Here is a 44,752-nt window from a genome sequence, read left to right on the forward strand (position 1 = left end):
ATTTTAATCTTTTTAATTCCATATTCCTGATTATATCTCTTTTTGGCAAAATTTCAAATGCTGTTGCCCTGGCCTGTTTCAAAGTAGAGAAAACGGATGACTAACAAACAATCAGCAGCTATAAAGAAAAAATGCAGAAATATACAAGTTCTGTTTTGATGAAGTGTTTAAAAAGCTGGCCAGCAGGCGACTTCAGATCGAAAGGGGCAGTCCCCATCTGGCTCCCTTGATGCAGGCAGGCACCCGTGTTATAATTGGACTGCTTTCCCAAGTGCAAAATTTCGGTTTTTCGGAGGTCTCTATGTGTAAGGTAATCCTGTATATTGCAATGAGTCTGGATGGTTATATCGCAGATCGGGACGGCGGTGTTGCCTGGCTCGCTGGTGATGGCAGTGACTGCGGGCATCCGGGAAGTTATCCGGATTTCATCCAGACCGTTGATACCGTCGTCCTTGGGTACAGAACTTATCATCAGATTATTTCCGAACTCTCTCCAGAAAACTGGGTTTACCGCGGGCTGAAGAGCTATGTCTTTACCCATCGGAAGCTGCTTTCTACGGAAGAGATTCTGTTTACCGGCCGATCCCCCGCGGATCTGGTTGCCGAACTGAAAAACAGCAGTAGTGGAATCTGGGTCTGCGGAGGTTCAGACATCGCCAACCAGCTTCTGGAGGCTGGGTTGATTGACGAACTTTTTATCTCAGTGATCCCTACCATTCTGGGAGGTGGCATTCGGCTGTTTACCGCCGAGCGCTCTATGGGCTTGATGCTCCTGTCTGTCCTGCATTATAACGGGATTGTAGAGATGAGGTACCTGTTAAAGGAGACACCAGATACTGTATGATTTTCAAGTAGCAGGCAACAAATCAGCTGTTTTTGTAAAATTAGGCCGATTTGTTCATAATTACGCCCTTGAAAAATCTAGAAATCCATGTATCATATTCACATAAGGATCACACAAGCAAAGTTTTGAATGGTTCAGGAGTTGATTTTTTGGCACACTATACAGGTGTACATTGTCCGGTATGCGATAAAAAATTTACGGATGAGGATGATATTGTTGTATGCCCGGTATGCGGGACACCACATCACCGCGCCTGCTACCAACAGGAGGGCCGGTGCGCATTCGAAGAACAACATATCAAGGGGCATACCTGGGAGCCATCCGGGCGGGATACCTATACGGGACAAGAACGGACCGATCATGCGTCCAGCACAGCCTGTCCCTCCTGCGGTGCGAACAATCCGCCAAGCGGACTATTTTGCCAGATCTGCGGGACTCCGCTCCGGAAAACATCCGATCCGGCAGGTCAATGGCAGTGGCAGCAGCCTTCCCAACAGTCAGGGCCAAATCCTTATGCCAGCTCTAATGCCTATAATGCCTCTTTTGGAGGCCTGTCTCCGGACGACCAGATCAACGGCATTTCGGTGCGGGATCTTGCGCTCTATATCGGGCCGAACTCCCACTATTTCCTGCCTCGGTTCAAGCAGATGTCCGAACACACCGGAATATCATTTAACTTTTCGGCATTCCTGTTCCATTTTGTCTATTTCTTTTACCGCAAAATGTATCTGGCTGGGACGCTCCTGCTTCTGCTTGCGGCAATGACCTTTGTTCCTGCACTGTTTATTGCGCGGGAATACACGATATTTGTGCTGGAAAACTTCTCAGATATCTCTGTTGGGATCATGCCGGTGTTCGAGCCGGTCAACCACCTCTGGGCCTATCGCCTACTTCCTTACACCCGAATGGTTATGCTCGGGATCATGTTCCTGCTCGCGCTTTTCGCCAATCAACTCTATATGCAGCATGTGTTCCATAAGGTCGCTAAAATCCGCGAACATTTGGGCAGCACGGCGAACGATCAAATCTATACCGATTCCCTTGTCCGCTGCGGACGGACCAGCCGTGTTGCAGTCGTTCTCTGCCTCGTTGGCGCAGCCGCAGCCTATTTTGGATCATGTCTGCTGATCGCTCTTACTGTCATCGCAGGGGCTTAGTGGATAGACGGAAGCTTTCTGCCAAAGACACCAAATAGCTTTTTTAGACAACGATTTGTGTTATGGAGGGTTCTCTATGAAAGTACGTAAAGCAGTCATCCCGGCAGCCGGTTTGGGCACACGGGTGCTTCCCGCTTCCAAGGCTGTCCCGAAAGAGATGTTACCCATCGTAGATAAACCGGCGATCCAGTATATCGTGGAAGAAGCGGTCGCCAGCGGGATCGAGGATATTCTAATCATCACCAACCGTGGGAAATCCCTGATTGAGGATCATTTCGACCATGCCCCTGAGCTGGAGGACAAGCTCCGTTCGTCCGGCAAACAGGATTTGTTCGATCAGGTGGTTTCGCTGGCGCATCTGTGCAATATCCAGTATGTGCGCCAGAAGGAAACGCGGGGACTCGGCCATGCAGTTGGATGTGCAAAATCATTTGTCGGCAACGAGCCGTTTGCGGTGCTTTATGGGGATGATGTCGTCATCTCCCCGCCCGGAAAACCCGCAATCGGCGAACTGATCGCAGTCCATGAAACCTATGGAAAGAGTGTGGTCGGTATCAAAGAGGTGCCCGATGATCTGCTGCGCAGCTACTGCACGCTTGGAGTTAAGCCGGTTCAAAATGCGGTCTATGAAGTGTTCGACATGATCGAGAAGCCGCTCCCCGAAGAAGTGATTTCGAATTTCGCGATTCTGGGGCGGTGCGTTCTGACTCCGGACATCTTCGAGCTGATCGAGAATACCCCGCCCTCCCGAAACAACGAAGTCCAGCTGACCGACGCGATGCGCACCCTCGCCAAACGGGGAGATATGATGGGGATTGCCTACACAGGGAAACGTTACGATATGGGAAACAAGCTCGGGATTTTGCAGGCGACCATTGAGGTAGGACTTACCCATCCTGAAATCGGAACCGGCCTGCGGGCCTATCTGAAGGAAATCGCCTCCACCCTTTAACAAAGGCAGGCGATCAAAAAAAGCCCCTTGCAAATTTGTTCAGGATATGCTATGATACCTCACAGTAACAACGCTGAGATCGGGAAAGTAGCCTGTCCCCCGCTGATTCAGAGAGGTTTGTCACCGGCTGAAAGCAAACTGCAGTGGAAACAGGTGAAGTTCGCCCGTGAGCGGCTCCGCTGAACCGGAAGAAGTAGGCGGCAGACGGTTTGCCCCGTTACCGGCAGCAGGAGTGCCCGGCCTTGGCTGGGAATATGGGTGGTACCACGGACGCTTTTCAGCGGTTCGTCCCTTTTCGGAGGGACGGACTGTTTTTTATTTGGAGCGGGACGATATTTCCCGGAAATCCTGCACCGCAGTTTTCAAAGGAATCATTAGGAGGAGAATCACCATGCTAAACGCACTGCAAACGATCAAGGAGCAGGCGGCACAGGCGCTGGCGCAGACCGGCGACCCCAAACTGCTCGATGAGCTTCGCGTCAAATACCTCGGAAAAAAGGGTGAACTGACTGCCATCCTCAAGCAGATGGGCAAGCTCTCGGCCGAAGAGCGGCCGAAAGTGGGTGCCTTCGCAAACGAGGTGCGCGCCTCTATCGAAGCGCTGATCGACGAAAAAGCCGCTTCGATCAAAGCTGAGATGCAGTCCAAAAAGCTGGAGGCTGAAAAACTCGACGTCACAATGCCCGGAAAAGCCGCCCCGATCGGCAAACCGCACCCGCTCACCAAGGTATTGGATGAAGTCAAGGAAATTTTCCTTGGGATGGGTTTTTCGATCGCGGAAGGCCCGGAGGTAGAACTGGATTACTACAACTTTGAGGCTCTGAATATTCCGAAAGACCACCCTGCCCGAGATACACAGGACACCTTCTATATCTCGGACAACGTGCTTCTGCGGACACAGACTTCCCCTGTCCAGATCCGCACAATGGAAAACCAGAAACCGCCGATCCACATCATTGCTCCTGGAAGGGTCTACCGTTCGGATGCAGTCGACGCTACCCATTCCCCTCTCTTCCACCAGATCGAAGGGCTGGTAGTCGATAAAGGGGTCACCATGGCGGATCTGAAAGGTACGCTAGAACTGTTTGTCAAACGGCTGTATGGTGAAGAATCGGTGGTCCGGTTCCGTCCGCACCACTTCCCGTTCACCGAGCCGTCCGCTGAGCTGGATGTCCAGTGCTTCGCCTGCAAGGGTGAGGGATGCCGTCTCTGCAAGGGCGAAGGCTGGATCGAAATTCTCGGCTGTGGTATGGTGCATCCCAAGGTGCTTTCGATCTGCGGAATCGACCCCGAGGAGTACAGCGGATTTGCGTTTGGGATGGGGCTTGAGCGCATCGTCATGCGCCGCTACAACATCAGCGACATGCGCCTGTTCTTCGAGAACGACGTACGGTTCCTCAACCAGTTCTAAGGGGGTAAACGATCATGAATTTGTCGATCAGATGGCTACAGGATTATGTGGATATTGGACATGTCTCCCCCCGCGCATTCGCGGAGAAGATGACCATGTCCGGTTCCAAAGTGGAAGGTTACGAGATCGAAGGCAGCGAGATCCGCAACGTGGTTGTTGGCAAGCTGCTTTCGGTAGACCCGCATCCGAATGCGGAAAAACTGGTAATCTGCAAGGTGGATGTCGGCTCGGGGGAGCCGATCCAGATCTGTACCGGCGCACACAATGTCAAGGCCGGCGATATTGTACCGGTTGCGCTGGATGACAGCGACCTGCCGGGCGGCAAGCACATTCGAAAGGGCAAGCTGCGCGGCGAGGAAAGCAACGGGATGCTCTGTTCGCTCGGCGAACTCGGACTGACGCAGCACGATTTTCCCTATGCTGACGAGGATGGTATCTTCCTGCTGGAAGAACCGGACGTCCAGCTCGGACAGGACATCCAGAGTGCACTCGGCTTAAATGATACCTGTGTTGAATTTGAGATCACATCCAACCGTCCCGACTGCCTGTCTGTGACCGGGCTTGCGCGGGAGGCGGCGCTCACCTTCGATGTTCCGCTGAACCTGCCCAAACCGGCTGTCAAAAATACAGTGGATGACATCCACAACTATCTCTCGGTAGAGGTCACCGCACCCGATCTCTGCCCGCGCTACGTCGCGCGGATGGTCAAAAATATCAAAATTGAGCCTTCCCCGCGGTGGATGCGCGAGCGCCTGCGTGCTTCCGGTGTCCGCCCGATCAATAACATTGTTGACATCACCAACTATGTCATGCTGGAGTACGGCCAGCCGATGCACGCATTTGACCATAAATTTGTTGAGGGCGGGAAGATTGTCGTCCGCCGCGCAACCGAGGGAGAAACGATTGTGACACTCGACGGAGTGGAGCGCACACTTACTCCAGATATGCTCACGATTGCCGATGCAAAAAAACCGTCCGCGGTTGCGGGCGTGATGGGCGGCGAGTATAGCGGCATCGTTGACGATACCAATATGATCGTCTTTGAGTCCGCCTGCTTCAACGGGCCGTCGGTCCGCACCACTGCCAAAAAGCTCGGGATGCGCACCGAAGCTTCCGGACGGTTTGAAAAGCAGCTTGATCCCGCAACCTGCATCCCTGCGGTTGAGCGGGCCTGCGAGCTGGTAGAGCTGCTCGGCGCAGGAGAGGTGGTCGGCGGTACGATCGACGTGGACAATGCGGACCGGACAGAACGCCGCATTCCATTCGATCCGGCATGGATCAACCGGTTCATCGGCATCGACGTGCCAGTCGAGAAGATGAAGGAAATTCTGACCCGCCTCGAATGCCGGATTGACGGCGGCGACGTGATCCCGCCCTCCTTCCGCCTCGATCTGGAGCATAAAGCAGATATCTCCGAAGAGATTGCCCGGTTCTATGGCTACGACAAAATCCCTTCGACTGCAATCCGCGGGGTTGCAAACGGCAGCTATACCGACAAGCAGAAGTTTGACCGCAGCATCCACTCGATCCTGCGGGCGCAGGGATTGTCCGAAATTTCGACCTATTCGTTCATCAGCCCAAAATATTACGATAAGATCGGCCTGCCTGCGGACAGCAGCTACCGCAACTGCGTGGTCATCAGCAATCCGCTCGGTGAAGATACCAGCGTCATGCGCACCACGACGGTCCCCTCAATGCTCGAGGTGCTCTCCCGCAACTACAACAACCGGAACAAGTCCGCTTCCCTCTATGAAATCGGTACTGTCTATCTGCCTCGAGAGGGACGGGAACTGCCGGAGGAAACTCCATTCATCACCTTGGGTGCATACGGGAGCGAACAGGATTTCTTCTCGCTGAAGGGGACTGTTGAAACCCTGCTCAACGGGCTGGGGATCGAAGGATATGAGTTTACCGCCTGTTCCACCCACCCCACCTACCATCCGGGACGCTGTGCAGTGATATCGATCGGTGATGCAACCCTTGGCATGATTGGTGAAGTGCATCCTTCTGTCTCCGAAAACTACGAGATTGGTACGCGGGTCTACCTTGCTTCACTCAGCGAGGCCGTGATGTTTGCGCATGTTGCTCCAGAAAAGGGTTACACTCCCCTGCCTAGGTTCCCGGCTTCCACCCGCGATCTTGCACTAATCTGCGAGGATGCCCTGCCGGTCGCCGAATTGGAAAAGGCAATCCGTGGTGCAGTCGGCAACATTCTGGAACATGTCTCTCTGTTCGACATCTACCGAGGCTCACAGGTTGCGGAAGGCAAAAAGAGCGTCGCATACAGCCTGACCCTGCGTGCAGATAACCGCACCCTTACCGATGAAGAGGCTGACGCGGCGGTAAAACGGGTTTTGAAGGCGCTCAAAACAATCGGTGTCGAAATCCGCAGCTGAAATCCGGTATAATCCAAACCGTTGTTGCATAAAATAAACCATATAAAACTTTGCATCCCCTTGCTATTCCTCGAACTTTGTAGTAAAATAAACTTGTCATCAATCAGCGCAGCGGTTTCCGGCAGGCTGATTGCATCGAGCGACGTACTGTCAAAAAAGAGGTGATGTAATGCACGAGCCAACAATTTCGTTTTCAATCCATGAGGATAAGGAGCAGCAGTTAAAGGAGATTCTAACCGCCGTTTATGATGCTCTGCGTCAAAAGGGCTATAACCCCATCAATCAGATCGTGGGTTACATCCTGTCGGAAGATCCGACCTATATCACGACTCACAACAACGCACGCGCGCTGATCCGCAAGATCGACCGCGACGAGCTGCTCCAGCTTTTGGTTAAAAGCTACCTTAACGATTAGAAACAGCGGATTCAGACGCCCCCGCCGTAAAGACGGGGGCGTCTGTTTCACCCCTGGCAGATTTTTTCGCGAATGGTTCGATCACAAGATATGGAGGAATCCGGATGTCTAAAACGGTACTGATTACTGGCGGCTCCCGCGGGATTGGGGCTGCGGCTGCGATGCTTTTTGCGCAGGAGGGATACCAAGTGGCGGTCAATTACTGCACAAACCGACTCCGGGCGGTCGAGGTCGCTACTCGTATCCGATCGCTTGGTCAGGATGCGGAGGTCTTTTGCGCAGATGTCTCTGACCGTATCCAAGTGGGGGCTATGGTGAATGCTGTTGAACAGCGGTTCGGCAGCATTGATGTGTTGGTCAATAACGCTGGAATCGCTCAACAGAAGCTGTTCAACGATATTTCCCCTGCCGAATGGGAAAGGATGCTCGCGGTCAATCTGACTGGGATGTTCCATACCTGCCAGTGTGTCCTGCCGCAAATGATCCGCCGCCACAGCGGAAAAATTATCAATATTTCCTCTGTCTGGGGGATCACCGGAGCTTCGTGCGAAGTCCACTATTCCGCATCAAAAGCCGCGGTAATCGGCCTAACCAAGGCGCTTGCCAAAGAGGTCGGGCTGTCGCACATCACGGTAAACTGTGTTGCGCCCGGAGTGATCTCCACCGAGATGAACGCCGCGCTCGATCAGGAGACGCTCTCCGCCCTTCAGGAGGAAACCCCGCTCGAGCGGATCGGCTCGCCGGAGGACGCTGCCCACGCGATCGTCTTTCTTGCATCCGAAAAGGCAGATTTTATCACCGGACAGGTCATCAGCCCTAACGGCGGGTTCGTAATCTGAAAAACCATCCCCACATCCAGAACACCGGATGTGGGGATGGTTTCATCTGCTGCACAAATCATCAGGACTTACTGCTCAGCTGACGTTCCAGCCAGATCGAGGCGATATTCAGCGCATCGTACAGGTTGTTCTTCTCTGTCTTTTTGATGATCCGATCCCGCGGCCGCAGTTCATCATCGGTCGACCAGATCTGAACCGAAACTTTATTCGGAAGCATGGTGTCTTTAAAAGGAGATTCCCCAAGAATTTGCAGCATCGCCACATATTTGTCCCCCATGTCTCCGTAATAAATGGTCTTATCGCACCGAACCAAAGGACGCCCTTTGAAGGTCAGTGCGCCGGGTTGGGTAATCTTTTTTTCCATAAAATCCCTCGCAATCTATCTTCATTGATTTGTTTAACAAAAAACTCGTTTGAAACGAAAGCCCAAGCGCAATTTGCCCTTTCACATCATAATCCTGTCAATGGGATACAAACACATTGTTCTTATGATAGCACATTTTCGCGTTTCTGTAAAGCTATTTCAGCTCTGCAACTGTAACCCCTGATTCCCCTTCCCCGTAAGCTCCCAGGCGGAAGGTCTTTATATTCTTATGGCTCTTGAGCCGCTGCTGGACCGCGGCACGCAGCACCCCTGTGCCTTTTCCGTGGATAATGGTGATCGACGGCACATTCGAAAGGACACAGCTGTCGATAAACCGGTCAAGCTCGACCAATGCTTCATCGGCGGTCATGCCGCGCAGATCTAGCTCCGTTTTTGCGCTGCGGACCGATTTGGAGGAAACGCCGCGGGTTGAGATGCCTGCATTATTGAAAGTTGTGCGTTTCTTGCCCATATCGACCAGCCTTACCTCCGACTGATGCACCTTTGTCTTGAGGATGCCCGCCTGTACAGTGACGTATCCCTGGCCATCCGGGGCGGACAGCAGGGTTCCTTCCCTGTTCATCGAAAGCAATCGCACTGTATCCCCCCGTTTCAATGGGCGGGAAGGCGTATAGTTCTCCGGATTTTTGCGGGTCACAGGGTCCGCAAGGTCCTGTAATTTTCGCATATCAGCGCGGAACGAAACCTTAGCCTGTGCCAGCCGCTCCTCAAATGCAGCGGCATCCTTCGCCTTTTTCAGCTCGTCTAGTTCGTCAAGCATCGCCTGTGCCTGGGCATGAACCTGTTCTACAATCCCTCGCGCCTGCTGCCGCGCCCTTTCAAGTTCCCGCTCCCGCTCGGCCTGCATCGTCCGGCGCAGCTCATCGGCTTCCTGACTCGTCCGCTGCGCCTCGATCCGATTGGTTTGTGCCAGTTCCCGCTCATGTTCCAGTTCCTGGCGGGTCGCTTCAAGCTGGGAAACCACATCCTCGAACTGTGTATTCTCTTTTGAAATATGCGCCCTTGCGCTCTCGATGATCTCGACCGGCAAACCCAGCCGTTCACTGATTGCAAAGGCATTGGAGCGCCCAGGCACTCCGGTCAACAGACGGTAGGTCGGCCTCAGAGTAGCCACATCAAACTCGCAGCTCGCATTTTCGACGCCTTCTGTATTAAGTGCAAACATCTTGATCTCTGCGTAATGGGTGGTAGCAACTACCCGGGACCGCTGCGCTCGAAGCTGTTCAATTACCGCGACCGCCAGTGCCGCGCCTTCAACTGGATCGGTCCCCGCGCCCAGCTCATCCAGCAGGACCAGAGACTTTTCGTTTGCCTCCTGCAAAATCCGGATGATATTGGTCATATGCGCCGAGAAGGTCGAGAGGCTCTGTTCAATGCTCTGCTCGTCACCGATGTCGACTAGTACATTTTCAAAAACCGGGATCGAGCTTCCATCTGCCACTGGCAACATCAGGCCGCACTGCGCCATCAGCACCAGAAGTCCCAATGTCTTGATCGCTACAGTCTTTCCCCCTGTGTTGGGTCCAGTGACTACCAGCGTGTCAAACCCGTCGCCAAGGCGCAGTTCAATCGGCACCACCTTCTCTTTCTCAATCAGAGGGTGCCGCGCTTTTTTCAGGAAAACCACCCCATTTTCATTGAGGTTTGGAATGGTTGCGTGCATCTCGTCAGCGAGCCTGCTCTTTGCAAAATAAAGGTCAAGTTCAACGATTGCCTCATAGCTGCCCTTAATGCTCTCGGCACATCCGCCGACCTGCGCAGACAGTTCCTGCAAAATACGCCGGATCTCCGCCTGCTCTCTGCTTTGGAGAAGACGGATTTCATTGTTCGCCTCAACCACTCCCATCGGCTCGATGAAAACGGTAGAGCCGGATGCCGAAGTGTCATGGACCAGACCTTTGATCTCGTTTCGATATTCGATTTTGACCGGCACAACGAACCGCCCATCACGCTGGGTAATGATGTTTTCCTGCAAAAATTTCTGATAGGTAGCAGAGCGCACCATTCGATCCAGCACTTCTCGGGCCCTTGCCCCCGATTGACGGATCTTGCGCCGAATTTCTGACAGCTCCGGACTTGCATTGTCGGCGATCTCGTCCTCTGAGAGGATCGTCGCCGAAATATTCCGCTGCAAAGTAGGGAGCGCGACCACCGACCCGAGTAAAATGTCGAGACTGGTAGGATCTCCCTCAAGCTGATGTCCCCAACGCTCGATCGTCTCAATCGCACGAAGCACGCGTGCCACATCCAGAAGTTCTCTCGGGGAAAGCTGCGCGCCGATCGAGGCACGCTTGAGTGCACCCGAACAGTTTTCGATCGAACCGATTGATGGGGTCGAGTACCGGTTGGTCAGCGCATTTGCATCTGATGTGAACCGCATTAATGCACGTACATCCCGCAGATTATCTGCAGGTTCGACCGCAAGCGCCATTGCCCGGCTGTCCGCACAGCAGCAGTGCTTCGAAAGACGCAAAAGCACCTTGTCAAGTTCTAATGCTTTACAATATTTATTCATAAACTCCTCCCCTGCTCATGCAGGCCATCTCAACGCCTTATGTATCCATGTGTTGTTTAAATCTGCATAGAAAGATAAAAATCCAGCGTTTCAAGGCGTTTTTCAATCTGTGTCATGACATAATGTTGGGTGATCTCGTTCAGATCCATAAGCTGCTCTTTCGGAGCTGTAAAGGAAAATAACTTTTCAGACTCCGCGTAAAGAATATGCCGCATTGCAGCGAGTACCGTCCTCGAAAGGGGAACCCGAATCTGGTTTTCAGGGTAATTCTGGATACACGCCCCACAAGCGATCGACGCACTTTGCGGGAGGAAATAAACCACATCCGACTCGAAGCATCCACAGCCTGTGCAGGCAACCAGATTCGGCATATAGCCTGCCATCGTCATCAGACGCAGCTCGTAGACTGCCTTAACGAACCCGCAGCTCCTCTTCCCCCGGTCGAGCAGATAGAGTGAGTTGAGCAGCAGCCGCAGATAATCGAGAGCTGGCTCCTCATGGGGTGCCAGCTCTGCAGTGAGCTGGCAGAAATAAGAGGCCAGAGAAAGCTTCTCCACATCCCCACGCACCCCCATAAACAGGCTGTTTAAATCCGCTTTATCAACGCTGTACTTTCCCTTGTTCTCAAACAGCACAAAACACGAGTAGCTTAACAGCTCACCTGGGACTCGCAGAACCCCACGCGGCTTTTTCGCCCCTCGTGCATAGGCCGTAATGACGCCGCGCTCCTTGGTTAAGAGCGTCAGCACACTGTCATATTCTTCAACCGCCCGCTCCCGCAGTACGATCCCATCGGTCGTGATATGCACTGTTCTCACCTGTTGCCGTCCGAACATCGCCCAGCACCGGTCTCCCCTGCCCCTGCTGCTTGATATCCAGATAGTTCAAATAATCGGCTACCCTGCCGGTATGCAAAAAGGCATCGTATGCCTGCTGCTCATTTGGCTGCACCACAACCACCTCCATCAGACTCTACGGAAGTAGTGTTCGCTGTTTTTCTTCAGTTATCAGAGGGAATCGTTCTCACAATTTCCATCAATTTTTAGGTTGACAAACTCAGTTGAATCCGAATGAGCGGATCACATTTTCCCGGTTGCGCCAGTCCTCCCGGACCTTGACCCAACATTTCAGATTCACCTTGCAGCGGAGGAAATGCTCGATGTCCTCCCGAGCCTGACTCGCTACCCGCTTCAGCATTCCGCCGCCTTTGCCGATAATCATCCCCTTGTGACTTTCCTTCTCACAATAAATCTGTACTTCAATATCAATGAGCTGTTGTTCCTCACGCTCGTGCATCCGCTCAACAGTCACTGCCACACCATGGGGAATCTCGTCATACATGTTTTTAAGCAGCTTTTCCCGTACAATCTCGGCAACGATCACCCGCTCGGGCTGATCGGTCAGGGTATCCTCATCAAAAAAGAACGGGGACGGTGCTGCGAATTTTTCCAGCTCGTCCAGAACCGCGTCCACCCCATCCCCTTTCAGCGCGGAGATCGGAACCACAGCCTCAAATGGATGTGCCTGGGAAAAGGCCAAAATCCGAGGCATCAGTTTTTCACGCAGGTCAAGTGTGTCGATCTTGTTGATCGCAAGAATAGCCGGAATCCGCTGCGCCTGAAAGGACGCTATCAGTTCCTGTTCGGCTTTCTGAATCTCGCCGGCCGGCTCAACCACCAGAACCGCGACATCCACATCTGCCACGCTTTCATTCACCTGTTTAACCATATATTCCGACAGCTTGGTGCGCGGCTTGTGCAGCCCAGGCGTATCAATAAACACAAATTGGGTATTTTCCCGGGTCAGCACACCAGTGATCCGTGTACGGGTTGTCTGCGGCTTATTCGAAACGATTGCTACCTTTTCACCAATCAGGGCGTTGAGCAGGCTCGATTTTCCAACATTCGGCCTGCCCACAATGGCAACAAACGCTGTTTTTGTCTCTTGCATGAAGTCACTCCTTCAAATGGGTAAAGGTTTATTTTTCGGGGGTGCTAAAGATAAACCAACCGGACAGCAGCAGAGCGGCTACTGTCAGGACAAAATAGAGCGGGCTGGTCAATACCCGCAACCCAAGCGCAGCCAGCCTGTCCGGAATCCAGAAAAGCGAGATTCCCACCAGAACCGCTGCAAAAGCAGATACTGCGACCGCCCCAGCTGCCATATCCTTTGCAGCTTTGGCGAGCGGATGAGGGTTTGGAGAAGCCAAATCAACCAGCGACTCGATCGCCGAATTAACCAGTTCGAGCGAGATGACAGCACCCACAGTCAGGAACAAAAGCGCAAACCGCATCCGGTCCAGTTTGAGCGCCCAACCAAGCCAAAACGCATATCCCGCTGCTGTCAGGTGAATTCGAAGGTTGCGCTCTCTTCCGACACAGGCACGAATTCCCTCCGCTGCATAGCCGAAGCTGCGGAGGAGACGAGCGCATTTACCGCCTGTCCGATACGACATAACTGGTATCCCGCTCCAATCCAAGGCTCGTCAGAATGCTTTCTTCCTTTTCCCGCATCCGCACCTGCTCCAGCCCTCCGGATTCGTGATCGTATCCAAGCAGGTGAAGTATCGAATGGACGGTCAGAAACCCGATTTCGCGCTGGAGGGTATGCCCATAGAGCCTGGCCTGTTCGACTGCCTTTTCCACTGAAATCACCACATCTCCCAGCTGAAGCGCGCCGGTTTCAAAATTGCGGTCGTAATTTCCGTTTTCCCCCAGCGGAAACGAAAGCACATCGGTTGGCATATCCTTGCCGCGGAACTCGGCATTGAGCTGCCGGATCTGCTCGTTAGTCACAAAGCTCACGCTGACCTCCGCATCGTCTGAGAATTTTTCAGCCAGCAGAACAGCATGGCAGCATCGGCGGATCAGCAGCCGTATACCGCTCGGAATTTTGACCAACTTCTGCCGGTTGGAGATCATTACCTTCACACTTCCCGTCATCTGCTTCTGCCCTCCTGATGATTGCTGTTGTAATACCTTTCGTATGCTTTGATGATCGCCTGCACCAACCGATGGCGCACCACGTCCTTCTCATTGAACTGGGTAATCCCGATATCCTCCACATTTTTCAGCACCTTCACCGCCTCGACAAGTCCCGATCGGCGGGCGTCAGGCAGGTCGATCTGGGTCACATCTCCGGTGATAATTGCTTTCGAGTTGAAGCCCAACCGGGTCAGGAACATCTTCATCTGCTCTGGCGTGGTGTTCTGTGCTTCGTCCAAAATGATAAAACTGTCGTCCAGAGTGCGCCCACGCATATAGGCAAGCGGCGCCACCTCGATGTTCTGCCGCTCGACATATTTCGCAAAATTCTCGCTGCCCAGCATGTCGAACAGTGCATCATAAAGTGGACGCAGATAAGGGTCCACCTTATTCTGGAGGTCACCAGGGAGAAAGCCAAGTTTCTCCCCAGCCTCGACCGCCGGACGAGTCAGAATAATCCGGTTGACCTCATGTGCGCGGAATGCCCGCACCGCCATTGCAACCGCGAGATATGTTTTTCCAGTACCTGCCGGACCCACCCCGATGCTGATCGTGTTGTCCCGGATCGAATGGATATATTTTTTCTGTCCGAGCGTCTTTGCCTTGACCGGTTTGCCGGAAGCAGTGATGCAGATCACATCGTCCGACAGGGTTGATACCTGATCTTCGGTGCCCTCGCTGACCATCGCCATGACATAACGGACATTCTGTTCGGTGATCGCTTCCCCCTTGTTGATCAGGGAGAGCAACCCCATAATCGTTCGTACCGCGAGGGATACCCCCTCCTCATCCCCGAATACCTTGATTTCAGAGCCTCGGCAGGTAACGGTTACCTTATATTCCTGTTCGATCAGACGCACATTTTCATCAAAACTCCCAAATAGTGCAAGAGCATGTTCCATCCGGTCGATATTTACCAGTTGTTCGATCATAACTGAACATCCGTCCTTTTTCTTTCAGCGTCTTCTTTAGTATAGCAAAACCCATCTCGTTTAACAAGCATTTTTCACATATTTTTGTGAATATTTTGTGAAATTCTTCCACTATACACAGGAATTCTACAAAATTTCTGCATAACCCATCAAAAAATTCTGTTTTAATAACCGCCCTCTCGCTTGTGAGATGTCTTTTTCTGTTCTTGTTTGTCAAAAACAGGTATTTCTACCTGACGCGCAATATCCTGTTCGATCAGGTATCTGCCGGTCAGGCAGAGCACGCCGTCCACCACTTCGGCGGACCGGTCTGCCGAAAGGATTGTATCCCCCCAGTTTTCTGTTTCCTGTCTGCGCAGCGCTCGTTCCGCGATCCGTAGGGCAGATTCCGGAGAGATCTCCTCCAACCGTGTTTCATAGAACAGATAGTTCTCCCGCGTGATGAGAAATGGCAGTTCCAGCCCAAACAGCTTGGGAGAACGGGTGATGCGTTCGAGCTTATAGTCCCCCTCCAGACCGCGATAAAGGAAGAGTGGGAGCCGAACACCGAACAGTTCGAGATATCGCCGCTTTTTGATCTCGCCGGTCAGGACATATTCCTCCTGCACCAGCGGCACTTCGATCTTCAGCGATTCCGGGATATGCGCGATCACGCGGGCGTTTGCCCGCACCAGATGGGTCATTCCCCAGCGGTCCTCGTTCACCCCGCTGACGATGATCTCCCCTTCGCGCACTGTATCGCCTACCCGCAAAAGGGAGCGTCCATCGGTGACCTCCAACCGTTTGATCTGTCCATCCCGCGCTGCGACCACATTTGCCGGAACGTCGGTGTCGATCTTTTCGGGAGGGCGCACCCGCTCCCGCACCAGCAGAGTCGCTGTCGTACCGCGGATATTGAGCGCTGCCCATGCAAGCCCATCCACCCGGATTACCAGTTCCTCCCGCAGAACCCCGGCGTCGATCCTGCCCTTGAACGACCCTCTGTGTACGCCAAGATCGGCGAGCGCGTTGGTGAGGATCCGGGAATCAATCTGCTCGTTTCCCTCAATCCGGATTACCCAAATAAACTGCTGCATGACCGTCAGGAAGAGTGCGAAGAACAGCACACCGATCAGGATACCCAGCCGTTTCCGGTAGCGATGGATCAAAAATGGAAGTCCATACCGCTCAGTAACTCGGGTGACTACCCCTGCCTTCCGAGCAAGACGATGCATTCTCCGGTAGCCGCTTACCGTCGTGCAGCCGGAGAACGCCCCATCCGACCGTCTGCATTCCCACGAGGGAATATGGTGGTAAGCACACAGATTGATAAACCGTTCGATCGAGCCGGACCGGGCGGAGAATCGGATGTGTCCGCGCAGCCAGCGCAGAAAAAAGATGATAAACAAACTCTTACACCCCTTTGGCGGCGCGCCGCCCTCATTACAAAAATGCGATTGAGGTAAAATACCCCTCTACCATCACGCCGTCGCCGGTCATATATTTGAGCATCAGATTCCTGCCGGTGATCCGTACCACCAGTTTCCCTGCATTGATCCGCACTACTTTGTCGTCATACTCAAGCACTCCCTGACAGTGCTCGATCACTGCTTCCCGGTTTCCAAGCAATTCGATCTCCGGAAGCCCTTCCAGTACATTGAAAGGCAGTTCAAACGTCCGAGAGAGCCGTTCCCGGATCGAACATTTTTCCTCCTGCCTGCGTCTTTTTTTCCACATGGGAAAAGCCTCCTTCCGCATTTTCAGTTTGCTCCCTAGCATAGGTATGAAAAGGCAATTCGATTTATGAAAAAGAGGGATTCTATGAAACAGATTCGATGGTTCTGGGCACCGCTCGCTGTGATGACGGCGGTCGGGCTGCTTTGGAAAACGCAGGAGGTTTCCGACGGTGTGCGGGAGGGGCTGGCCCGCTGTGCCGCTGTGGTGATCCCCTCGCTCTTCCCTTTCATGATCCTTGCGGGATTGATTTCCGCCAGCCGTGTGGGTACCGTTTTAAGCCGGTGGATCGCCCGCCCCGCCGGATGGCTGATCGGGCTTCCCGACTCGCTCGGGGCGGTCTTTCTCATGAGCTTTGTCGGGGGATATCCGGTCGGTGCGCGGATGCTCGCGTCCATGCTTGAACGCCGGGAGATCGACCGCGATACCGCAGCAGCTGCACTCTGCTTGTGCGTTAACGCCGGTCCCTCCTTTTTAATCTCGGCAGTCGGTGCAGGAATGTTCGGCAGCCGAAGAGCAGGAGCCTTTCTGCTGATTGCGCAGGTCTGTTCTGCACTGGTGGTAGGCCGGTTTGTCTGTTGCACACTTCGACGCACCCACCCGATGACATTAACAGCAGATCGCTCAAACTCCAATGGGTTTGTCCATGCGGTGCAGGGGGCAAGCGCAGGCATTCTCGGTATCTGTGCGTTTGTGGTGGCGTTCTCCGCGATCATCGCCCTGTTAAACGCGCTTGGCACCCTGCAAGCAGCCGCCCGGATGCTGGGGGCATTCTTCCCCTCCCTCGGTGCATCGTTCTTTTCCGCATGGATCACAGGACTGCTCGAAGTAACAAGCGGTTGCACGCTCGCCGCCTCCCTGCATACCCGCGCCGGATTTGCGCTCTGCGGATTTCTGGTCTCATTCTCCTCTCTCAGCATCCTGCTCCAGGTAAAGGCCTGCTTTCCCGATCTGCCTCGGTTCTGTCTGCGGCCGTTCTATCTTTCCCGGCTGGTACACGGAAGCCTGACAGCTCTCTTGTCTTGGCTGTTCTGGGGCCTGCTCCCTCCCGAGGAACTTGCCGCCGCAATTATGCAGGGAACCCCGATCCCACACGCTGCGCCCAATATGTTCATTTCCTCCGCCTGCCTGATCGCGATGTGCTCTATTCTGCTGCTTCCAAATCGAAAAAACACTGGAAATGTTAATAATTACGCATAGAAATTTTTTGTCGATTCCTGTATACTGAAACAGTATGGAGGTGCGACATGTTTAAATCCAAACTCTTTTCCGATCAAATTCCCCCTTCCTGTGCCTACTGTAAATTCGGGTTTGTCTCCCAGAATGGCCGGTCGGTTCTCTGTGAAAAAAAAGGGGTGACTGAACCGCATGATTCCTGTAAAAGATATTTATACGCACCGCTCAAACGGGTTCCGAAACGCCCCCGCGCACTGCCGCAGTTTGACCACTCGGACTTTGAGCTTTGAATCGGGGCTGTCCGGAAAGCAGAATATTCAGTAAACCTTATCCTATCTGACAAGGGAGTTCTTCTGCCATGAAATACTATTCCAACCAACGGGGTACGGTAATCCGCACCCTGCTGGCTTCGCTTGCGATTCTCGCGGTGACTTTTACCGTACTCTCCGCATCCGACCTGTTCCACGGCGAAATTATAAAGCGGGAATTCCCGGAGGGAATCCCCGCTACCCCGGAAACCCTGCGCGCCATGACTGTCCGGACGCAAGGCAACGCCGATTTTCCCAGTGCACCCGGGCTCCCTGCCAAAGAGATGCAGGCGGAACTGGACGAAATCGCCGCATTTGCCAATACTTACGGCTATAATGCGATCTTTTTTGAAGCGGTCCCCGAATGTGACGCATTTTATCAGTCGGAAATCCTGCCTTCGAGTTCCTTCTGGACCGGCAAACAGGGCGGATTTACCTTTTTTGATCCTTTGCGCTATCTGACCAACATCTCAAAAACATACAACATACAGGTTTATGCGGTGGTAGATGCGTTTGGGGTTGCCGCTGAAGGCCGGGCGTCAGCGAGTCCGGTCGACAGTGATCTGATTGCCAACGGCCTGCTCGATCCGGACGCACAAAAGGTGCAGTCTCTGCTTCCGGCAGTTGTCAAAGAGCTGACCGGACGTTACGATGTGGCCGGCGTTGTCTTCGCAGGAGTGGATTCCAAGGCGCTCGACTCCCCCTCCTATGCGGAAAGCCTGTCAAAAATCCTGTCCGATTCCCATGACAGCATCCGACAGAAGGGGGCACAGCGGCTGGGCATTGTGGTAAACAGCAACCTGCTTTCGAATGAGCGTGACTTTGTGTCCGCACCGGTGCAGGCGGGGGATCTCGATTTTGTGGTGACCTCGATGGTCAGCGATGCGGATACTGCCGATGGCGTCAAACTGCTGCAAACCGAGCTTTCCGGCTGGGAGCAGCTCTGCGAAAATGCTTCGATCCCCTATTATCCGCTTCATATCGCCTCGGATGAGACCATCTTCACCCACTCGATCGACAACAGCTTCTACTTTGAGCGGCAGTTTGGCGCAGGCGGGTCGGTCATCAGCAACTATGGTTCGCTCCATACCGAACGAAGGATGGCAGCTTACTCGCTTGCCTCATCGTTCCGGCAGCAGCCATCCGAATCTATGCCAGACCTCTCCTACAGTCGGACGTTCCAAGTCACCCGGCCGGCAGAATCCATCACTCTGTCGGATACCGCATATACTACATGGAAAAATTACTTTATCACTGGCACTTCGAACCCTGATCTCCCTGTCCTCTACAACGGTAAGGAGGTCGACCGTCCCAACGAAAATGGGCTTTGGGGTGTTCTGGTAGATGTGGAAGTTGGTACAAATAACTATACGTTCAGCCAGAATGGTACCGAGCGTACGGTGCAGATCATCCGCAAGGAGCCTGCGCAGGCTCCGGATACCATCAGCACGATTACAAAAAGCTCTGTCTATCCCGCGAATCCGGAAGCGGTACTTGCGGGCAGAGGGCTGAAGCTCTCCTGCACTGCGCCTGCGGGCGGGAAGGTGACCGCCCGTGTCGGTGGCCTGACAGCCGAACTGGAACCAGTCTCCTCCGCTGAGGATGGGGTGGCGGTCACCTACCAGCAGACCCTTGATCTCTCTTCGCTCGCCGTTGCCGGACAGGTCAAACGGATTGGGCCTGTCACCTATTCCCTCAGCTATAATGGGATGAACAGTTCCCAGCAGAGCGCGGGGGAGGTCTATGTGGCAGGAGCGGGTGCCGAACCGGTCGCGCGGATCAACAGCTCGTTTGTGCCCATCAGCAGCAACGGGAAGGACGACGGGGAGTATACCACTGTACTGAAAGGGGGCTGTGTGGACACAATCGTTGAGAACAACGGCGGCGGCTATTACCGCCTTTCCTCGGGCGGATATGCGCTCAAATCCACCGTAGAAATTCTGGAAGGTAAAGAAACGGCGGTCAGCGAGGTTTCTTCGATCCTGTTGCGGCAGGTCGAAAAGGGCGAACAGCTCGTGATTACCGGCACCAAACGCCCGGCTTTCACCGGTGAAATGGAGGATGGAATCGTCCGTGTTACCCTTTACAACCTTTCCGGTTTCGAACAGATGGACACTTCGGTGCTCAACAGTACCCTTTGTTCCTCCATCAAATCCTCCATTGCGGAGGACGGCAGTACAGTAACCCTGACCTTCCAGCTAAATCCCGGCTGCGAACTGACCGGTTGGAATGTACAGTTTGACGGTGAAAATACAGTAATTTACCTCAAGCAGAAGCCCCGCCTCCAGCGCAATACCGGCACACCGCTTGCAGGCGTCACCATCCTGCTTGATCCCGGACACGGCGGAACCGATCCTGGCGCTGCTTCGGTTCCCTATAACGCGGGCCCGTGGGAAAACATCCTGAATTATGCGGACTCCTGTGCCCTGCAAAGCCGTCTGGAAGCACTGGGGGCAACTGTCCATCTGACCCAGCGCAACGAGACCATGACACTGAACGAGCGGATGGCAATGGCTGAACAGGTAGATGCAGATATGTTCATCTCCAGCCACCACAACTCCCTCTCAGAACAGGTGGATTCCAATAAAGTGGAAGGGATTGAGGTCTACTACTACAACGGCCAGTCGCAAGTGTTCGCTGAAAACATCGGTGCAAACCTCGCCTCGGTCACTGGGCGCAAGCTCCGGTTTGTCAACTGGTCATGGTACCGGGTCACCATGCTGACCTCCTGCCCCGCAGTTCTGGTCGAATCCGGGTACATTTGCAGCCCTGCTGAATTTGACCGGATTGCAAGTGATTTCGGAATGTTCCAGTATGCGAATGGCGTTGCCGATGCGGTGCTGCAATATTTCCAATAACGGATAAAAACAGCCGTCCACAGAAGTTCTGTGGACGGCTGTTTGCGTTTCCTGCCTTATTCTGCCCAGTCTTTGCAGACATCTACCCATCGGGTCGCTTTCGCATAGGAAAAAAGCTCTTCACAGGTCAGCTCGATTGCCGAATTGCTGCTCCCACAGGCAGGATAGACCGACTCAAACCGTTTGAGCGAGCAGTCGAGCACCGTCTCTACCTGCGGGTTTTCGACCGCGAACGGACACACTCCGCCGACCGCGTGCCCGGTCATTTCGAGCACCTCCTCTGGAGTCAGCATTTTTGCCTTCATCCCGAAGGCATCCTTAAACTTACGGTTGTCGATCCGCGCATCCCCTGCTGCGACAATCAGCACACAGCCCTCTCCCTGTTTAAACGACAGGGTCTTTGCAATCCGCGCTGGGATCACGCCAACCGCCTGCGCCGCAAGCTCGACCGTCGCACTTGAAGTTTCAAACTCCAGCACATCCTGTCCGCGCCCGAGCGCTTCGAAATATGCCTTCACCTTTTCAATCGCCATTTTTCTGTTCCTTTCGCAAAAAGCGAGCGGCGGAATCTCCGCCGCCCACCGTTTTTTATCTGTATGTTATCGTAATTGTCATTGTCCCTTTGACATCCGTCAGTTCGATATCCATAGCGCCGACATATACATAGCATAGTTATATCAGCTGAACCGGCGTAGATTCATCTGAAACTGTCTTTTCTGCCCCATCGCCGTTCAGTAGATTTCCTCTCCGCTGAGAATCGGCACTCCATGTTCACAAAGCACTTTTTCTGCGACTGCGTTGTCCTCAACCCGCAGAACAACATACGCGGTTTTTTCCGCCTTACTGACAAACGCATACATATATTCCACTGTAATCTTGGCATCAGCAAGCGCTTTCAGGGCAGTCACAAGCCCGCCCGGCTCATCGGTGACGCCGACAGCGATCACATCGGTCTGTGAGACGGTGAAACCCTGTTCCCGGAGCGCAGATTCAGCGCGTGCGGGATGGTTGACAATCATGCGCAGGATCCCGAAATTGGTGGTATCGGCGATCGAAAGCGCCCGGATATTGATTTCCTTCTGGCGGAGCACCTCGCTGATCTCCGCCAAACGGCCCGGCTGGTTTTCTACAAAAACGGACAGCTGTTTGATAACCATTCGTAACACCCATTCTGCCATATGGCTTTTATTTCCCTGTCTATGGACAGGGAGCTACAGCTCCATCCGGGCTGTAGCGTTCCTTCCGGCAGTGTACTGCAAAACTGCACAGCCCTGCTCAACGGCAGGCACAAACCGGAAAAACGATTTTGCCTCTGCAACTATGATACCACTAAATCTTGCGTTTGTCGATAACGCGGACCGCTTTTCCTTCGCTGCGCGCGATCGTCTTTGGAGAAACCAGATGGACCTTTGCAGAAAGGCCGAGCATCGCTTTCAGACCTTCGACCAGCTCCTTCTCTCGTGCGGAAATGCCCTTCACCGTATCGTCGAACATCTCCTGTGTCATCTCGACCTGCACATCAAGGGTATCGGTATTCTTCACCCGGTCGACAATGATCTGGTAGTTTGCCGGATACCCGTGATTGAGCAGTACCGTTTCGATCTGGGACGGGAACACATTAACCCCGCGAATAATCATCATGTCGTCACTGCGTCCCATCGGCTTGCTCATCTTGACATGGGTGCGGCCACAGGGGCAAGGCTCGCGGTTCAGCACGCAAATGTCGCGGGTGCGGTACCGCAGCAGCGGGAATGCCTTTTTGGTGATGCTGGTGAACACCAGCTCGCCTTTCTCCCCCTCCGGCAGGACTTCTCCAGTCTCTGGGTTGATGATCTCCGCAATGAAATGATCCTCATTGACATGCATACCGGTCTGCGCTTCACACTCGAACGAAACACCCGGCCCGGAAATCTCGGTCAGGCCATAGATATCATACGCCCGTATCCCCAGCTTTTTCTCAATGTCCCGGCGCATCTCCTCGCTCCATGCCTCCGCGCCGAAAATGCCTGCTTTCAGGCTGATCTCATCTGGACGAATCCCCATTTCTGCAAACGACTCACCGATAAACGCGGCATAGGAAGGCGTACAGCAGAGGATGGTCGCCTGAAGATCCTGGATAAACTGGATCTGACGCTGGGTGTTGCCGGAGGACATCGGCAGGGTCAGGCAGCCGACTTTATGCGATCCACCATTCAGCCCGGGGCCTCCGGTAAACAGCCCGTAACCATACGCAACCTGCACGACATCTTTTTTACTCCCGCCTGCCGCCACAATCGCCCTGGCACAGCAGTCCTCCCAGAGGTCGATGTCCGCCTGGGTATAGAACGCGACCACCCGTTTTCCGGTGGTACCGCTGGTCGACTGGATGCGCACCGCGTCCTCAAGCGGAACCGCCAAAAGGCCATATGGGTAAGCGTCCCGCAGGTCGCCCTTGGTCAGGAACGGCAGCTTATAAAGGTCATCCGTGGATTTGATGTCGGCGGGGGTCAGCTTTTTTTCCTCCATCTTCTGACGATAGTATGGAACATTCTTGTAAACATGGTTGACCGTCTCTACCAGCCGCTCATCCTGCCACGCTTTGATCTGTTCGCGGGATGCGCGTTCGATCTCCGGCTGATAATAGTTTGACAATAGAACCAGTCCTTTCCTGTACGCCCGTTCTCTGTCCGGGCGGTTTCTGAAAGCCTGTATTCCCCATCGCCGATCCGCTCTGCAAAACAGAAAAAACGCAGACAGCCCTTTAAACGGCATGTCCAAACAGCGTCAATCGGTTGTGAATACGGCTTTTTCCTTAAAATAGGTCAATGACCGCGCCCAAGCGCGAACGCCCGGCGGTTCAGTTCGAGGAACTTTGCCGGGACAGTCTTTTCGATCGTCTCCTGCCAGACCTCGTCCGGGAATTCCAGCATCGAGGAAAGCACCCCGATCAGCACAACATTGACCGCCTTGGCGCTGCCCGCCTGATGCGCAAGTGAAAGCGCGTCGAGCGCTGTCACATCGACCTGTTTTTCCCGGAGCTTCTCAAGAATCTCCTCCGGATACGCCATCGCGCCTGTAATGACCGGCATCGGAGAAATCTGCTGGTCGTTGACGATCAGCTTCCCGCCCTGCTTGAGGTAGGGCAGCCAGCGCGCCGCCTCGAGTTTCTCAAACGCGACGATCACATCCGCTTCCCCCATCTCGATCACTGGGGAGTAGACCTTCTCACCGTACTTCACATAGGTAACAACCGAACCGCCCCGCTGTGCCATCCCATGCACTTCCGAAACTTTAACGTCGAATCCCTGCGCCATCAGCACATTGCCCATCAGCTTGGAGGCCAGAAGCGAACCCTGTCCGCCGACCCCAACGATCATAATGCTCTTTACCTGTCCCATCAGCCCTGCACCTCCTCGGAAGTTTTGATCGCGCCAAAGCTGCACATCCTCTGGCAAAGGTCGCAGCCGACACAGAGGGTATCGTCGATCACTGCTTTTCCATCCGCCATATGGATGGCCGGACAGCCGATCTTCATACACATTTTGCAGGATTTGCAGCGCTCCGGATCGACTCGAAGCGGTGGATTGTGTTTGACCTGTTTGAGCAGGGCACACGGACGCCGGGTAATAATGACCGACGGTTCCTCCGCTGTCAGTTCTTCTTTCAGTATCGCTTCCAACGCAGCCAGCTCGTTCGGGTCGACTACCCGTACCCGTTTCACGCCTGCCGCCTCGCAGATTTTTTCGATGCTCACCTGCGGGGCCGGCTGGTTTTTCAGGGTCAGGCCAGTGGTCGGGTTCTGCTGATGGCCGGTCATGCCGGTGATCGAATTGTCAAGCACCAGAACGGTCGAATGGCCGCGGTTGTAGGTAATGTCAATCAACCCAGTGATCCCCGAATGGATAAATGTGCTGTCACCGATTACCGCCACCGATTTCTGCGCGGAATCCCCACCCCGCGCCTGGTTGAATCCGTGTAGGCCCGAAATCGAAGCGCCCATGCAGATGGTAGTATCAAGCGCACCGAGCGGCGGCAGGGCGCCGAGCGTATAGCAGCCAATGTCGCCGCTGACCATAACCTTGAGCTTGCTTAGAACATAAAAGAGGCCGCGGTGCGGGCATCCAGGGCAGAGCACCGGCGGACGCACCGGTACCTGCTCTCCAAACAAAACCGGCTCCGGGCATTCCTTCCCGAGTGCCTGCGCAACCTTGCGCTGGGAAAGTTCCCCTAGCAGGCCGAACAGGTTTTTCCCGCCATCCACACGGATGCCGTTGACCCTGCAATGGGTCTCGATAACCGGGTCAAGCTCCTCGACCACATAGAGCATTTCAACCTGCTTGGCAAACTCCTGGATCATCCTGACCGGCATCGGATGGACCATCCCGAGCTTGAGGACACTCGCCTGCGGGAACGCCTCTTTGACATACTGATAACAGATGCCGGCAGTCACAATGCCGATCTTTGGGTCTCCCATCTCGACCCGGTTCAGCCCGCTTGTCTCGGCAAATTCAGCGAGCTTCTGCATCCGTTCCTCGACAAATACATGCCGTCCGACCGCATTGGCCGGCATCATTACATATTTTTCAGGGTCCTTTGTGTACAGCCGGAGCGGCAGTTCGGTGCGTTCCCCTGTCTCGACAATGCTCTGCGAGTGCGCCACACGGGTACAGGTACGCAGAATGACTGGGGTGTCGAACTGCTCGGAAATCTCATAAGCTGCCTTTACAAAGTCGATGCACTCCTGTGAGTCGGCAGGCTCCACCATTGGTACCTTGGCGGAAACCGCATAATGACGGGAGTCCTGTTCATTCTGGGAGGAATGCATCCCCTGATCGTCGGCTACACAGATCACCATGCCCGCATTGACGCCGGTATAAGCTGCCGTAAACAGCGGGTCCGCCGCCACGTTCAGCCCGACATGCTTCATCGCGCAGAACGAGCGTGCACCGCCGATCGACGCACCAAGCGCAACCTCCATCGCAACCTTCTCATTCGGCGCCCACTCGGCGTAAACCTCCTCATAAAGGCTGACCTGCTCGGTGATCTCGGTCGAAGGGGTTCCCGGATAGCTTGAAGCTACCCGGCATCCTGCTTCATAAAGCCCTCTGGCAACCGCCTGATTGCCCAACATCAACTGTTTCACTCGATCTCTCCTCATTCCTAAACATTGTAATCAAAATACGAAAAAGAATATTCCGATTCGTTTCCAGCCCGCGGCGAGACTATATAATCGTCATGCATGAAAAACATGCCTGCGGATTTTGCCCGCCGCTTAAAAACAAGTCCTGATTTTTAAGCATTCTGACTATGTCTCAGGTCCACCACACGTTTGGCCTTGCCCGCAAACCGCTCGATGCTCTTGGGTTCGACCAGCGAAACCTTCGCGTCGATCCCCAATACGGTGCGCAGTCTGTGACGGATCGCCGCGGTCAGGTTTTCCAGGTCCCGATAGCTGGCCAGCAGGCTCGCATCAACCAGCTCGACCTTTACCTCAAGGGTATCTGTATACCCCTCGTGCCGGACGTACAACATATAATGCGGGCTGATCTGTTCAACCGGCATGAGCACACTCTCGATCTGAGATGGGAACACATTGACCCCCTTGATTTTGAGCATATCGTCGCTTCGGCCCATCACCTTGTCCATCCGCGCCATCGTACGCCCGCAGGCACACGGTTCTTTGTTCATCCGGGTCAGATCGCGGGTGCGGTACCGCAGCAGCGGCATTGCCTCTTTGGTCAGGGTGGTGACGATCAGCTCACCGGACTCCCCTTCCGCTTTTGCTTCAAGGGTATCCGGGTCAACGATTTCGGCAAGGAAATGATCCTCCGCGATATGCAGGCCGCATCGCAGCTCGCATTCCCCCGAGACACCCGGCCCAATCAGCTCAGACATCCCGTAGTTGTCGGTTGCAAACAGACCCAGCCGGTCCTCGATCTTGGCGCGCATTTCGGTCGTACAGCCCTCCGAGCCGAACAGCCCAATCCGCAGTTTCAGGTCCTCCCGCCTGTATCCCAGCTCATGCGCCAGTTCCCCTAGATAAAGTGCATAGGTGGGAGTGGCAATCAGAGTGGTGGTGCCAAAATCCTTCATCAGCATAATCTGCTTTTCGCTGTTGCCCGATGAGGAGGGAACCACAGCCGCCCCGACCCGTTCCAGCCCGTAGTGCAGGCCAAGCGCACCGGTAAAAAGCCCGTACCCGAAGCAGATCTGCGCCATGTCCTCCTCGGTCACCCCTGCTGCCGAGATGATACGTGCCATGATCTCCGACCACATATTGAGATCGTTGCGGGTATAGCCAACGACAGTCGGCTTTCCGGTCGTACCGGAGGATGCGTGGATGCGCACCACCTTGCTTCGTGGGACGGCAAACAGCCCGAACGGGTAGTTGTCCCGCAGGTCGTCCTTGGTCGTGGGGGGTATGTATTGGATATCGGACAGGGTTTTGATTTTATCCGGGTCCAGCCCGATCGAATCGAACCGGTCGTGGTAAAGCTTTACGTTGTCATAGCAGTATCGCACAATCCGTTTCAGCCGCTCGAGCTGGACAGCTTCGATCTCTTTGCGTGACATCGTTTCCGCTTCCCTGTTGAAAATCATTGTCGCTTCACTCCATTTCCTGCCGGACTTTTTCAAAAGCACTCTGCCAATTCCGCTTTAGCGCGTTTATCTATTAAACCCAGCCAATCTATCATACCGCAAACAGGGGCCAAAATCAACCCTTTGCCGGTCGAATTTTGCATAAATATCCACTGTCCCCAAATTGGTTCTATTTCGGTTTTATAGTTAGAAAGCTTTCTCCACAAAGAAAAAATCTGGAATCCTGTGCAGTCATTTCCCGGATTAGCGGCACTAAATGACCAAAGGATCATTTACCACCTGATTCGAAGGAGGCGTAACAAATGAAAAAACTAATTTCCCTGTTTTTGGCAATTTCCTGTATCCTCACCCTGCAGGTTTCTGCCTTTGCAGCCAAAAACATCGTCGGACAGATTGTAGATGCAGATGGCAACCTTGCCGCCGACCGGTATGACACCATCCGGCCAGGAAGCGACTATTACTATATCATCGGAAAATCGGATGACGGATACAACATCCTCACCAAAAAGAACACCGTCCGGTTCCGGCTGAAAAAGAAGACCAACGGAAAATACGTCAGCGACGCGGACCTGATTGAAAAGGTGTTTAACGGCGCGCGGTACACCTGTATCAAGTTCTCGATCAAGGATAACTTCACCGCAGACGAATATAAAATAGAGATGGAAGCCCAGTTCCGCGCCATGCAGGACCTTGTGGTCGTCAACTATGAGGAAGCACTGGCAGGCCGGGAATTCCCGCTGCTCCAGGTCGAGACCAGCCGTCTCTCAACCAGTTCTCTGCAAAACGCAAAAGCCGCCTATGAAAAAGCGGTCGAAGCCGAAAAAAAAGCGCGTGAAACCTACAATGCCAAAAAATCTGCCTACGATGCCACTTCTGAAACGGTCAAACAGGCGCAGGCCAAGTATGACGAAGCTGTGAAGAAAGAAGCGGAAGCCAAAAAAGCTTATGATGCTGCAAAAGCTGCCCATGAAAACAGCCAGCGCGGCCGCGGGTCATTGGCAGATGCAGAAGCCGCATATCAGCAGGCAGTCAAAGAGCAGGCTGCTGCCCAAGCCGCCTACAATCAGGCTGTCGCAAACTATAATCAAAAAGCAGAACAGGTCAAAACGCTGAAATCCGCTTATGATGCCGCAAAAGCTGCGTACGACAAACAGTATGCCGACTATCTGAAAGCCGCCTCCAGTGAGGATGCGATCCAGAACGCCAAGGATGAACTGGTAGCCGCGCAGAATGCCCTGTCCACCGCGCAGAGCGAGCTGACAAATGCCCAAAACAAACTGAATGCCGCAAACACTGCGCTCAAGATCGGAACCAGCTTTGATGCGGTGTTTGTCGCAGCAAATGGGGTCCAGGCCGCTGCACAGGCTGTCACAAATTCGATAGCTCCAACTGCTGTTACCGCTTCCCTGCTGCGGATGAACGATGAACCTTTTGATGATGCACCGCTCGAGACTGACCTGGACAATGCACTTGATGAGGAGAAACAGGAACCGTCCGATGAGCCGCAAGAACCGTCCGATGAGCTGCAAGAACCAGAAGAGCAGGACGATCCAGAGCCGCCAGAGGAAACCGAACCGCCGAAACAGCAGGAGCCAACCCCAGAACCTCCAAAGAATACCGCTCCTACTACCCCCGCTATCCCAACTCCCGACCCCGCAAAGGTGCAGGCTCTGAAGGATGCAATTGCGCTGGCAAACACTGCAATTCAGGCGTATAACACCCTGATCGACCCCAACAATGCAAATCCCAACTCCCATATTCCACTCTGTGTCACCAATGCAGATAATACCAATAACTGGAATTCTGTATACACCACGATTACCACACTCAAGGCCACCACTTATGCAGCCAATATCGCAGATCTGCAAGCGAATGTGACCGCCGCACAGGCAAACGTAAACACCATACAGACAGATGTCACAACCAAACAGGAGATCGTGAACCAGAAACAAACAGTGTTGAATCAGGTGCAGGCCAACCAGACACGTATCTCCCCGCCGAGCGACGAACCGATGAAAGCTGCACTGGCGAGTTATAACGCGGCCAACGCCGAGCTCCCCGCACTGGAAACCGCGAAGAACAATGCCCAGACCGCTTTAAATGCCGCAAACCAGAATGTCGCGGACAAAAAACAGGCCCGGGATCAGGCGCAGGCCGATGATCTGGAAAAACAGATGAAACAGGCAGAGCAAACCTGGAATAACGCAAAGGCAACCACTGCGCAGCTGCTGAAAGCGCTGAATGATGCGAAATCCAAACAGGATGCTGCAAAAAAAGAGCTGGATAATGCGGAAAAAGCATTGAATGCTGCGGTGAAAGACACTGAAGAAAAGCTGGAATTCTACAATGCCAACCAGAAGGCTGAAACCGATGTGAAGCCCAACTTCAAGAGCGGCGAAACGATGACCACCTATTTCACCTTCTGGATTCAGAATGAGAACATCGACGATGATGACGATGCAACTTTCAATGCCGGAGATAAGGGGATCGTGATAAAGCCGGTCAAGAACGCATGGAACACTGTCACTTGGGAGAACAACGACGGCGCAATCGCGCGTGTCAAGTTCCTGGCGGACAGCGATTCGGATTTCTACTGCCCCGCCCTCTCGACCCGTTGGAACCGCAGTTATGACAAATACTTCGGCAGCGTTGACCTTGATGCATTCATGTTTGACTTTGTCGGAAACCCCAAGCTGCCCGCAACCTCCCGCGCTACCCTTGAGATCTATAACCCATTTGTGGATGAGGATGGCAGACTGACCGTCCCACTTACCGACCTTTATGTCTACGAACTTGTTGACGGGGAGCTGGTCGACCGGTCAAGCACCTTCACCGCCGGAAAAAATGAAGACGGCGATCAGGTAATCAGCCTGCGCACCCGCTCACTCGGCACCTATATCATCTCGGAAGGCCGCGCAAATCTCCCGAAAGAAGACCCGGTAAAACCATCCAAACCCAGCAAACCCGGGAATACAGATAAACCGACCACCCCTCCGAACTTCATCAAGGTCAATCCCAGCACCGGTGCCTGGTAATCTACAGATTTAAAATGGTTGGACGTTTCCCCCGTCTGTTTTTTCACAGACGGGGGTTCCCTTTTGTCTGGATTCCTGTTATAATCGAAATGCTTCAGAAGAATATTTTGGAGTCCGCAGCCTTTTGGCCGCAGGAAGCCGCCAGAAGCAGTGCTATATGGCTGCATATCTATGCATTTTTATACCAGAATGCAGATGACATCAGTGAATTTTGACGCCAATTTCGGAGCAATGTAACAAAAGGATACTGTTGAAAGGATGATGTAACATGAAAAAAATACTCCTGGTTCTGCTGTCTGCAGCGCTTCTTTGCGGCGCCCTTCCTGGCTGTTCGGGTGGGAAGGCCGCCCCCTCTTCTTCTGCGCCATCCGAGTCTGCACCCGCGTCAAGTGAGCCTGCCGCGAGCGAGAACGCGCCGGCGGCTTCTTCTGAACCGCCCGTCTCCCCTGCGGAAAAAACATCCATCCGAATCGGTGCGCTCAAAGGCCCGACCGCAATGGGCATGGTTAAGCTGATGGAGGATGCCGAAGCAGGTGATACCGCGAACGAATACAGCTTTACGATCTCGGCTGCGATTGATGAGGTCACCCCAAAAATCGTGCAGGGTGCATACGACATCGCTGCTGTCCCCGCCAACCTTGCGTCTGTGCTTTATAATAGTACAGATGGCGCAGTACAGGTGCTGGCAGTCAACACGCTCGGCGTACTCTATATCGTTGAAACGGGGGATTCGGTGCAGTCGGTCGCTGACCTGAAAGGGAAAACCATCTACGCAAGCGGCAAAGGCGCAACCCCGGAATACGCGCTCGACTATCTCCTTTCCGCAAATGGCATTGACCCTGAAAAGGATGTGACGATTGAGTATAAATCAGAGCACTCCGAATGTGTTGCCGCGATCGCCCAGACCGAAAATGGAATCGCCCTGCTGCCCCAGCCATTTGCTACCACCGCACAGGCCAAAAATGAGAATATCCGCATCGCGCTCGACCTGACTGAAGAATGGGAAAAAGTGCAGGAGGATGCAGAGGAAAAAAGCGCGCTGATTACCGGCGTGGTTGTCATCCGCAAGGAGTTCGCCGACCAGAACCCGGAGGCGGTTGCTGCATTCCTTGACGAGTATAAATCCTCAACCGATTATGTCAATGCAAATGTTGAAGAAGCCGCTGCGCTGATTGAAAAACAGGACATCGTGCCTGCCGCGGTCGCAAAAAAAGCCCTGCCTTACTGCAACATCACCTGCATCGAGGGGGCTGAGATGCAGTCGATGCTTGGCGGTTATCTCGGTGTGTTGATGGAACAGAACCCCAAAGCGGTGGGAGGCGCCCTCCCGGATGATGCGTTCTACTACAGCCGGTAAACGCCCGATCCGCCTTTGGGCGGTGGCTCTCTGGCTGATGGTCTGGCAGGCCGCAAGCTGGGCTGTGGGGCAGGAAATCCTGCTCGCCTCCCCTCTTGCGGTTTTGATCCGGCTGGGAGAACTCATGCAGGAAGCGTCGTTCTGGCGTGCGATCCTGTTCTCCTTCGTCCGGATTGTCTCCGGGTTCCTGCTTGCGCTGTCAGCCGGCTGTCTGCTCGCCGCTGCCGCCTCCTTCTGCGGCCCGATACGTGACCTGCTCGAACCGCTCCTGCTGACGGTTAAGTCGGTGCCAGTCGCCTCGTTTGTCATCCTCTGCCTAATCTGGATCCCTTCCCGCAACCTGTCGGTCTTTATCTCATTTCTGATGGTACTGCCGATCGTCTATACCAACCTGCTCGAGGGAATCAGAAGTACCGATCCACAGTTGCTCGAGATGGCAGAACTGTTCGGCGTGCCGCCACTGCGCCGTGTACGGTACATCTATCTTTCTCAGGTACTTCCCTATCTGCGTTCTGCTGTTACCGTTTCGCTGGGGCTTTGCTGGAAAGCGGGCGCTGCTGCCGAGGTGATCGGGATTCCCAAAGGCTCGATCGGTGAACACCTCTATCAGGCCAAAATCTACCTTGATACCCCCGACCTGTTCGCATGGACGGTTGTAATCCTTCTGGTAAGCCTCCTGTTCGAGCGATTGTTCCTGTTCGGGCTTCACCTCCTTCTCCAGACCATCGAAAGGATGTGACCTGATGATAGAGATTAACCAGCTTTCCAAAACATATGGGGAAAAACAGGTGCTTTGCCGGTTCTCCGCTTCCTTTCCGGAGGGAGAAACCATCTGCATCATGGGCAAGTCCGGATGTGGGAAAACCACCCTTCTCCGCCTGATGATGGGTCTGGAGCCTCCTGACAACGGTTCTATTTGCGGCGTTCAGGGAAAACGGATCAGCGCAGTATTTCAGGAAGACCGTCTCTGCGAAAACCTCAGCGCAGTGTCTAACATCCGCCTGGTCTGTGCCAACCGGTTCTCCCGCCCCCAAATCGAACAGTCTTTTGCGGAAGTGGGGCTAGAAGGGTGTCTGGAGCAGCCTGTCAGGGAATTGAGCGGTGGGATGAAGCGCCGGGTTGCAATCGTACGCGCGCTGCTCGCAGACTTTGATCTGCTCTTTCTCGACGAACCATTCAAAGGTCTGGACCCGGAAACCGAACGGCTCACCGCCGCGTACCTGCTGCGGAAAACCGCTGGCAAGACGGTTTTTCTGGTCAGCCACAACCCCAGAGGGACCGAACGGATGCAGGGGCATCTCTTCCGGATGCCGGACCCACCTATCCTATCTGAAAAATAAGGAGAGAAAATCTATGCGTTATACTGGCCGTGTTTTTCGCCCTCCCAGTGAAGCCTATAGCCTGATCGTACAGGCAACCATCGGATGCTCTCACAATAAGTGTGCGTTCTGCAACATGTATAAGGAAAAGCAGTTCCGCGTCCGTCCCCTTGAGGAGGTGCTTGAGGATTTCGATATCGCGCGGGCATCCTATCCCCAGATCGGGCGTGTCTTTCTCGCGGACGGTGATGCGCTGATCCTGCCACAGGAACATCTGCTGAAAATCCTCAAAAAAATCCGTGAGGAGATCCCGGAGTGCGAGCGGGTCGGCATCTACAGTTCTCCCCGGAGCATCAAGAGCAAGACTCCGGAACAGCTCGCTGAACTGCATCAGGCCGGGCTTGGGATCGCCTATCTGGGGCTGGAATCAGGCAATGAGGAAATTTTAGCCCTGATGAACAAGGGAGAAACCGCTGCCGAGATTGTAGAAGCAGGCCGCAAGATAAAAGATGCCGGTCTCGCCCTCTCGGTGACAGTCATCAATGGCCTGGGGGGCGCGGAGCGCTGGGAACAGCATGCAGTCGATACCGCGCATGCACTCTCGGCGATGAAACCAGATTATATCGGTCTGCTGACTCTGCGGGTCTATTCGGGCACCCCGCTTCAGGAATGGGTGCAAAACGGCGAGCTGACCCTGATGGACCCACCCGCCCTTGCGCGTGAAACCCGTCTGCTGCTCGAGCATATCGACAGCGAGGGCAGCGTGTTCCGCTCCAATCATGCATCCAACTATCTTCCGCTGGCAGGGACGCTGAATGCTGACCGCGTTTCGATGATTGCCCAGCTCGACAAGGCGCTCGCCGGAAAACGCCGGTTCCGTTCGGCGGTCGAGCTTGGATTCTGAGCGTTTTCTTCCCATATAGAGCAGCCGGAACCATTTTATGGTTCCGGCTGACTTTCTTTAAAAAGTTTTCTGCATCCATCTGTTCAGTGCTTGCAGCTGTTCTGGGGTATGGAAATAGTGTTCGGCCTCCGGCACTGTCTCTAACTGGCAGGAAAACTGCCTGACAAACTTGGAGATGGTATCCGCTTCGCACAGCTCATCCCGACTGCCATACAAAATATGGGTGGGTATCCCCCATTCACAGACCGGGTGTGTCTGCACATAAACATAGTAATCCCAATATAGAGTCTGCCCGATCGGTGTAGGAACTGTCTGCTGTTCCTGGAGCTGTTGTTCGGTTACGTGGAACCACCCCATCATATTTTGGATGATCCGCTGCATATCCACAACCGGCGAGAGAAACCATGCCCCATCCAGAGCCGCCCCGGCGTATGCCAGAAGGCTGAAATACGCCCCCATACTGTTGGCAAATAGGCGGATCTGCTTCCAATTTTTCTCTGCATACTGCAGAATTTCCCTCAATTCTTCCACGCAGTTCTGTACCTTGCAGAGGGTGGATTCCTGCTTACGGTCCCCATGTTCGGGTAGGTCGAAGCTCACAACCTGATACCCACGTGCACAGGCGTTTTCTGCCAGCAGTTCGATCGGCCGGTCCATCTTATGGGATTGATTTCCATGCACTGCAATAAATCCTTTTTCCGACGGGTTCCCCCATAAAACAGACGGAATCCCATTGATCTGTAACGCTTTCTTTTCCATAAAATCATTCCTCCATTTGAAAACATACAGGAAACAGCCGCAACAGGTATCCTCTGCTGCGGCTGTAAATTTTTACTTGAGCTGTCCTTTCAGGAAGTTCATATAGTTGATAAAATGTGCAAATACGATTCCCGGCTCTTGGAGATCAGGGTTCCAACGTTTCACCCACTCAAGCGAGATAAACCCTGTGTAACCGTTGTCGTCGAGCAGTTTGAGCGCATCAAACACCGGTACATCCCCGTATCCCATCATCCGGTAAACAATCTTCTTGTCCTGGACCACCGAGTCTTTGACATGCATATACTTCACCCACGGGCCGATCAGCGCATAGGTTTCTGCCGGGGCCTCATGGAAATAGCGGTAGGGATGGTGCAGGTCCCAGAGAACCCCGCCCGATTCGGGGTCTACCCCGCGCATAAACGATTTCATCGCCCGGCTATCCGCCAGCATTCCCGCTGTTTCGATCAAAACGCAGACATTCTTCCCCTTCGCATAATTGCAAAGCTGGTCATAGAGCGCTTTGGCCTGGAGTAAATCCTCTTCATCGGTAGGGGCGGGGTTGGTGGTCACCACCACACGCACAAACGGCGTGCCGATCCGGGAGGCGCAGTCAATATAGGCTTTTGCCTCCTCCAGATAGCTGTCAACCTCCCCAATCAGCCCGAGACACGCCCCGGAAGTCAGCATCGGAATGGTCATCCCTGCTTTCTCCAGACGTTCTCTGGTGCGTCCGATATGCGCTTCATCCAGTGCTTTGATCTTCGGTGCGAACATCTCGTTGCCCACACCGCGGATTTCGATTCCATCCAGCCCCATATCCTTGGCTGTCGCAAAAATTTCATCCCACGACCATCCGGGGCATCCCAGTGTTGAAAATGCAATTTTCATCGAATTCCACCTCTTCTGCCGGCAATCCGGCGGTTTCCATTTTGGTTTTTCTGCTCTGCTTCGGTTCAGTCCACCCGGTCGACAATCTTGATGCCGCCCTTTCCGCGGGAAACTGTCCCTTTGCTGCTTGAAGAACTGCGGTCGTCCTCTTCCCGGTCATCCTCGTCATCGTCATCATCGTTCTTATCCGATGATTCCCTGATATAAAGCATCACAGTATCCCGGTTCTTGTCCAACATGGTCCCAGGCTCCCGGTCGGCGCGGACAATCACATCCGGCTCATAAGTACTGTTCTGTACCGGGATCAGATTGTATTTGATTCCCAGCCCATCCAGAAGTCCGGTCGCTTCCTCGATCTCCTTGCCCACAACTTCCGGCATCTCAATCCGCTCCGCTCCCTGGGAAACAAACAAAGTCAGCTTTCCGCCTTCCTCCAGCTCTGTTCCTTCCAGCGGCTGCTGGTCAAAGATCACGCCTTCCTCATACTTATCATTGTATTTTTCTACATAATCAATCTCATACCGGCGGCTCAGTTCCTTGTTGTTCTTCACCGAGCTGGCGACCTTGCCCACCAGCGGGGGAACCTTGCCTTCCTCCAGCAGGTCGTCATCTGAGAAGCTCTCTCCTGACGAGACTTCGGAACTGCTTGACTGCTTCGGCCGAGAGGACGGGTTGAGCAGGTCGTTCAGGTAATTGCTCGCAATCCAATAGAATCCTCCTGCGAGTGCACCGGTCGCGAGCAGCAGGGTCAAAAACCACGAAAGGAACGGATGGGACCGTTTCTGCTTACGCTTGCGGCGTTTTCCCATATTTTGTGCAGGGCGCTGCTGCCGGCGCGGTTCCAGCTCCTGTCTGGCATGGGGCATCGACTGCAAAACCGAAGCGGCAGGGTCCGGACGCGGCGCCTCCCGGACTGCCATCAGGTCGATGCCCTCTTCGTAGTCCAGTTCCTGCGCCGGTGAAAGGCGCTCTTCCCGGCGGCGGTTGGCCGCCGCCTGTAAAATCTCAGCGCGGTGGCGTTCCTCCTCAACCCGCTGTGCGTCAGGTGCTGAACGCTTGGAGGGGGCGGTATAGACAGCGGTGTTGGATCCCTCGTTTGCAAGAAGGTCAGCGATAAATGCTTCCGCTGTCTGGGTACGGTCCTCCAGCTCAACCGCCAGCGCTCGATTGATCGCCCGTACAGCGCTCTCGGGCATATCCGGGCACTGCCCCTCCTCGAGCAGGTCGTCCCCATAGACACGATCCTGCGCAGAAGGCGGGTTCTGCCCAGTGACTGCCCAGTATGCCAAGGCACCGAGCGCATAAACATCGGTCCATGTCCCCTGCCAGCTGTTCAGCGAGTACTGCTCCGGCGCAGCATAACCGGTGAACAGCTGCGCGGAAATCTCACTTTTATTGGTGCGGGCGGCGGCAATCGAAAAGCAGCTCAACCAAAGTGCCCCCGACTGGTCAAGGTGGATGGTGCGCGGGGACAGACCGCGATGGATCAATCCCGCCCGATGCGCACTGGTAACCGTGTGGAACAAAGGCATCAGCAGCTTTTTGGTGTGGCGCCAGCTCAAATGCCCGCCACTGCGCTGCAAAAACGATTCGAGCGAGATGGTTTTGATATAACGGTAAACCGCATAAACGGTATTGTTGGCAGGGACAACCCCGGTAACCGGAAGGATCTTCTCGGTTGGAGGAAGCGCGGCAATCGCGCGGCAGAGATCCTCAAAATCTGCCATCAACGCTTTGTACTGCGCCTCCGAACTCGGAAGCGGCTGTACCTCGCCGTCAGTCTGACGCCGGGTGATGTTCGAGGGGACATACTCCCGGATCCAAACCCGAAGTTCCTCGTCACAATCGTATCCAACATACCAAGCGCCCTCCGGGTCGCTGGCGACCAGCCTGCCTACCACATAACGTCCTGCAAGGGTGGTACAGGGCTGCAAGTACCGCGGGTCTCCCGGCGTATTCTGATCGTATCCACAGACGCTGCAAACGCCGCCGTCAAAGTTCGGAGACATACAGCCCATACATAGCCTATACTCATTGGCTGCCATCTATGTAAAACACTCCTAATTCAAAGGTTTATGCGGTCTCAATCGCCGCATCGCTCTCCAGGTGGAGCTTTTCAACCGCCATCTCCCGCAGCTTATACTTTTGAATCTTGCCGCTGGCGGTCATCGGGAAACTCTCCATGAAGAGCACATATTTCGGCACCTTATGCCGCGCCATATTTTCACGCACTGCGTCCTGAATATCCTTGCCGGTCAGCCCATCCTCCCATGCACGCGGGATAACACAGGCACAGACCTCTTCCCCATACTGCTGGCTTGGGACGCCGATCACCTGCACATCACGCACAAACGGATGGGTATACAGGAATTCCTCGATCTCCTTCGGGTAGATGTTTTCTCCGCCACGGATAATCATATCCTTAATCCGGCCGGTAATCTTGTAATAACCGTTTTCATCAACCATCGCGAGATCACCGCTGTGCAGCCAGCCATCCTCATCGATCGCCTGGCGGGTAGCCTCTTCCATCTTGTAATAGCCCTTCATGATATTGTAACCACGCGCACAGAATTCGCCCGGTGTATTGGGCGGGAGGGTTTCGCCCGTTTCAGGATCGACGATCTTGGTTTCGACAAACGGCATCGCCTTGCCCACCGTCGTGACCCGCAGTTCCAGACTGTCGTCCGTGGTAGTCATCGTGGTTGCAGGGGATGCCTCGGTCTGTCCATAGGTGATCGTGATTTCCTTCATCCCCATCTTGTCAACCACCAGCTGCATCACCTTGATCGGGCAGGGGGAACCCGCCATGATCCCGGTACGCAGGCGCGGGAATTTGTAATCATGGAAGGTCGGGTGTTCCAGCATCGCGATAAACATGGTGGGGACCCCATGTACAGCGGTACAGTTCTCATTTTGGATCGCCTTCATCACCTCGGTGGGGCGGTAGGTCTCAACCGGCACCATTGCAGTTGCATGGGTCAGGCTCGCCATAACCGCCAGCACCAACCCAAAGCAGTGAAAAAACGGCACACAGATACAGAGCTTATCCTCGTGGGTGAACTTCATGCAGTCCCCGATGCACTTCCCGTTGTTCACGATGTTGTAATGGGTCAGCATGACCCCCTTCGGGAAGCCGGTGGTTCCCGAGGTATACTGCATATTGGTCACATCATGGGGGTCCACCTGGCTGAACACCTCACGGAACTGTTCCTCCGAAACCGATTTTCCCTGCTCCGCAATGGTATTCCAGCCAACCATGCCGGCAGGCGTTTCCTCCTTGCCTGCATAGATCACATATTTCAGAAACGGCAGCATCGGATTGCTGCACTCCCCCGGTCTGGTGTCCCGGAGCTTCGGGCAGAGTTCATTGATGATTTCAACATAATTGGCATCCTTCAGCCCATCAATCAGTACCAGCGCTTTGGAGTCGGACTGCCGCAGCAGATATTCCAGCTCGAACACCTTATAGTTGGTGTTTACCGTCACCAGTACTGCCCCGATCTTTGCCGAAGCAAACAGAGCCAGCAGCCATTCGGGCACATTCGTCGCCCAAATTGCGATATGATCTCCATGTCCAAGCCCCATCGCAAGGAATCCCTTAGCGATCCGGTTGACCTCATCATCAAACTCTTTCCATGTCATATCGAACGGGCGGTCAATATATTTAATCGCCTGATCGTCCGGATACTGGCGGGCTACCTGTTCCAGCAGCCCGCCAACCGTGATAGATACTAATTCACTCACCGTATTTTCCTCCCTATCGTCATCGGGATTTCGGCCTCCCCAGCCTGCTCGCCGCAAAACGTCCGCATGGTGCGGAAGCACTCTGCCAAGCATTCATAATCATTACGGGCCATAAAAGCCCGCAGATATGACCAAAACACTTAAGAACAGGCATTGTCTGCCTTTAAGCGGCCGGAAATCCCACAAGCACGCTTTGCATGCTCGATATGACTACGTAAACTGAAGCACAAGGCTGCTTTACGGCAGTTCCCTGCAGCGATACCGCCACAGGCTTAAAAAGAATCGGCAGGACTCTTTTCAAGTGCTTCGATTATAAACCGCAAAGCGGTTTGTTCGTTAGACCTTATTATAGACGCTGACAGCTCGTTTGTAAAGAAATTTGTCGGATTTTTATAAGCGAAGTATTGGGAAAGCCGTTTTATTCCCTTGCTTTCAAGTTCATGATTGGTGTGAGCCATATTTTTCTTCTGCAACAAGCGGTATCTGCCTTTTTGCAGACTACTGGGAAAAAACCTTCGCCTTTACCCTTACAGACGCCTGTTTCTTATAGAAAGCCCATACTCTGTTTCGATCAAGACCCTTCCCCCGCGATCCCCAGCTTTTCCCGTTATTCGGATCTCTTATTTCTGAGATGATTTCCATCGTTTTCCAAGCAGAAACATCGCAGCCATTCCCGCTGCTGCCGCCCCAGTCGAAACCGCCGGAAGTTCCTTTTTCCGGTCTGTATCCACCTGTGATCCCATCGTACGGACGATAACCTGCGGACTGGAGGATACTGGTTGTGTAGATTCTCCATCCTGTGGTTCGGTTTGATCCTGCTCCTGCGCAGATATTGGAGGCTGAACCTGCGGCTGCTGCATCATAATCACAGGGGCAGGCGGCAAATTGTTGTCCGTCGACCCCCACATAATCAACGGCGATTCATCCTCTGATTCCTCTGTATTACGGCTCCTGCGGCGGTGAGGACGCGGTCTGCGCTCAGGGTCCGGTCCGAGGATCGGTTCCTCCGCGCTCTGCTGCGGTTCCGAACTGGAAGGATTGGGCTGCTCCGATGGACCGGAGGAGATATCTCCTGGTTCCGAAGAGGACGGCGAATCCGGAATAGATGGACCTTCCGAAGAGGAGGGTGGATTCTCTGGTACAGACGGTTCCGAGGAAGAGGGCGGTTCCTCTGGGATGGATGGCTCCGAAGAAGGCGGTTTCTCTGGGTCGGACGGTTCCGAGGAAGAGGGCGGTTCCTCCGGCGTAGAAGTCTCCGAAGAAGAGGATGGTCCTTCGGAGGAAACGGGCGGGGGCTCCGAAGAAGCCGCATCATCCTTGGATGAGGACGACTCCGACCCGGACGGCTCCTCCTCTGAAGAGGATGGCGGAGCCGGCATCTCCGGCCCAACCTCTAGAGACTGCCCATAAAATGCGACTTCCGAAAGCAGGAACAGATTCTGCTCCACAGGTGCATCCGGCATATCAAACCCCGGGACCGCCCGATGTTTCTGGAGCTGAATCCTGACATAGGACGCACCCGCTGGAATCTCTGCGGTATAGGTCTCGTGGTAGTAGAATCCGTTGGCCTGTTTCCGATAAGAGGTCAGCCGCACCTGTGATAGATCAAAAAAATTATTGCCATCTGGTGAATATGCGATATTTACCCCATAAAATGGATTGGGAAGATGCAATCCCTCTTGATCTGTTTCCGAAAAATACAGGCCGATCGGAGCTGCCCGCAGAAGATATGCTTTTCCGCCGTCCACCAGAAATATCCGATCCTGCACAGCATCATAATGGCAGCGTATTGCATCCGAGAGTGCGCCTCGCTCCGACTCCCCCAGAATATAGGCTCCATATTTTCCTCCATAAGAGGTTGGCATCGCAAACGAACCATTTTTGACGTAGACGCTCACGTGGACTGTCTCACTTCCCCGCACCTGATAAATCGCCGATGCCTGTTGCGCCTGCTCCCGTATGGGCAGCACCGTCTGATCCGGACAGGCGGACCAGCCCGAGAAGTCAGAAAAGTTTGAAATCTGCGCTCCAAAACCGCTGTAGGTTTTGACCGCATCGCCTGACACAGAATCACATGTATCAATATAAGGGCTGGAAGATGCGTATACTTCAAATCCACAAAGGACGCAGGCCAATAGGAAGCAAATCCCCAGAACCCATCGTTTCATCTGTAATCCCTCCGCTGTCTTTCTCAGTCCATTATAGCAAAATTCGACCTGAATTTCAATTTTTCGACATTTTGAATTTTCTCAAGAAACAGCGGATTGGATATATTTTCCTGTATGGCCTCCGGCTGACTGCACATACTATCTTCGGCAGGGTTCTGCCAACCGTTTGAAAACGCGCATCCTGCGCGGGCAGCCAACCCTGTAAGGATGGGAAACCATCCCGTCCTTTACATAATAAGAAACCCCACCAGCGAACTGGTGGGGGCCATCCTTCCAAAGATGAGACGGTTTTTCAGACCTCTCACGTACGGGTTAAGAGGTCCGCGACATAAAGCCCATTTGCAGCCGCCTGAGAGAGGGAACGCGTAAAACCTGCACCATCCCCAACAGCATAAATACCCTCGCAGCCATCAATTTCAAATTCGGTCGCTTTCGGACGCGCAGAGTAATATTTACATTCGATGCCATAAAGCAGCGTATCATAGTTGGCTGTTCCCGGAGCGATCTGATCGAGTGCATGCAGAGCTTCCACAATGTTGTCAAGCTGCCGTTTCGGAATACAAAGGCTCAAATCACCTGGAACGGCACTCAAAGTTGGACGGACACTCCCCTGCCGCAGCCGCTTTTCATCGGTCCGCCGCCCGTTTTCGAGATCCCCCAGCCGCTGTACCAGCACGCTGCCGCCGCTGATGAGGTTGGCAAGAGACGCAACATGACGCGCATATTCGATCGGCTCGCGGAATGGCTGGGTAAAATTGGTGGTTGAGAGGAGCGCAAAGTTGGAATTCTGGGTTTTCCGGGACTCATCCCGATAGCTGTGCCCATTGACGGTAAGTACCCCATTGGTGTTTTCGGTAACAACCAGTCCGCGGTCGTTGAAACAGAACATACGGATGATGTCACCGTACTGTTTGGAACGGTACCGGATTTTCGGTTCATAGATTTTTTTGGCGAAGTCCTCCCAGACCATTGCAGGAAGCTCGACCCGCACGCCAACATCTACCTGATTATTGGAAAGCGGTATCTGGTTCCGTTCGCACCAGTCGGAGAAGAACAGGCTGCCGGCCCGTCCAACCGCAAAAATAATCCTGTCGGCAGTACAGGTCTGCTCCCCATCCTGATTGGAAAACTCGATTGTGTGGGAGTTCTTGTCTACATTGGTGACACAGGTGCCGGTCAGCAGGGACACCTTATCCCGCAGAGAATTGACCAGATGCACCATTGTATCAAAGTTGGAGTCGGTCCCCAGGTGCTTGAGCTGCGCCTGGCTCATGTGAAGGTCAAACTCCAGGCAGCGTTTTTTCAGTTCATTATTGGGCATGAACCGTTCGGTGGTCGCCCCAAAGCTGACCAGGATGCTGTCCGCCTGCTCAATATAGTCGATCACCGTTGCATCCGGCAGAAATTCGGTCAGCCAGCCGCCATATTCAGTGCTGATGACATATTTTCCATCCGAAAATGCACCCGCACCTGCAAGGCCCTCCATAATGGCGCAGGATTTGCATTTGATGCAGGTGGACACCTTCTTTGCGACAATCGGGCAGACACGGCGCTCTAGTGGATGCCCCTTCTCAAACAGGACGACCGAAAGGGCGGGGTTGCGCTCGGTGAGGCGGTAGGCGGCCATCAAACCGCTGATCCCACCACCAATGATGGCTACATCATACTGTTTAGACATGGGATTCGGAGTCTCCTTTCCGGTGTATCTTAAATCTCGGCCGGTTGAGCCGGAGTTTTTTCCTTTTTTTGCGAAGTGCTCGGCTGTAGAGCCGGAAGGGATGGTTCTTGCGGGTACGCTCCCGCAAGGCATTGCGATAGACCTTGATGACATAATTGGCGAGGTCAAGCGCACCGCTTTTCTCGACCGAACGGCGTGCAGATGCGCGCAGGCTGGAAAGCTGCTCCTCTGTCATTCCACGCAGCAGGCGGATCTTCTCAGCCATCTCCTGTGCAGAGCTGAATATAAACCCGTTTACGCCATCCCGCACCTGCCCTTCATTGAGCGGGTCGGTGATCTGTAGCACCGGGAGGCCGGTTGCCATCCCTTCGAGCATTGAGATCGAGTTGGTGTCCGAGGTGGACGCTGTGATATAGAAATCACAGGCTGCAAAGTATGGGGGAATCTCATCATGCAGAATTTTTCCCGCAAAGGTAACCATATCGGAAATTCCGAGATCCCTGCTGAGTGCCTCCAGTTCCTCCTTACACGGCCCGTCCCCAACGATCAAAAGCCGAATCTGCTCCTCTGGCTGGATGGTTTCCTTCCAGTGGTGCAGCAGAAGATCAACACTTTTTTCGCGCCCCAGCCGCCCCACAAAGATGCCGATCATCATCTGTTCGGTATATCCGAACCGCTCCCGGAATGCCTCTTTTTTAACCGGGTCGATCTTTTCGGGATTAAATGCCTCAAGATCAACCGGATTGGGGATCACGTTCACCGTTTTATAGACCCCCTCTTTGCGGAAATACTCCTCACATTTTTTCGAGGGACCGGTCAGAGCCTGTGCAGATTTTGCAAACAGCTTTGTATACTTGTGTGAGAGCCTGGTCGCCATTGGTGCAAGGGGTTGCGGCGCAACATAATAGATGTATTCGTCATACATCGTATGCAGGGTATAAACCAGTGCGATCCGCAGCACGCGTGCAATCATGATCCCGGAAAGCCCGATTCCAAATTCATTGTGGACATGGATCACATCCGGCTGAAACCGGCTGACCATCTTGAGACGGGTGGTTGAGAGCGGCATGGCAACCCCATAACCGTAAAAGCGTTCGGAGGTGTGGGCCGGGCAATGAAGCACCCCGTCCGCGATATAATGCCGATGGGCGTCGGCATCCGCCGTTACGACCAGCACCTCATGCCCAAGCTGCTCAAGGCCGTCCTTTAAAGATTTTACATGGGTGACAACCCCATTGATATGGGGAAGATAGGTTTCGGTAAACAATGCAATTTTCATACGTTCTACTCCCGAACAGGTAAAGTCAATCAATATATAGTATAACACACTCCCGCAGCAATTCCAAGTAGGAGCCGGAAACTCGCCAGGGCAACAGCATTTGAAATTATCCAAAAAGGATATCAAGAAGACGCTGTGGATTCAAGGCGGCGGCAAA

General features: G+C 53.9%; 38 protein-coding genes and 1 other annotated feature. Of the genes, 15 read left to right on the top strand and 23 right to left on the bottom strand.

Annotated features, from left to right (window positions below; genetic code table 11):
• Positions 1-301 precede the first annotated feature (301 nt).
• The 7 genes from D5269_RS09535 (at position 302) to fabG (ending at position 8,014) form a co-directional block, all read left to right on the top strand.
• Entirely contained in the window at positions 302-844 is a 543-nt protein-coding gene (locus D5269_RS09535) for a dihydrofolate reductase family protein (protein ID WP_120485174.1), read from the top strand.
• 149 nt (positions 845-993) lie between these two features.
• Positions 994-2,001 (top strand): RING finger protein, encoded by a 1,008-nt coding sequence (locus D5269_RS09540; protein ID WP_158604926.1) that lies wholly within the window; start codon positions 994-996, stop codon positions 1,999-2,001.
• 76 nt (positions 2,002-2,077) lie between these two features.
• Positions 2,078-2,953: a UTP--glucose-1-phosphate uridylyltransferase GalU gene (gene galU, locus D5269_RS09545; protein WP_120485176.1), complete on the top strand. Its 876-nt coding sequence runs from the start codon at positions 2,078-2,080 to the stop codon at positions 2,951-2,953.
• Positions 2,954-3,019: 66 nt separating this feature from the next.
• Positions 3,020-3,249, top strand: a binding site (T-box leader).
• Between the two features lie 95 nt (positions 3,250-3,344).
• Complete coding sequence (gene pheS / locus D5269_RS09550) at positions 3,345-4,364, top strand: phenylalanine--tRNA ligase subunit alpha (protein WP_120485194.1); 1,020 nt, start codon at positions 3,345-3,347, stop codon at positions 4,362-4,364.
• Positions 4,365-4,378: 14 nt separating this feature from the next.
• Positions 4,379-6,760 (top strand): phenylalanine--tRNA ligase subunit beta, encoded by a 2,382-nt coding sequence (gene pheT / locus D5269_RS09555; RefSeq protein ID WP_016315518.1) that lies wholly within the window; start codon positions 4,379-4,381, stop codon positions 6,758-6,760.
• A 169-nt stretch (positions 6,761-6,929) separates the two neighbouring features.
• The gene (locus tag D5269_RS09560; protein WP_016315517.1) at positions 6,930-7,175 is read left to right on the top strand and encodes an IreB family regulatory phosphoprotein; all 246 of its coding nucleotides are present in this window, start codon (positions 6,930-6,932) and stop codon (positions 7,173-7,175) included.
• Between the two features lie 104 nt (positions 7,176-7,279).
• Positions 7,280-8,014 carry a 3-oxoacyl-ACP reductase FabG gene (fabG, locus tag D5269_RS09565; RefSeq protein WP_199735718.1) on the top strand — a complete coding sequence of 245 codons (735 nt, stop codon included), beginning with the start codon at positions 7,280-7,282 and terminating at the stop codon, positions 8,012-8,014.
• A 61-nt stretch (positions 8,015-8,075) separates the two neighbouring features.
• Here fabG and D5269_RS09570 read toward each other — a convergent pair whose 3' ends face one another.
• From D5269_RS09570 to D5269_RS09615, 10 genes are all read right to left on the bottom strand, one after another.
• Positions 8,076-8,378: a hypothetical protein gene (locus D5269_RS09570; RefSeq protein WP_016315515.1), complete on the bottom strand. Its 303-nt coding sequence runs from the start codon at positions 8,376-8,378 to the stop codon at positions 8,076-8,078.
• Positions 8,379-8,532: 154 nt separating this feature from the next.
• A complete protein-coding gene (locus D5269_RS09575) occupies positions 8,533-10,914 on the bottom strand; it encodes an endonuclease MutS2 (protein WP_016315514.1) in 2,382 nt (793 codons plus the stop codon).
• Between the two features lie 56 nt (positions 10,915-10,970).
• On the bottom strand, positions 10,971-11,732 hold the full coding sequence (recO, locus tag D5269_RS09580) for a DNA repair protein RecO (RefSeq protein WP_158604927.1): 762 nt from the start codon (positions 11,730-11,732) through the stop codon (positions 10,971-10,973).
• Complete coding sequence (locus D5269_RS09585) at positions 11,677-11,865, bottom strand: hypothetical protein (protein WP_158604928.1); 189 nt, start codon at positions 11,863-11,865, stop codon at positions 11,677-11,679. The genes recO and D5269_RS09585 overlap by 56 nt, the downstream gene beginning before the upstream one ends.
• Before the next feature lie 105 nt (positions 11,866-11,970).
• Entirely contained in the window at positions 11,971-12,864 is an 894-nt protein-coding gene (gene era, locus D5269_RS09590) for a GTPase Era (protein ID WP_120485178.1), read from the bottom strand.
• Positions 12,865-12,892: 28 nt separating this feature from the next.
• Positions 12,893-13,369, bottom strand: a complete 477-nt coding sequence (locus D5269_RS09595) for a diacylglycerol kinase family protein (protein WP_120485179.1) — start codon at positions 13,367-13,369, stop codon at positions 12,893-12,895.
• A complete protein-coding gene (gene ybeY, locus D5269_RS09600; protein WP_016315510.1) occupies positions 13,347-13,856 on the bottom strand; it encodes an rRNA maturation RNase YbeY in 510 nt (169 codons plus the stop codon). Before ybeY ends, D5269_RS09595 begins: the two co-directional genes overlap by 23 nt.
• The gene (locus D5269_RS09605; RefSeq protein ID WP_120485180.1) at positions 13,853-14,830 is read right to left on the bottom strand and encodes a PhoH family protein; all 978 of its coding nucleotides are present in this window, start codon (positions 14,828-14,830) and stop codon (positions 13,853-13,855) included. The genes ybeY and D5269_RS09605 overlap by 4 nt, the downstream gene beginning before the upstream one ends.
• A gap of 164 nt (positions 14,831-14,994) precedes the next feature.
• Positions 14,995-16,218 carry a sporulation protein YqfD gene (locus D5269_RS09610; protein ID WP_158604929.1) on the bottom strand — a complete coding sequence of 408 codons (1,224 nt, stop codon included), beginning with the start codon at positions 16,216-16,218 and terminating at the stop codon, positions 14,995-14,997.
• 34 nt (positions 16,219-16,252) lie between these two features.
• Positions 16,253-16,546: a YabP/YqfC family sporulation protein gene (locus tag D5269_RS09615; protein ID WP_016315507.1), complete on the bottom strand. Its 294-nt coding sequence runs from the start codon at positions 16,544-16,546 to the stop codon at positions 16,253-16,255.
• Positions 16,547-16,630: 84 nt separating this feature from the next.
• On the opposite strand from D5269_RS09615, the gene D5269_RS09620 reads away from it, so the two are divergent.
• The 3 genes from D5269_RS09620 to D5269_RS09630 all read left to right on the top strand — a co-directional run bounded on the left by D5269_RS09620 (position 16,631) and on the right by D5269_RS09630 (position 20,885).
• The gene (locus D5269_RS09620) at positions 16,631-17,743 is read left to right on the top strand and encodes a hypothetical protein (RefSeq protein WP_120485182.1); all 1,113 of its coding nucleotides are present in this window, start codon (positions 16,631-16,633) and stop codon (positions 17,741-17,743) included.
• 47 nt (positions 17,744-17,790) lie between these two features.
• Positions 17,791-18,009: a hypothetical protein gene (locus D5269_RS09625; protein WP_016315505.1), complete on the top strand. Its 219-nt coding sequence runs from the start codon at positions 17,791-17,793 to the stop codon at positions 18,007-18,009.
• 68 nt (positions 18,010-18,077) lie between these two features.
• Entirely contained in the window at positions 18,078-20,885 is a 2,808-nt protein-coding gene (locus D5269_RS09630; protein WP_120485183.1) for an N-acetylmuramoyl-L-alanine amidase, read from the top strand.
• A 56-nt stretch (positions 20,886-20,941) separates the two neighbouring features.
• On the opposite strand, the gene D5269_RS09635 is transcribed toward D5269_RS09630, so the two are convergent.
• The 6 genes from D5269_RS09635 to D5269_RS09660 form a co-directional block, all read right to left on the bottom strand.
• Complete coding sequence (locus tag D5269_RS09635) at positions 20,942-21,418, bottom strand: YbaK/EbsC family protein (protein ID WP_120485184.1); 477 nt, start codon at positions 21,416-21,418, stop codon at positions 20,942-20,944.
• Between the two features lie 198 nt (positions 21,419-21,616).
• On the bottom strand, positions 21,617-22,042 hold the full coding sequence (locus D5269_RS09640) for an ACT domain-containing protein (protein ID WP_120485195.1): 426 nt from the start codon (positions 22,040-22,042) through the stop codon (positions 21,617-21,619).
• A 172-nt stretch (positions 22,043-22,214) separates the two neighbouring features.
• Entirely contained in the window at positions 22,215-23,516 is a 1,302-nt protein-coding gene (locus D5269_RS09645) for a phenylacetate--CoA ligase (protein WP_016315501.1), read from the bottom strand.
• Positions 23,517-23,686: 170 nt separating this feature from the next.
• Positions 23,687-24,262 carry an indolepyruvate oxidoreductase subunit beta gene (locus tag D5269_RS09650; protein WP_016315500.1) on the bottom strand — a complete coding sequence of 192 codons (576 nt, stop codon included), beginning with the start codon at positions 24,260-24,262 and terminating at the stop codon, positions 23,687-23,689.
• Positions 24,262-26,007, bottom strand: a complete 1,746-nt coding sequence (gene iorA / locus D5269_RS09655) for an indolepyruvate ferredoxin oxidoreductase subunit alpha (RefSeq protein ID WP_199735719.1) — start codon at positions 26,005-26,007, stop codon at positions 24,262-24,264. Before iorA ends, D5269_RS09650 begins: the two co-directional genes overlap by 1 nt.
• 149 nt (positions 26,008-26,156) lie before the next feature.
• Complete coding sequence (locus D5269_RS09660) at positions 26,157-27,464, bottom strand: phenylacetate--CoA ligase (protein WP_120485185.1); 1,308 nt, start codon at positions 27,462-27,464, stop codon at positions 26,157-26,159.
• Between the two features lie 302 nt (positions 27,465-27,766).
• Between D5269_RS09660 and D5269_RS09665 the strand changes: the two genes are divergently transcribed.
• The 5 genes from D5269_RS09665 (at position 27,767) to D5269_RS09685 (ending at position 34,079) form a co-directional block, all read left to right on the top strand.
• A complete protein-coding gene (locus tag D5269_RS09665) occupies positions 27,767-30,499 on the top strand; it encodes a hypothetical protein (protein ID WP_016315497.1) in 2,733 nt (910 codons plus the stop codon).
• A 268-nt stretch (positions 30,500-30,767) separates the two neighbouring features.
• Positions 30,768-31,856 carry an ABC transporter substrate-binding protein gene (locus D5269_RS09670; RefSeq protein ID WP_120485187.1) on the top strand — a complete coding sequence of 363 codons (1,089 nt, stop codon included), beginning with the start codon at positions 30,768-30,770 and terminating at the stop codon, positions 31,854-31,856.
• Positions 31,834-32,595 carry an ABC transporter permease subunit gene (locus tag D5269_RS09675; protein ID WP_120485197.1) on the top strand — a complete coding sequence of 254 codons (762 nt, stop codon included), beginning with the start codon at positions 31,834-31,836 and terminating at the stop codon, positions 32,593-32,595. Before D5269_RS09670 ends, D5269_RS09675 begins: the two co-directional genes overlap by 23 nt.
• A gap of 4 nt (positions 32,596-32,599) precedes the next feature.
• Positions 32,600-33,196 carry an ATP-binding cassette domain-containing protein gene (locus D5269_RS09680; RefSeq protein WP_347707294.1) on the top strand — a complete coding sequence of 199 codons (597 nt, stop codon included), beginning with the start codon at positions 32,600-32,602 and terminating at the stop codon, positions 33,194-33,196.
• 13 nt (positions 33,197-33,209) lie between these two features.
• Entirely contained in the window at positions 33,210-34,079 is an 870-nt protein-coding gene (locus tag D5269_RS09685) for a radical SAM protein (protein WP_016315493.1), read from the top strand.
• Between the two features lie 57 nt (positions 34,080-34,136).
• Here D5269_RS09685 and D5269_RS09690 read toward each other — a convergent pair whose 3' ends face one another.
• The 7 genes from D5269_RS09690 to D5269_RS09720 all read right to left on the bottom strand — a co-directional run bounded on the left by D5269_RS09690 (position 34,137) and on the right by D5269_RS09720 (position 44,595).
• Positions 34,137-34,838: an alpha/beta hydrolase gene (locus tag D5269_RS09690; protein ID WP_120485189.1), complete on the bottom strand. Its 702-nt coding sequence runs from the start codon at positions 34,836-34,838 to the stop codon at positions 34,137-34,139.
• A 72-nt stretch (positions 34,839-34,910) separates the two neighbouring features.
• Positions 34,911-35,726 (bottom strand): sugar phosphate isomerase/epimerase family protein, encoded by an 816-nt coding sequence (locus tag D5269_RS09695; RefSeq protein ID WP_120485190.1) that lies wholly within the window; start codon positions 35,724-35,726, stop codon positions 34,911-34,913.
• 65 nt (positions 35,727-35,791) lie between these two features.
• Positions 35,792-37,771, bottom strand: coding sequence for a PASTA domain-containing protein (locus tag D5269_RS09700; RefSeq protein WP_016315490.1), 1,980 nt, complete (start codon positions 37,769-37,771; stop codon positions 35,792-35,794).
• 28 nt (positions 37,772-37,799) lie between these two features.
• Entirely contained in the window at positions 37,800-39,470 is a 1,671-nt protein-coding gene (locus D5269_RS09705) for an AMP-binding protein (protein WP_016315489.1), read from the bottom strand.
• A gap of 620 nt (positions 39,471-40,090) precedes the next feature.
• Positions 40,091-41,638 (bottom strand): hypothetical protein, encoded by a 1,548-nt coding sequence (locus D5269_RS09710; RefSeq protein WP_120485192.1) that lies wholly within the window; start codon positions 41,636-41,638, stop codon positions 40,091-40,093.
• Between the two features lie 301 nt (positions 41,639-41,939).
• On the bottom strand, positions 41,940-43,316 hold the full coding sequence (locus tag D5269_RS09715; protein WP_120485193.1) for an FAD-dependent oxidoreductase: 1,377 nt from the start codon (positions 43,314-43,316) through the stop codon (positions 41,940-41,942).
• Entirely contained in the window at positions 43,309-44,595 is a 1,287-nt protein-coding gene (locus D5269_RS09720; protein ID WP_016315486.1) for a glycosyltransferase, read from the bottom strand. The genes D5269_RS09715 and D5269_RS09720 overlap by 8 nt, the downstream gene beginning before the upstream one ends.
• Positions 44,596-44,752: the final 157 nt, after the last annotated feature.

It is taken from the genome of Anaerotruncus sp. 1XD42-93 (assembly GCF_009917605.1).
Lineage (GTDB): Bacteria > Bacillota > Clostridia > Oscillospirales > Ruminococcaceae > Anaerotruncus.

What these genes read in the sequence shown, in the direction of transcription:
- D5269_RS09535 (WP_120485174.1), top strand. Translation starts at nt 302, where the DNA reads ATGTGTAAGGTAATCCTGTATATTGCAATGAGTCTGGATGGTTATATC.
- galU (WP_120485176.1), top strand. Translation starts at nt 2,078, where the DNA reads ATGAAAGTACGTAAAGCAGTCATCCCGGCAGCCGGTTTGGGCACACGG.
- pheS (WP_120485194.1), top strand. Translation starts at nt 3,345, where the DNA reads ATGCTAAACGCACTGCAAACGATCAAGGAGCAGGCGGCACAGGCGCTG.
- pheT (WP_016315518.1), top strand. Translation starts at nt 4,379, where the DNA reads ATGAATTTGTCGATCAGATGGCTACAGGATTATGTGGATATTGGACAT.
- D5269_RS09560 (WP_016315517.1), top strand. Translation starts at nt 6,930, where the DNA reads ATGCACGAGCCAACAATTTCGTTTTCAATCCATGAGGATAAGGAGCAG.
- fabG (WP_199735718.1), top strand. Translation starts at nt 7,280, where the DNA reads ATGTCTAAAACGGTACTGATTACTGGCGGCTCCCGCGGGATTGGGGCT.
- D5269_RS09570 (WP_016315515.1), bottom strand. Translation starts at nt 8,378, where the DNA reads ATGGAAAAAAAGATTACCCAACCCGGCGCACTGACCTTCAAAGGGCGT.
- D5269_RS09575 (WP_016315514.1), bottom strand. Translation starts at nt 10,914, where the DNA reads ATGAATAAATATTGTAAAGCATTAGAACTTGACAAGGTGCTTTTGCGT.
- era (WP_120485178.1), bottom strand. Translation starts at nt 12,864, where the DNA reads ATGCAAGAGACAAAAACAGCGTTTGTTGCCATTGTGGGCAGGCCGAAT.
- D5269_RS09595 (WP_120485179.1), bottom strand. Translation starts at nt 13,369, where the DNA reads ATGTCGTATCGGACAGGCGGTAAATGCGCTCGTCTCCTCCGCAGCTTC.
- ybeY (WP_016315510.1), bottom strand. Translation starts at nt 13,856, where the DNA reads ATGACGGGAAGTGTGAAGGTAATGATCTCCAACCGGCAGAAGTTGGTC.
- D5269_RS09605 (WP_120485180.1), bottom strand. Translation starts at nt 14,830, where the DNA reads ATGATCGAACAACTGGTAAATATCGACCGGATGGAACATGCTCTTGCA.
- D5269_RS09615 (WP_016315507.1), bottom strand. Translation starts at nt 16,546, where the DNA reads ATGTGGAAAAAAAGACGCAGGCAGGAGGAAAAATGTTCGATCCGGGAA.
- D5269_RS09620 (WP_120485182.1), top strand. Translation starts at nt 16,631, where the DNA reads ATGAAACAGATTCGATGGTTCTGGGCACCGCTCGCTGTGATGACGGCG.
- D5269_RS09625 (WP_016315505.1), top strand. Translation starts at nt 17,791, where the DNA reads ATGTTTAAATCCAAACTCTTTTCCGATCAAATTCCCCCTTCCTGTGCC.
- D5269_RS09630 (WP_120485183.1), top strand. Translation starts at nt 18,078, where the DNA reads ATGAAATACTATTCCAACCAACGGGGTACGGTAATCCGCACCCTGCTG.
- D5269_RS09635 (WP_120485184.1), bottom strand. Translation starts at nt 21,418, where the DNA reads ATGGCGATTGAAAAGGTGAAGGCATATTTCGAAGCGCTCGGGCGCGGA.
- D5269_RS09640 (WP_120485195.1), bottom strand. Translation starts at nt 22,042, where the DNA reads ATGGTTATCAAACAGCTGTCCGTTTTTGTAGAAAACCAGCCGGGCCGT.
- D5269_RS09650 (WP_016315500.1), bottom strand. Translation starts at nt 24,262, where the DNA reads ATGGGACAGGTAAAGAGCATTATGATCGTTGGGGTCGGCGGACAGGGT.
- D5269_RS09660 (WP_120485185.1), bottom strand. Translation starts at nt 27,464, where the DNA reads ATGATTTTCAACAGGGAAGCGGAAACGATGTCACGCAAAGAGATCGAA.
- D5269_RS09665 (WP_016315497.1), top strand. Translation starts at nt 27,767, where the DNA reads ATGAAAAAACTAATTTCCCTGTTTTTGGCAATTTCCTGTATCCTCACC.
- D5269_RS09670 (WP_120485187.1), top strand. Translation starts at nt 30,768, where the DNA reads ATGAAAAAAATACTCCTGGTTCTGCTGTCTGCAGCGCTTCTTTGCGGC.
- D5269_RS09675 (WP_120485197.1), top strand. Translation starts at nt 31,834, where the DNA reads ATGCGTTCTACTACAGCCGGTAAACGCCCGATCCGCCTTTGGGCGGTG.
- D5269_RS09680 (WP_347707294.1), top strand. Translation starts at nt 32,600, where the DNA reads ATGATAGAGATTAACCAGCTTTCCAAAACATATGGGGAAAAACAGGTG.
- D5269_RS09685 (WP_016315493.1), top strand. Translation starts at nt 33,210, where the DNA reads ATGCGTTATACTGGCCGTGTTTTTCGCCCTCCCAGTGAAGCCTATAGC.
- D5269_RS09690 (WP_120485189.1), bottom strand. Translation starts at nt 34,838, where the DNA reads ATGGAAAAGAAAGCGTTACAGATCAATGGGATTCCGTCTGTTTTATGG.
- D5269_RS09695 (WP_120485190.1), bottom strand. Translation starts at nt 35,726, where the DNA reads ATGAAAATTGCATTTTCAACACTGGGATGCCCCGGATGGTCGTGGGAT.
- D5269_RS09700 (WP_016315490.1), bottom strand. Translation starts at nt 37,771, where the DNA reads ATGGCAGCCAATGAGTATAGGCTATGTATGGGCTGTATGTCTCCGAAC.
- D5269_RS09710 (WP_120485192.1), bottom strand. Translation starts at nt 41,638, where the DNA reads ATGAAACGATGGGTTCTGGGGATTTGCTTCCTATTGGCCTGCGTCCTT.
- D5269_RS09715 (WP_120485193.1), bottom strand. Translation starts at nt 43,316, where the DNA reads ATGTCTAAACAGTATGATGTAGCCATCATTGGTGGTGGGATCAGCGGT.
- D5269_RS09720 (WP_016315486.1), bottom strand. Translation starts at nt 44,595, where the DNA reads ATGAAAATTGCATTGTTTACCGAAACCTATCTTCCCCATATCAATGGG.